The sequence below is a fragment of the Streptomyces sp. NPDC088923 genome, assembly GCF_044749745.1.
Lineage (GTDB): Bacteria > Actinomycetota > Actinomycetes > Streptomycetales > Streptomycetaceae > Streptomyces.
Map to the genome: position 1 here is coordinate 341,364 of NZ_JBIVIO010000004.1, position 57,312 is coordinate 398,675.

Below are 57,312 nucleotides of genomic sequence, written 5' to 3' on the forward strand. Positions count from 1 at the left end.
CCGCCTCGAACTCCTCGACACCTTCCCGATGACGGTCTCGGGGAAAGTACGCAAGATCGAACTGCGCGAGACGTACGGGGGCGGGGACGCCTGAGCACGCGGTACGGCGCCCCCGCCCGCGCGAGGACGCCGGGCACGGGGGCGCCGGGCACGGGGGCGCCGTCCGCCGCACAGGGCACCGCGCCCCCCGTGCCGCCTACTGGTGCCCCAGCCGCTCCGCCGCCTCGTTCAACGGCCGTACCAGGCCCGTCGCCTCCAGCGCGAAGAGCGGTACCCCGAGCCGTGCCGCGCTCTCGGCCGCCTCGGGCTCGGGGCCGCCCCGCGTGAAGCCCACCGGATCGGCACCGGCGGCGAGCGCCGCGAGCCACAGGCACTCCACGTCCCGCACCGTCAGGCGCCGCCGGCTCGGCTCGACGTGCGCGAGCAGCCCGCGCGCGGCGAGCGCGACGCCGGCCGGGGCGGGCTGCGCGGCACGGTGTATCTCACCGTGGCCGAGCCGCCCGAGGTGCAGTGCCGCCGCCGTCACGGCGTCCCGCGTCGAACGGATCGGCGCGAGCGTGTCGGGCCGCCGCGCGAGCGGTACGGCGCCGGGCGCCTCGCCCTCGTCGACCGCGAGCCGGAGCAACGCCCCGCACGGGCAGCCGTACTCGGGGCGGGGCCAGCGCGTCGTCCGCGCACACGCCACGCACCGCACCGCGAGCCACTCCTCGCCCCAGTCGCGCCGCTCCACCGGCTCGCCCACGCCGCCGTCCACGAGCGGCAGGATTACCGGCACCCCGCAGGCGCAGGGCAGCTCGGGCGGGAGGTGGCTGCCGACGCGGCGGCAGACCGGGCAGGTGACGGCGACGGAGGCCATGACGTGCTCCAGGACCTTGACGGACGGGCCGCGCGCACGGGAACGCGCGAGCATACGGGGGACGCCCCGCTGCGGACGGGGGCGTGCCCCATCATCCTCCCGTTCGCCGCCGCCCCGCCGGGAGTTGGGGCGAGAGGGCGAGGCCGCGCCCGGGTCCGCGCCCGGCGTTCCCGCCCGGGACGCCGCTTCCCGCTCCGTGCCGCGTTCGGCCCGCGGTCCGTCGGTTAGGGTCGCTCCGGCGGCCCCGAGCGGGGGCGCGCGGTCATGGCGGGAGGCGTCTCATGCGGCTGCGGGTCGAGTTCACCACCGAGCCCTTCGACCTCGAGGAGGCGCCGCGGCACGCGCTCGTCGCCCGTGAGGTGCTGCGCACCGCGCCGCTCGAAGGAGTCGACGTGGGGCCCTTCGGCAACACGGCCGAGGGCAGCGCGGAGGACGTCGTCGCGACCGTCGCCGAACTGCTCCGTACGACCATCCGCGCGGGCGCCGACCGCGTCTCGCTCCAGGTCAGCGTGCTCGCGGAGGGCGAGCGGTGAGCGAGTCCCGCTCGGCGGCGCGCCCGTACCGGCAAGGGCCCGTACCGCACCCGCTCCTCGAAGCCGTCCGCCCCCTCGTCGACGCGATGGGCGGTGAGCTGCTCGAACCGGCCGCCGCCGCGCCCGAGGACGTCGTGCTGCGCTGGGAGGGCGAGGAGGTCGCCGCGGTGCGGCTGCCCGGGCTCGGGGACGACAGTCTGGACCGGATCGTCGAGGGGCTCGAACGGGTCCACGGCCCCCTCGCCGCGCTCGACCGCCGTACCAAGCAGGACCTCGTCCGACGGCTGGAGGCGCGCGGCGCGTTCACGGTGCGGCACGGCGTCGAGACCGTCGCCACGGCGCTCGGCGTCTCGCGCTTCACCGTCTACAACTATCTCCGGCACGTCAACGAGCGGCGCGCCAAAGAGCGTTGAGCGCTCGCGGGGCCGGTGGCTGTCCTGGACGCCGGCCCCGCGAGCGAGTTCAGGACGACACGTGCTCCGGTACGCGCACGGCCGCGCCCGTCGCGGCGACCAGTTCCGCGACCGTCACCCCGGGAGCCGTCTCGACGAGCACGAACCCGTCCGCGGTCACGTCCAGGACCCCGAGATCGGTGATGATCCGGTGCACGCAGCCCCGTCCCGTGAGCGGCAGCGTGCACTCCTCGACGAGCTTCGGGGTGCCGTCCTTCGCGGTGTGGTCGGTGAGGACGATGACGCGGCGGGCGCCGTGCACGAGGTCCATCGCGCCGCCCATGCCCTTGACCATCGCGCCCGGGATCATCCAGTTCGCGAGGTCGCCGGTCCGCGAGACCTGCATCGCGCCGAGGATCGCGGTGTCGATGTGCCCGCCGCGGATCATCCCGAAGGAGAGCGCCGAGTCGAAGAACGCGGCCCCGGGCAGGACGGTCACCGTCTCCTTGCCCGCGTTGATCAGGTCCGGGTCCACGTCCTCGTCGGCCGGGTAGGGGCCCGTGCCGAGGATGCCGTTCTCGGACTGGAGCACGACGTGCGTGCCCGCCGGGATGCAGCCGGGCACGAGCGTGGGGAGGCCGATGCCGAGGTTGACGTAGTCGCCGTCGCGCAGTTCGGCCGCCGCCCGCGCGGCCATCTCGTTCCTGGTCCAGGACATCAGGCACCCGCCTTCTCGCGCGCGGCCACGACCGTGCGCCGCTCGATGTGCTTCTCGGCCGCCTGCTCGGGCGTCAGCGGCAGCACGTGCCGCACGAAGACGCCCGGCAGGTGGATCTCGTCGGGGTCCAGCTGGCCCGGTGCGACGAGTTCCTCGACCTCGGCGAGCGTGACGCGCCCCGCCATCGCGGCGAGCGGGTTGAAGTTGCGCGCGGACTTCTCGAAGACGAGGTTGCCGTGCAGGTCGCCCTTCGCGGCCCGTACGAGCGCGAAGTCGCAGGTGATGGCGTGCTCCAGGACGTACGTCGTGCTGTCGAAGTCCCGCGTCTCCTTGACCGGCGAGGCGACGAGGACGCCGCCCTCGCTGTCGTGGCGCCAGGGGATGCCGCCCTCGGCGAGCGGCGTGCCGACCCCGGCAGGGGTGTAGAAGGCGGGAATGCCGCAGCCGCCCGCGCGCAGCCGCTCGGCGAGCGTGCCCTGCGGCACCAGCTCGACCTCCAGTTCGCCGGTGAGGTACTGGCGCGCGAACTCCTTGTTCTCGCCGACGTAGCTGCCGGTCACGCGCGCGATGCGTCCGGCGCCGAGGAGGACGCCGAGGCCGTGGTCGTCGGTGCCGCAATTGTTCGAGACGACGCGCAGCCCGGAGGCACCCTGCGCGTGCAGGGCCTCGATGAGCGTGCTCGGGATGCCGCAGAGGCCGAAACCGCCGACGGCGAGCGAGGCGCCGTCGGGGATCGCGGCCACGGCCTCGGCGGCCGAGCCGACTGTCTTGTCCATGGGGTTCCTTGAGGTGCTTCGGAAGGTGGTGCGAGAAGGGGCCGGTGACGCGGGGCCGGTACGGGAAGGCTCCGGGGCGCGCGGTGTGCGGCCGGCGCGCCCCGGAGCGGGGGAGGCCCCGGCACCGTCAGGAAGCCGCCGTCAGGGGGCTGCCGTCCGGTGCCGTCGCGCCGGTGTGCGGTGCCGGTGCGGGGGCGTGGTCCGTGCCGTGCGCGGGGGAGCGCAACTGCGAGCGCAGCTGGCCCACCAGTTCGCGCACCCCGGCGGTGCCGGCCGCCGTGCCGAAGAGGTAGAAGTCGGGCCGGACGAGCGCGCCGGCGTGTCCGTGCTGCGCGCAGGTGCGGCAGGTAGCCGCCGGGTGAGTCGGTCCACTCGCCACCGCTCTCGGTGAGCGGTACGAGGCACGCGCCGATCCCGCGCAGGAAGTCGCGGTCGGCCGCGTCGAGGTCCGCGAGCGGCGCCTCGCCGTCCGTGAGGAGGACGAAGCCGCCGCCGGTCAGCTCGTCGAGCAGCGCCGTACGCCCTTCGCGCGTGACGGGGAACTGCGGCGTCAGGTGCCCGACGCCCGCCGCGCGGCCGCCGTCTGCGGCACGCTGGAGCACCCCGTCGCCGAGCACGGGCGGCGGCGCCTCGGGCAGGGCGCGCGCCGGGTCGGCGCCGGTGGCGATCATGCGGGTGTCGCGGACCTTGGCCTCCTCGGGGTCGAGGACGCAGATGACCCTGCCCAGCTCCATCGACATCGCGATGGCGTGCTGGACGTGCGCGCTGCGCTCGGAGGTGTACGTGTCGAGCAGGTCGGCGTCCGCGCGCCCGTCCAGGACGAGCCGCAGCTTCCACGCCAGGTTGACGGCGTCGCGCAGCCCCGAGCACATGCCCTGCCCCGCGAAGGGCGGCATCTGGTGCGCGGCGTCCCCGGCGAGGAGGAGCCTGCCCTCGCGCCAGCGGTCCACCCAGCGGGCCTGGAAGGTGTAGACGGTGTGCCGCTCGATCGTGGTGTTCTCCGGGGTGCGGCCCCACGGGGCGAGGAGGCGCCAGGCGGTCTCCTCGGTGTTCAGCTCCTCGATGCTCTCGTGCGCGAGCCGCAGGAACTCCCAGCGGCGCCGCCCGGGACCGCCCGAGACGATCGTGGTGGGCCGCTCGGGGTCGCACAGCTGCCAGTTCATCGGGGACCACTCCTCCTCCTCGTGGGGGAGGCAGTCCACGATCAGCCAGTCGTAGAAGAACCCGAGGTCGGTCACGGAGGTCGCCATCCGCGAGCGCACGAAGCTGTTCGCGCCGTCCGCGCCGATGACGTACCGCGCGCGGACCTCCTCGGGCCCCGGGCCGGAGGTACGGAGCAGTACCTCGTCCGGGCCCTGCTCGACGCCGGTGACCTCGCAGCCCCGGTGCACGGTGACGGTGGGGGTCTGCTCGGCGGCGCCCGAGAGGACGGCTTCGAGCTGGGGCTGCGAGAAGAAGTTCGCGGTCGGCCAGCCCGAGGGGCCGGTACCGGACCAGTCGATCTTCACGAGCGGCTCGCGGTCCGCGTTCTGCCACTCGTAGAAGTCGGGCACCGGGTCGGTCACGGCCCGCACCTGCTCGCCGACCCCCGCGGCCTGGAAGATCCGGCCGATCTCGTGATCGAAGTGGACGGCGCGCGGCAGGTCGTACGGGGCCGGCCAGCGCTCCAGGACGACGACGTCGTACCCGGCGCGGCCCAGCAGCAACGAGAGAACCTGCCCCACGGGACCGAAGCCGACGATCGCCACGTCGTGGCGCGGGGTGGTGTGCCGTTCGGTCACCGCTCTACCTCGCCGCGCTGTGGTTGCCGGTCATGATCTCCGCGAGGTCCTCGGGGGCGAGGAACGACGGCGGGGGCGGCGGGCCCCAGTTGAAGAGGCCCTTCGCGCCTTCGAGCACCTCCGGGGACCACAGCTGCTCGTCGACGACGCAGTCCATGTCGGAGTAGTACTCGCTGAAGTTGCCCGCCGGGTCCTTCAGGTACCAGAAGAAGTTGGAGCCCGCGTGGTGCCGGCCGAGCCCCCACACGTGCCGCTCGGGGTGCTCCTGGAGCATCGCGCTCGCGCCGCGCCCGACCTCGTCGACGTCGTCGACCTGCCAGGAGGTGTGGTGCAGGAAGGTGACGGGCGCCTTCATCACCAGGACGTTGTGGTGGTCGGTCGAGCAGCGCAGGAAGGCGCCGTGATCGGCCACGTAGTCCGAGGCACGGAAGCCGAGCCCTTCGAGGAAGAAGGCCACCGTGCCGTCGAAGTCGGTGGTGCCGACGACGGCGTGTCCCAGCTTGCGGGGCAGCACGCGCGAGGTGCGCAGCACTCCGGGGGCGCGCGAGCCGGTGCGCTCGTGGCGGCCCGGGCCGTTGTAGGCGGTGGCGGGCCGCGCCTCCTGGACGAAGCGCGGGGCGACGTCCACGACGGCGCGCACGCCGGTGGCGCGGTCGTACGCGACGAGGCTCGTGCCGCCCTCCTCGTACGCGCCGCCCGCGGGGCCCGTGCCGGGGACGCCGAGGCGGTCCAGGCGGGAGGCGGCGGCCGCGAGGTCGTCGGGGCTGTCGGCGCCGATCCGTATCTCGACCAGGCGCCTCGTGGGCGCGTGGACGATACGGAGCTGGCGGCCCGCGTCCTGCGTGGTGAACCAGCCGTCCCCGTCCGGCGTCAGGCCGAAGTCGGTGTAGTAGGCGGCGGTTTCGCTGACGTTCGGGACCCCCATGGTGATGGAGATCAGCCGGTGCAGTGCCATGAGACTCCTTTGTCCTTACGGGCTCTGTCCTGGGTCGGAGCGGACCGCGTCCCGGGCGAGGGGGCGGTGCGGGCCGCCGCGTCGCTCAGCCCGTGAAGGTCTGGCGCAGTTCGCCGATGCCCTCGATGGTGCTGACGAGCTCGTCGCCCGCGCTGAGCCAGCGCTGCGGGTCGCGGCCGAGGCCGACACCGGCCGGGGTGCCCGTGAAGATGACGTCGCCGGGCAGCAGGGGCAGGACGGCGGAGAGGCGGGCGATCAGGGTGGGCACGGAGAAGATGAGGTCGCGGGTGCGGCCGTTCTGGACCTCTTCGCCGTTGACGGAGCAGCCGAGCGCGAGGTCGTCGGGGTTCTCGAACTCGTCGGGCGTGACGAGCCAGGGGCCGACGGGGGCGAAGCCGGGGTAGGACTTGCCGAGGCTGAACTGCGGGGCGGGGCCCGCGAGCTGTACGACGCGCTCGGAGATGTCCTGGCCCGCGGCGAGTCCGGCGACGTGCTTCCAGGCGTCGGCCTCGGAGACGTTCTCGGCGCGCTCGCCGATGACCGCGACCAGCTCGACCTCCCAGTCCGTCTTGCCGTTCTCGGGCAGCTTCACCTCGGTGACCGGACCGCTCAGGCTCGTCACGAACTTGGTGAAGACCGGCGGCAGGCCCTCGGGCGCGTCGAAGCCGGACTCGGCGGCGTGATCGCGGTAGTTGAGGCCGATCGCGAGGACCTGCCGGGGCGCGGGGGCGGGGGCGCCGAGGTCGGTGTCCTTGAACGCCGTCCCGGCGGGCAACTCGGCACCGGCCGCCCAGGCGCGGAACTCGGCCCAGCGCGCGTAGACCGCCTGCGGGTCGGCTGGGAAGAGACCGGCACTGGCCTGTTCGACGTCCACAGCGGTTCCGTCGACAATGAGGCTCAGCCGGCCCGAGAGGTTGGCGATGCGCACGAGCTCTCCTTAGAGGAGGGGAAAGTAATTGAGCATGATGATTACCTTGATGTTGCGTGGGCATGGCCTACGAGTCAATAGGTTCCTGAAAAAATGAATATGATGAATATGGATGAGTGAGGAGCTGGTAGTGACCGTCACCCCTGAGCGCCGCGGCGGGACCCGGCGCACGGCGGCGGGCCGGGCCGAGGAGGCGGCGGCCCGGATCGCGCGCATGGCCGCCGAGGCGGAGCCGGGCGCGCGCCTGGGCACCAAGGAAGAGCTGCGCACTCTGTGCGAGGTCTCCGTCGGCACGTTCAACGAGGCCCTGCGGCTGCTCCAGGCCCGCGGCCAGGTCACGGTGCGGCCCGGTCCGGGCGGCGGGCTCTTCGGCGCGCGGCAGTCCCCGATGGTGCGGCTCGGCAACTCCGTGCTCGCGCTCGACGCGCAGGAGAACGACGTCGCCACCGCGGTCCGCATCCGCGACGCGCTCGAACCCCTGCTCATCGAGGACGCGCTCTGGCACGCCTCACCCGCCGACCTCGCGGCACTGCACCGCCACCTGGAGGCGATGGAGCACGCCGTCACCGCCGAGGACGCCGTCGCCTTCGTGCACGCCAACTGGCGCCTGCACGCCGCCATCGCCGCGATCAGCCCGAACGCCCTGCTCAGCTCGCTCTACACGCACCTGCTCGACCTCATCGAGTCGCACACCCTCTCGGTCCAGCCCGGCGGCTCCGGGCAGCCGCTCCGCGAGTTCGTCCACGACCGCTACGAGCTGCACGCCGCGCTCGTGGACGCGCTGGCACGCCGCGACCGCGAGGAGGCCCTGCGTCTCGTCCACGCCCACAACACCAGCTCGGACCCCGAGCACGAGATGCACTGAGGCCCCGGACGGGGGCCGTCCGGGGCCTGCTGTTCAGGGGCTCACGCGGGGACCCGGGGCGGCGGCGCGCAGGGTCCCCCCGCTCGCGCGGGGCGCGCCCGGACTCAGCCGAGTGCGAACTTCTGCGCCGCGCTGCCGTTGCAGTCCCAGATCTGAAGACGCGTGCCGTTCGCGGTCGCCCCGTTGGGAGAGTCGAGGCAGCGCCCGGACTGCGGGTTGCGCAGCGAGCCGTCGGCCTGCTGCTGCCAGACCTGGCCGCCCGCGCCGCCGCAGTCCCACAGCTGGACCTGCGTGCCGTTCGCCGTGCCGTTGCCCGTGATGTCGAGGCAGCGGCCGAGCGTGTGCAGCCGTCCGTCCGTGCTCAGCGCCCAGTGCTGGTCGGCCGCGTACGACTGGCAGTCCCACAGCTGTACGGCGCTGCCGTTCGCCCCGCTGTCGTCGGCGGCCACGTCGGCGCACTTGCCGCCGGGTCCCTTGACGGGGGCGCCGCCGTTGACGGCGAACTTCTGCGCCGCCGCGCCGTTGCAGTCCCAGATCCGCAGCCGCGTGCCGTTGGCCGTGGACCCGTTGGGCGAGTCGAGGCAGCGCCCGGACCGCGGGTTGCGCAGCGAGCCGTCCGCCTGCTGGACCCATTTCTGCCCGCCGGCGCCATTGCAGTCCCACAGCTCGACCTCGGTGCCGTTCGCCGTCCCGTTGCCATTGATGTCGAGGCAGCGGCCGAGCGTCGCGAGCGAGCCGTCCGCGCGGTGCTCCCAGTGCTGGTCCTCCGCGTAGGACTGGCAGTTCCACAGCTGTACGGCGGTGCCGTTCGTGCCGGTGTCGTTCGCCGCGACGTCCACGCACTGCCCGCCGGGACCCGTGATCGTGCCCTGCGGGCCGTTCGGGACGTTCGTCTGGCCGCGGTAGCCGACCGAGACGATGTTCGCCTGCACGGCGTTCTCGGTCGCGTCGCCGGGGTAGCCGGCGACCATCGCGCCCTCGAACCACGTGCCCATGTTCCGGTTGCTGTTGTCGCCCCCGGTCGCGAGGATGATGCCGCCCTCCTGCTTCATGGGCCGGTACCCCTCGCGTGTCGGCAGCGGCCCGTCCCACCACGTGGTGAGGCCGCCCGCGGTGGAATCACCGCCCTTGAGCGCGTACTTGGTCCGCCCGTCGTTCTTCAGGACCGCGGTGACGTACGGGGTCGGGTTCCCCTTGTTGGCGGTGTTCGAGCCGTTGTCGCCCTGGAACATGCCGTTCTCCAGGTCGGCCTCGACCCAGGGGCCGCTGCCCGAGCACGGCGCGAAATAGCACGTCGTGGCGATGGACACGGCGTCCATGTGCCCGTTGCCCGTATCGGCGGGGGTGGACTCCGCGTTCCCGTAGTCGAAGCAGCAGTCCGAGCCGACGTGCGTGCCGCTCGCGACCATGTACACGCCTTCGGGCTGCCCGTTCACCGCCGTCCCCGAGGCCGCGCCGTGCGAGCGGTAGCCCACACCGGGCGTGCCCCAGATCCCGTACACCTTGTGGCCGCCCGCCGTCACCGCGATCTCGCTCGCGTCCGCGCCCCGGTCGGCGCCGCCCGCGGTCCCCGCGGGGCCCACGAAGAGGTCGTTGTGGCGTGTGGTCTGGTCGTAGATCCTCGTGATCGAGCAGGAGGTGTTCGCGCAGAAGGCGTCGTGGTGGGCCGCGTCCGCGTACCCGCCCGCCGCGAGCGTCCCTACGTCGCTCGTGGCACGGTCCGAGGCCCGGGTGAGCTGGTAGAGCGGCCCGTTGTACGAGGAGAAGAGCGCACGGGTCGTGCTGTGCGCGGCGACGCACGGGGTGCCGCCCGCCGCGTACAGGTCGCAGGGCAGGGAACCGGCGGCCTGCGCGGGCGCCGGGAGGGCGAGCAGCGCCCCGAGCAGGAGCCCGAGGGCGCCGAGGACCGAGGCCACCGCGCGACGCGCGCGCCGCGGGACGGCCTCGGGTGAGGAGGGACGGGACGGAGAAGTACGGGGTCTGGCGCGCATGGGCGCTCCCGGAGAGGAAGAAGGACGAACACGCCGATGGGGGCGGCGAGTTCGCTGAGCCGTCTGGCTGACCGGGAACGTAGGACCGCTGAGTGGTTCCGTCAATATTTGTTGCTTTCTTTGATTCAAGCTTGGTGTTCTTGTCTGAATCTGTTGGATTACTCGGGGGTGCCGCCTCGTCGGGCCGCCTCCGGCTCACGCGGCCCGACATCTCCCGCCGCTTCGCCGCGTGCCCCACCCAGTCGCCGCGCGTGCCCCCCTTCGCCGGGTGTCCCGCCGTCCCGCCGTGCCGGTCTGTTGCTCCGTCCGGCCCTCCACGTTCGCGCCCGTCACACCCCCGCGAGACCCTGAGCCGCCCTCCCGCCTCCCCGGAAGCAAGGGAACGTCATGGCCCGCCCGCTCTCGCCCGCCTCCGTCCCCCGGGCCGACCCCAGCGCCTCCCGTCGCCTCCTCTCCGGCACCATCGCCGCGCTCGCCTGCCTCCTCTACGGCTATTGCAGCGGCGTCGTCGCGGGCGCCCAGCTCTACGTCAGCCGCGATTTCTCCCTCGGCACCACCGCACAGGGCGCCGTCGTCTCCGTCTTCCTCCTCGGCGCCGCCGCGGGCGCCCTCGGCGCGGGCCGCGTCAGCGACCGCTACGGCCGCCGGCCCGCCCTCCTCCTGAGCGCCCTCCTCTTCGGCGCCGGCCTGGCCCTCGCCGCCTTCGCGCCCGGACTGCCGCTCCTGCTCGTCGGCCGCGTCGTGCAGGGCCTCGCCGCGGGGCTCGCCTCCGCCGTCGTCCCCGTCTACCTCTCCGAGATCTCCACCGACCGCGCCCGAGGCCGCATGGGCACGCTCAACCAGTTCATGGTCACCGTCGGCCTGCTCGTCTCGTACCTCGTCGCGCTCGCCTACTCCTCCGGCGGCGAGTGGCGCTGGATGTTCGGCGCCGGGCTCGCCGGCGTGGCGGTGTTCCTGCTCGCCCTGCCGCTCCTGCCCGAATCCCCCGTCTGGCGACAGCGGGGCGAGGAGGCGGCGCGGAAGCTCCCCGGGCCGCGCGCCGCGCTGCGCGTCCTCACCTCACGCGGCGTACGGCCCGCGCTCCTCGTCGGTCTGGGACTCTGCCTGCTCCAGCAGTTCTGCGGGATCAACGCGGTCCTCTACTTCGCGCCCACGATCATCCGCTCCACCGGGCTCGGCGCCTCGAACGCGATCCTCTACTCGGTGTACATCGGCGCCCTCAACGTCGTCATGACGATCCTCGCCGTCGAACTCGTCGACCGCTGGGGCCGCCGCCCGCTCATGCTGCTCTCCGTCGGGCTCATGTTCGTCGCGCTCGTACCGCTCGGCGTGAGCTTCATGTGGGACGTACCCGCGCACAGTCTCGTCGCGCTCCTGTGCCTGCTCGGATACGTGGCCGCCTTCGCGATCGGCCTCGGCCCGGTCGTGTGGCTCCTGCTCGCCGAGATCTTCCCGCCGGAGCAGCGGGCGCTCGGGACCGCCGTGTGCACGACGGTCAACTGGCTCGCCAACTTCGTCGTCAACCAGTTCTTCCTGACCCTCGTCGGCGCGCTCGGCCAGGGCGAGACCTTCTGGCTCTTCGCCGGGGTCTGCCTCCTCGGCCTCGGCTTCGTGTGGCACCGGCTGCCCGAGACCAGGGGCCGCGACGATGCCGCCGTCGCGGCGGAACTCGGGACGGGAACCGTCCGCTGACCGCCGCCCGCGGACCTCCGCGGCTCAGGCGGCCGTCACGACCTCCGCGCGCAGGGCCGCCGACCACTCGGCGAGCAGCGCCTCGTACACCCCGCGCCGCTCCTCGGCGAGCCGCCCGCCCGCGCACCACAGGGCACGGATCTCCGCGTTGACCACGGCGGCGGGACGGGGTGGCAGCACGGCGGGGGAGACCGTGTCGAGTACGGCGGCGGGGCGGGGCGGAGTGACAGGACGGGACGTCTGAGCCATGGTCCCCACCGTAGGCGGCGCCACTGACAACGGCGCTACGCCGATGTGAACACCTCGGCCACCCCGCGCCCCCCGTTCAGCCCCCTGCCACGGGCGGGCAGGCCCTTCCCAAGCGCCTCTCCTCACGCCCGTGTTACTTCGGTGTATCCACTCACCACCTGATTTCAACAAAGTGTTGACGCGCTCGTGGGGAAGGTCTTAGCTGTCCGCAGCCGTACCGCAGCACGACCGCACCAGGACCCGGGAGGTCCCCGTGACGCTCAGCCGGTTCAACGCACTCCCCGCACCCGAGGCCCGCGCCGCTCTGCGCGAGGTCTGCTCCGGCGAGGCCTGGGCGACCGCGGTGCTCGCCGGACGGCCGTACGAGAACGCCGCCGCGCTCCACGCGGCGAGCGACGCGGCGACGGCCGCCCTGGAGGGCCCCGACCTCGACGAGGCCCTCGCCGGGCACCCGCCCATCGGCCGCCCGGGCGACGCCACCTCGGCGCGCGAGCAGAGCGCGGTGGCCGAGGCCCCCGAGGAACTGCGCGCCCGGGTACGGGCGCTCACGCTCGCGTACCAGGAGAAGTTCGGGCACGTCTTCCTCATCCGCGCCACCGGCCGCACCGCGGGCGACATCCTCGCGGCCCTGGAGGAACGGCTCGGCAACACGCCCGCCACCGAGCGCGCCCGGGCCCGTACCGAACTCGCCGCCATCCACCGCATCCGCCTCGACCGCCTCTTCCCCGCCCCCCCTTGGCCCGCCGCACCCACCACCGTCTCCACGCACGTCCTCGACACGAGCGCGGGCCGCCCCGCGGCCGCCGTGCCCGTCACCCTCGCGGCCCGCTCCGGCGAGAAGGCCCCGTGGACCGTCGTCGGCTCCTCACAGACCGATGCGGACGGGCGCTGCCGCGACCTGCCGGCACCTCCGCCCGGCACCACGGAGGTCCGTCTGGAGTTCACCACGGCGGGTCACGTCCCGGCCGCCTCCTTCTTCCCCGAGGTCGGCCTCGTGTTCCGCGTGACCCCCGGCGAGCACCACCACGTGCCCCTGCTGCTCAGCCCGTACGGATACTCCGCATACCGAGGGAGCTAGGTGCCATGCCGAAGACCGGTAACGAAGCCGCCGCCACCGTCCCCGAGGCGTCCTCCTCCGCGCCCGTCCCCGAAGCCCCCGCCCCCGCCGTCTCCGTGCTCGGGCAGAACCAGTACGGCAAGGCCGAGGTCCGCGTCGTGCGGGTCGTGCGCGAGGGCGAGGTCCACCACTTGCGGGACCTCAACGTCTCGATCGCCCTCTCCGGCGCCCTGGACGACGTGCACCTGACCGGCTCGAACGCCAACTGCCTGCCCACCGACACGATGAAGAACACCGTCTACGTCTTCGCGAAGGAACACGGGATCGCCTCGCCCGAAGACTTCGCCACCCGCCTCGCACGCCACTTCGTCACGACGCAGCCGAGCATCCACCGGGCCCGGGTCCGCGCCGAGGAGTACGCCTGGGACCGCCTCACGGACCCCGCCGAGGGCCCCGCGCACTCCTTCGCCCGGCGCGGCGGCGAGATCCGCCTCGCCGAGGTCGCGTACGAGGACGGGCGCTGGCAGGTCATATCCGGGCTCAAGGGCCTCACCGTCCTCAACACGACGGACTCCGAGTTCCACGGTTTCGCCAGGGACCCGTACACGACCCTCCCGGAGACCCGCGACCGCATCCTCGCCACCGAGGTCTCCGGCCGCTGGCGCCACACCTGGACCGAGGACACCGGGACGGCGCCCGACTGGGACACCTCCTACCGCGAGATCCGCGCCCACCTCCTCGCCGCCTTCGCCGGCACGTACTCGCTCTCCCTCCAGCAGACGATGCACCGCATGGGCAGCCGGATCATCGAGCACCGCCCCGAGATCGCCGAGGTGCGCTTCTCGCTGCCCAACAAACACCACTTCCTCGTCGACCTCACCCCTTTCGGCCTCGGCAACGACGACGAGGTCTACTACGCGGCCGACCGCCCCTACGGCCTCATCGAGGCGACGATCCTGCGCGCCGGCCACGAGGCCCGCATACCCCTCGACCACAGCAACCTCTGAGCCGTACCGCCCGCTCGCCAAGGAAGCGCACCGTGACCCCACCACCCGTCCCGCAGGGGCGCGTCGTCATCGAGAACGCCGCCCTCGCCACCGTCGACGCCGAGGGCACCGAGTACAGCTCGGGCCACCTCGTCGTGCACGGCGACCGCATCGAGTCCCTCGGCCCGGGACCCGCCCCCGACGACCTCGCCGACGTCCGCCGCCGCGTCGACGGCACGGGGCACCTCCTCACCCCCGGACTCGTCAACACCCACCACCACTTCTACCAGTGGCTCACCCGTGGCCTCGCCACGGACCACAAGCTCTTCGACTGGCTCGTCGCCCTCTACCCGACGTGGGCGCGCATCGACGAGCCCATGGTCCGCGCCGCCGCGCGCGCCTCGCTCGCGATGATGGCGCGCGGCGGCGTGACCTGTGCGATGGACCACCACTACATCTACCCGCGCGGCGCGGGCGACCTCTCCGGGGCCCTCGTCGGAGCGGCCCTCGACCTCGGCGTGCGCTTCACCCTCGCGCGCGGCTCGATGGACCGGGGCACCTCGGACGGCGGACTCCCGCCCGACTTCGCCGTCGAGGCCCTGGACGAAGCCCTCGCCGCGACCGAGGAGACCGTCGACCGCTTCCACGACACCGCGTTCGGCGCGATGACCCACGTCGCTGTCGCCCCCTGCTCCCCGTTCTCCGTCTCCACGGAACTCATGCGGCAGGGAGCGGAGTTGGCGCGCCGCAAGGGGGTGCGGCTGCACACGCACGGCTCGGAGACCCGTGAAGAGGCCGACTTCTGCCGCGAGTTGTTCGGAATGGGCCCCACCGACTACTTCGCCTCCACCGGCTGGCTCGGCGACGACGTGTGGATGGCGCACTGCGTCCACATGGAGGACGCGGACATCGCCGCCTTCGCCCGCTCCGGCACCGCGGTCGCGCACTGCCCCTCCTCCAACGCCCGCCTCGCCGCCGGGATCGCCCGCGTCCCCGACCTGCTCGCCGCCGGAGTGCCCGTCGGCCTCGGCGTGGACGGCACGGCGTCGAACGAGTCCGGCGAACTCCACACCGAACTGCGTAACGCCGTCCTCGTCGCCCGCCTCGGCCCGCACCGCGAATCCGCCCTCACCGCACGGCAGTCGCTGCGCCTCGCGACGGCCGGGGGCGCCCGCGTCCTCGGCCGTCAGGACGAGATCGGCTCCCTGGAGCCCGGCAAGCTCGCCGACCTCGTGCTGTGGCGCCTGGACACCCTCGCCCACTCCACGATCGCCGACCCCGTCGCCGCCCTCGTCCTCGGCGCCCCCGCTCCCGTGACGCTCTCGCTCGTCGGCGGCCGCCCCGTCGTCGAGCACGGCCGTCTCGTCCACGCCGACGAGGAGCTCGTGGCACGGGAGGCGCGCGAGGAGGCGGAGCGGCTGGCGGCGTTGATGGGGTGAACTCCCGGGGGAGGGGGTGATGCGGGGTGGGAGCGGGGCGGGGGAGCGGTGGCGGCCAGGCGGTGGCGAGGGCGAGCGGTGGCGGCCAGGCGATGGCGAGGGCGAGCGGTGGCGGCCAGGCTGTGGCGAGGCGAGGCGAGGCGAGCGGTGGCGGCGGGAGGCGAGGGCGAGCGGTGGAGGGGGCTTGACGCACCCGGCCCCTCGCGCTCCGCGCCGCCGCGCCCTCGCCCCGAGTCAGTCCGCACGCGCGAGCGCCCGCGCCACCTCCTCCGCCACCTCGTGCACCTGCCCGCGAGGCTGCGTCGCGAGGGTGCCCGGGTTCCGCGTCCACCGGTCCTCCAGCGCGAACCAGTCCACCGCCACCGGCTTCCGCCCCTCCTTGAGCGCCGCCGACAGTTCGTCGATGTACGTGCTCCAGCGCAGCCGGTACAGCCCGCCCACCAGACCCGACCACTCCCGGTTCGCGTAGTCGCGCAGCCCCGCGTCGGCCCCCTGTCGCGTCCCCCACGTCGTCAGCAACGACAGCGCGTCGTACTGGAGTTGGTTCTTCTCCCGGGCGCTTCCGCCCCAGGCCCGCGCCGCTTCGACCCACCGCCCGAGCAGGTGGTTCTCGTCCGTCGCGACGAGCTGTTCGAGGAGGTCGATCAGCGCGATCCAGCGTCGCCCGAGCCGCGCGAACTCGTCCCGGTTCCCCGCCTTGTAGGCGGCGGCCAGGCGTGGCAGCAGTGTCCGGCTCCGATTGGCGAGCGCCTGCCGCGCCACGTCGAGCAGGTCTCGGCGGTACGTCGCGGAATCGCGCAACTCGACGCGTACCGCCAGAAGTTCATCGAGCGCGGGCTCGAAGGACGCGGCCGGGTAGCGCAGCGCCTTGGGCGACCATTTGCCCGCCGAGACCGCGTCGACCGCGGGCCGCGCCTCGAAGAGCCCGTCGGCGGGCTCCGACCAGCGGTCGTCGCGGCGCGTCCCGTACACCGTCGTCCGCAGGATGTCCCACGCGGCCTCCGCGTGCGTGTCGCTGCCCCCGTACCGCACCCGCGCGTACTCACGGAACCAATCGGTCAGGTCAACAGGCTCTTCAGTCCACGGGAGTTCGGCGAACAGCTCGAAGGCGGCCGGGTTGTTGTCGGCGGCCTCCGGCATGAGCGCGATGCCGGAGAGCCGGCTGCCCGAGCGGTCCCGCCAGCGGGGGTAGAGGTCCACCCAGTCGCGCGTGTTGGCGCCGAGCGCGGTGTGGCCGCCGAAGTTCCAGATCGAGCCGAAGGCGTACGGCGTGCCCTGCCAGTCGCTCTCGCGGTCGTTCACCTCGGGGAAGCGGTCGCTGAGTCCGTCCACGACGAGCATCGCCTCACGGTCCGCGGCGGCGACGACCTCCTTCGGCGGGTTCTTCTGCCAGCCGAGGATGACCCACAGCGCGTCGGGCCGCGCCGCGCGCAGCGCCCGCTGCACCCCGCGCGTCGCGTCCCCCACCGGTACGCCCCCGGCGCTGCCGCCCTCGTGCAGGAGATCCATCTTGTAGAGCGTGGCGCGCCCGTACAGCTCCTCCTGGATCTCGTAGAACGCTGCCGCGACCTCGGCGAAGAGGTCGGTACGCGGGTCGAGCCAGTCGGGACGTGCGAAGCCCATCCACTTGCCCTGCGGAACGGTTTCCGCCCCCGGATTGCGGTCGGCGAAACCGGCCGGGACGGTGCCGAAGTAGCCGGGAAGCACGGGGGACATGCCGAGTTCGCGCAGCCGCCCCACGATCCGGGCGCCGAGCGCCGCGCGCTGCTCGATCAGCCGCGCCGTGACGGGCTCGGGGAACGAGGAGAGGTTCTGGAGCAGCCACCACGGCTGGTGGGCGGGCCCGGGAATCCACGCGCGCACCTCGGCGTCGCTGTATCCGTACCGCCGGAAGAGCCGCTGGTAGACGGCGTCGGCGCCCGCGTACACGAGCACCTCGTTGAAGCCGTGCAGGGCGAGGAGGTCGATCTCGCGTTCCCAGTAGGCCCAGTCGTGGTACGGGCCCGTGTAGCCGTCGTTCGTGTCGTTGAGCACGAAGCGATGCGGCGTGTCGGCGCGCCCCTCGAGCCGGCCGCCCACCGGCGCGGGCGCCCGCTCGGGCAGCCCGGCGCGGCTGCCCGCCCAGGTGAACTGCGCGAGACCCGCCTGCTTGAGGTACCGCCGCAGTCCCGCGAGCTGGGTCGCCGGGTTCGTTCCCGCGATCGTGATCTGCCCCGCCCGGCCGCTGACGACGAAGCGGTCCCGGCCCGCGGCGTCCTTGGCGAGGGAAGTGAAGAGGAACTGGTCCGCGTGGGCGCCGAGGAGGCGACGCGCCGCCGCCGCGGCGGGATCGGAGGGGGCGGGTGGGGCGAGGGGGACGGGTGCGGAGAGGGGCGCTTGGGCGCTCGCCGAGCCGCTCCCGGCGACGGCGGCGATTCCGGGCGCGCTCGCGAGCAGTCCCAGGAAGGTGCGGCGGTCCCACGGCATACGGCGACTCCTCGGCTCGACGGCGTTGTCCCCCGCGAGGAGTACCCGTCCGCATGCCCGTCGCCCACCCGTACCCGCCGTGTCGGCCGGATGGGACACACGAACGGCCCGGAATCACCGTCCGTCCGAGGGAGTGTCAGAATCCGAGCGCGGCAGGGTGGGTGGAAAGCACGCGCACCCGCTCGCGGGCATCGGGGACGAGCCGCCGCTCCCGCAGATCGAGGATGCCGGCCACTCCCGTGACCTCGGCGGCGACGACCCCGTCGATTCGTGTGATCGTCTGCTCGACGCGGAACGTCTTCCCGCCGCTCCACAGGAACGCGCACCCGACCGTCACCTCGTCCCCGGCCCGCAGCTCCCGCAGGTACCGGATCGTCGTCTCCAGCACGACGGGGCCGATCCCCGCCTCCGCGAGGTCCCCCTGCGTGATCCCCGCCGCGAGGAACAACTCCCACCGCGCGTGCTCCGCGTACTGGAGGTACACGCTCTGATTGAGGTGCCCCTGCACATCGGTCTCATAGCCCCGTACCCGCACGGAGACACTGAACTGCTGCTCGGACATCGCGCACTCCCGACCTCGGGTCCTCGGTTTGGCCGCCGCTCATTCTGGTACGGGATGACCGCACCCCGCACCAGGCTGTGCCACCGAACGCGCCGCGAGCGCCGGACGAGGGGATCACGGAGGTGAGTGAGCACACACTCACCCGCAGGACTTTCACGCATCGTCACCACTCTTTGGAGTGGCGGCTTTTACGAGTTCGGCGAAGTTATCCACAGATGCCGGTGGAGGGCGGCGGGGGCTTGCGAAGTGCGGGAGACTTGTATTGGGGTCGCCCCCCGGGCGGGAGGGGGCTGTTCACCGGTCGGAAGCTGCTACGGGGGCGGGAGCAGGGGCGGAAGCGGAAGCGGCAGCGGGGCAGCCAGGGGCCGCAAGAAGGGTGTCCTGCCGGGGTGGGAGTCGGGGCAGCCAGGGGTGGCAAGGGGTGGCAAGGGGGTGTCCTCCCGGGGCGGGGCCGGGGCAGCCAGACCCGCAAGGGGGGTGTCTTGCCAGGTCGGGGCCGGGGCGCCCAGGGCCCGCGAGGGGGTGTCCCGCCGGTTGGGGAGGGCGGCCCCGGCAGGGCCAGGCGAGGGCTCCCTGCGGGCGTGGGCTCCCTGCGGGCGGAGTCGCTCTGCGGGCGGTGCTGCTCAGCCCGGCAGGCGCTGTGGCTCGGTGAGGGGGCGGGTTTCCCACCGGGCAGTGCTTCTCGCCTCGGTCGGCGCAGCCCTTGCGGCGGGGCGGGGCGCGGCGGGGCGGCGCGGGTCGCTGGTCGGGCGGCGCCTCCCACCGGGCGGTGCTTCTCGGCGGCTCGGCCCTCTCGCCCTTACCCCGGGCGACGCTGCTCAACGGCAGGACCTTTTCACCAGCCCGGTTGCCCAGCTGCCGCGCCCGCCCCCGTGCGGAGAGAGCTGCCCCCACGCGCACGACCCGCCTATCGCCGTGGCGGCGAGGCGATCACCACCCGCCGCCCGCGCCGGTCCCCGTGCTCACTCACCTGCCACCCCGCCGCCTCCAGCGCCCCCGCGCAAAGCGCCAGCTCCCGGTCGGCCCCGGCCTCCGTCCCGGCGGGCTCGGCCACCCGCACCTCCACCGCCTCCGGCTGCGGGGACTCGCGGACCACGTATCCGCCCCGCCCGGCGAGGCCCGGCACGTGACCCGCCGCCTCCAGGGCGAGCGCCGCCGCCCGGACGAGGTGCGCGCGTTCCCAGGCGCAGGGGCGGGCCGTGTCGCCGTCCGCCCTCGTCATCCGGCGCAGTTCCAGCAGCCCCTGCCACGCCGCGCGCACTTCGCGGGCGCGCGCGGCGGGGTCGGCGGGCGGCTCGCTCTCCTCCCCGGTACGTGCCGCGAAGACGCCGTCCGCCGCCGGGCGGGGCGCGAGTCCGGTCTCCTCGGACGCGGGCGGTTCGGGGGGCGCTGTACGGGCGCGTTGGCCGGCCGGGGTCAGGAAGCAATCGTGTGGCGGGCGCGGATGGCGGAAGGCGAACCCCAGCTTCACGAGGCGGTCGAGCACTGCCGCGGACCCGCGCAACCGCCCCGTCACCGGTTCCGCCGCCCCGATCACCCGCCGCTGTGCCGCCGTCAGCTCCCGCGCCATCGCGCCGCCCCTTCTCCCGTACGCCGTCACCGGTCCCCGCCGTCGATAGTGCCGCACCCCACCGACACCGGCCGCGCACGGCCGTACGGAAGGACCCCGACCCGTACGCGGCAACTCTCGCCCGACCGCCCTCCGGCCCTTCGTGCCCCGGTACACGATCGACTTCGCCGGCCTCGATACCCGGCACCCCACCCCGGGGCGACGGAATCGGCGGGCCTTCCTCGCCCCCGGGCTCGCGACCACGTACGCGACCGCACGCGGCGGGACCGGCCGAGTGGTGACCCGCGCCCGCGCGCGGCGCGGTCCGCGTCCGGGCCGCCGCGTCAGGCCACCGTCCCCGCCCACTCCCGCAGCCGCTCCCAGTGCGGCTCGCGGAGCCCGGTGCGCGGGTCGACACGCAGCAGCAGCGCGTGCGGTCCGTGCGCCTCGGCGACGTACCGCGCGTCGAGATCGGTGACCATGTCGTCGATCCACGCGAAGGGCCGTCCGGCCGCCCAGGCGACGACGTACCGCGTCTTCCAGTACAGCCCCTCGGGGTCGGTCTCGAAGAGCCGCGGCCAGTCGATGACGGGAAGCGGTTCGTCGATTCCGATGGCCGGGGCGATCATCTCGTTCGCTTCGTGCGCCCACGTCGTCGCCCACACGGGGGTGTACGGGAGCGCGAGCAGCCGCGGTCCGTCCGCCGCCCGCAACCGCACCCGCAGGCCGCGCCGCAGGGCTCGTGAGCCCTCCGCGTACCGTGCCGACCACACCGAGGGCCACATCCGGTGGCTCGCGTACCCGTACCGCCGTGCCCACCGGGCCCGGTACGGGTTCAGCGGCCCGTCCACGTCGATCAGCAGCAGCGGCCGCCCGTCACCTTGGCTCTCGCTCATACGGAGGACATACCCGCCGGGTGCCCCGGACACGTCCGGCGGCCGGGCCGGCGTACGCGTGTGTCGCCGTCCACCGGCGCCTCGCGGCGGGCCAGGCCGGTCGGCCGGGACCGGCCGCTACCGGGAGACGCGTCACCGCCCTCCGCGTCCGTTTCGCGCGCGGAGGGCGGTGACGCGGATCGTGCCGCGACCGTGCCGCGTCAACAGGCCCCGTCCGCCAGCTCCCAGGAGCCCGTGCCCGTCTGCCGCAGCGTGTGGGTGACGAAGACGTTGTACAGGCCCATGTTCTGGTTGCCGCCGTTCGTGTAGGCGTAGCCGCCGCTCACGTGGGCGCGGCCCGCCGCCACGTGGGCGTAGTTGCTCGCCGTGACGCACGTGGCGGGGGTGCCGCCACCCGTCGTGCTCGCGGTCACGGGCGCCGAACGCGCGCCCTCCTTACCGGTGTTGTCGACCGCCGCGACCGTCCAGGTGTACGAAGTCCCCGCCGTCAGGGCCGAGTCGGTGAAGCTCGTCCCGCTCGGCGTGCCCACCCGGCTGCCGCCCCGGTAGACGAGGTACGAGGTCGCTCCCGCGACCGCGGACCAGCTCAGCGGCACCGAAGTCGCCGTCGCCGTACCGGCCTTGAGGTTGACCGGGGCGGGCAGTCCGTCCCCCTCGCCCGGCTCTTCCGGTCCCGTGCCCGCCCCGTCGAGGCCCCAGAAGTGGGCCGTGTAGTAACTGGAGCAGATCGTGTCGAGGAAGTACGCGGCGCTCTTGCCGCACTGCTCCTCGCCCGTGCCCGGGTCGACCGCGAGTCCGTGGCCCATGCCCGAGATCTGGTACAGCTGCACGGCCGGCTCGCCGCTCGCGTCGTTGTAGCTGGTCAGCGTGGTGCTGCCGGGAAGGGTGCTGGTCGACGAGGGGGTCTGCGAGAGGCCCCAGACGTTCGTCCACTGGTCCCGCAGCTCGGTGGCGTTGACCGGGTAGACCGTGTAGTCCGACGTGCCCTGCCAGATCGCGACGCGCGGCCACGGACCCGCGTACCCCGGGTTCTGCGCGCGCACCTTGTCGCCCCACTGCGCGGGCGTCAGGTTCAGGCTCCCGTACTGACAACTCGACGCGCCCACCTGGCTCGTGGCGCACTGCGCGGGCAGTCCCGAGTCGATCGCTCCGCCCGCGAACACGTCCGGGTAGGCGGCGAGCAGGTTCGCGGTCATGCCGCCGCCCGCCGACAGACCCGTCACGTACACACGCGAGCGGTCGGAGCCGTAGAGCTGCGCGGCCTTGTCCACCATGCTCACGACCGACGCCACCTCGCCCTTGCCGCGTCCGGTGTCGGCCGGGTCGAACCAGGTGAAGCAGGAGAGCGAGTTGTTCGCCGCACTCGTCTGCGGGAAGACGACCGCGAACTTGTAGCGGTCGGCCATCGTCGTCCAGCCGGAGTTGGCGTAGTAGTCGTTCGCCGACTGGGCGCAGCCGTGCATCGCGACGACGACCGGGGCGTCCTGGGGCAGGCCGTCGGGTACGTACGTGTACATCGCGAGATTGCCGGGGTTGGAACCGAAACCGGTGACCTGCGTCAGCCCGCTCGCGGCCGAGGCCGGGGGCGAGAGCACGAAGGTGCCGGCGGTCGCCGCGAGCAGCGCGGAGACGAGGAGACGGCCGAGCCGTCGGAGCAGGGGTGGGCGCACGGGGGATACCTCCGGGACGTGCGGGTGCGGGTGCCGGCCGGTGGGCCCGGCCTTCGCTGCGCGAGGCTAGGACCGCGCACCGAGCCCGCCCTATGGCGAGCCGGGCCACACCGGGCGCCCGAAGATGTGGTCCCGCCCCCTTGCCCGTCCGCCGCGCGCCCGCCGCCCGGCCGGCCGGGAACCGGGCTCCGCCGGGGGAACCGGTCCCCGGCCGGTACGGGCACCGCCGGTACGGGCCCCGCGATCCCGTACTGGCCCGCGATCCCATGCGGAGCCGCCGCGATCTCGTACGGGCCCGCCCCGATCCCGTACGGCCCCCGTCCCGCCCCTGGACCCGCATGGCCCACCCCACCACCCCGTCCCGGGGGATTGTGTGGAGCGGCCACATGTCCGCCCCCCGCGCGCGATTCCTACGGTGACGCCCATGGAGACCACTTCGCGCCCCGCCGCGGGCCCCCGTACGGATGCGGCCCCGCAGCCGCGGACCGCCCGCCTCGATGGCAGGACCGCGCTCGTCACGGGCGCGGCGAGCGGGATCGGGCGAGCCTGCGCGCTGGCCCTCGCACGGGCCGGGGCGGGTGTCCTCGTGGTGGACGTCGAGGCGGCGGGGGCCGAGAAGGTCGCGGCCGAGACCGGGGGCACCGCGATCGTCGCCGACCTCTCGGACCCCGCCCAGGTCGACGCGCTCCCCGACCACGCCGACATCGTCGTCAACAATGCCGGACTCCAACACGTCGCCCCCGTCCACGAGTTCCCCGCCGAGCGCTTCGCCCTGCTCCAGCGCGTCATGCTGGAGGCCCCCTTCCGCATCCTGCGCCGCACGCTGCCGGGGATGTACGAGCGCGGCTGGGGCCGGGTCGTCAACATCTCCTCCGTGCACGGATTGCGCGCGAGCCTCTACAAGTCCGCGTACGTCGCCGCGAAGCACGGCCTGGAGGGGCTGAGCAAGGTCGTCGCCCTGGAGGGCGCCCCGCACGGGGTGACGAGCAACTGCGTCTGCCCCGGCTACGTCCGCACTCCCCTCGTCGAAGGCCAACTCGCCGAGCAGGCGCGGCGGCACGGCGTTCCCGAGGACGAGGTCCTCGACAAGGTCCTCCTCGAACACAGCGCCATCAAGCGGCTCGTCGAGCCCGAGGAGGTCGCGGCGGCGGTCCTGTGGCTGTGCGGCCCGCACGCGGGCTCCCTCACGGGCACCTCACTGCCGATGGACGGGGGCTGGACCGCGACGTGAGCCGGCCCCGGCGGTAACGGAAGCGTAAAGATCCCTGGTCGGTGGTGTCCAGCGGGGTGACCGCCGCCCCCGGCGCTGGCAGGGTGAGCCCCCGGCGAGGCGCCCGGGGCGCAGGGAGAACGGACGCGAAACACTGACATGACCACGCCACCATCACCCGCACCCGCATCCGCCGCCCCCCACCTGCGTCACCTCCTCGAACTCCTCGCCACGGACGCCACCGAGGACGATTTCAAGGCCGTCGAGGAGCGGGCGCGGATTGCCGGGGTCCCCCCGGCCGACCTCGCGGAGACCGGCCGGGCCGTCGCCTCCGCGCTCCGTGTCCGCGCCCTGCTCCGTACCCACCGCCGCCGCGAACGCGAGCTGACCGCGCTCTTCGACACCGCGACCGACCTCGCCGCGACCCGCGACCTCGACGCGGTGCTCCAGGCGATCGTGCGCCGCGCCCGCCGCCTCCTCGGCACCGACACCGCCTACCTCACGCTCCCCGACGAGGAGGCCGGCGACACGTACATGCGGGTCACGGACGGCTCCGTCTCGGAGGTCTTCCAGCACCTCCGGCTCGACCTCGGTGAAGGGCTCGGCGGGCTCGTCGCCCAGACCGCCCGTCCCTACGCCTCGCCCGACTACCGCACCGACGAGCGCTTCCGGCACACGCACAACATCAACGCCGGTGTCTTCGACGAGGGCCTCGTCGCGATCCTCGGTGTCCCGCTCCTGCTCGGCTCCGTCCACGGCGGCGACCGCAAGGTCATCGGCGTGCTCTTCGCCGCCGACCGCACCCCGCGCGCCTTCGCCCCCGAGGAGGTCGCGCTCCTCTCCTCGCTCGCCGCACACGCCGCCATCGCCATCGACACGGCGCGCGCCCTCGACGACACCCGCGCGGCCCTCGCCGAACTCGGCCGCGCCAACGAGGTCGTACGAGCCCACGCCGCCGCCGTGCAGCGCGCCGAGGAGGCGCACGACCGGCTCACCGACCTCGTGCTGCGCGGCGGTAACGTCCGCGAGGTAGCGGCCGCGGTGGCCGGGCTCCTCGCGGGCACTCTGAGCGTCCACGACCCCGGCGGCCGGCCGCTCGCGGCCGTGCGCCACGACGGCGGGCCCGTCGCGGCCGACTCGATGGACGCGCGCTGGCTCGTCGCCGCCGCCGACGAGTCCCGTACCGCGAAGCGCGCGGTGCCGCGCGGCGGGCGCTGGATCTGCGCGGTGCTCGCCGGGCAGGAACTCCTCGCCATCATGGTCCTGCACCGCGGCGCGCCCCTGGAGGACGCCGACCGCCGCCTCTTCGAGCGCGCGGGCGTCGTCACCGGGCTGCTCATGCTGCTGCGCCGCACGGTCGCCGAGACCGAGAACCGGGTGCGCGGCGAGCTGGTCAACGACCTCCTCACCGACGCGGGCCGCAACCCCGGGCTGCTCACCGAGCGCGGGCACCGCCTCGGCATCGACCTCGATCGCCCGCACCTCGTCCTCGTCGCCGACACCGTCCCCGAGGCGCGCGACCGGCTCGGCTCCGCCGCCGTGCGCCACCTCTTCGGCTCCCCTCCCGGCAGCGCCAGCGCCGAGCACGCGGGCGCCGTCGTCCTCCTCGTCCCCGCGGGCACCGAGGGCCGGCCCGCGGCCGGGGACCGGCCGCCCGGCGAGGCGGCGCGCGCCGCCGCGATCCAGTTGGGGCACCTCACCGGCGCTCCCGTCACCGTCGCCGCGGCCGGCCCCGTCGCGGGCCCCGCGCGACTCGCCACCGCGCACGCCGAGGCCGTCCGCTGCCTGCGCGCCCTGCACGTGCTCGGCCGCGCGGGCGGTGGCGCCTCGGCCGCCGAACTCGGCTTCCTCGGCGTGCTGCTGGGTGACGACAAGGACCTCGACGGCTTCGTCGAGAAGACCCTCGGCCCCCTCCTCGCCTACGACGCCCAGCGCGCCACCGAACTCGTCCGCACCCTGCGCGCCTACTTCGGCGCGGGCGGCAGCCTGGTCCGCGCCAAGGAGACCCTGCACGTCCACGTCAACACGGTCGTCCAGCGCCTCGAACGGGTGGAAGCGCTCCTCGGCCCCGACTGGAACACCCCGGAACACGCGCTGGAGCTGCAACTCGCGCTGACTCTCGTGCAGTTGCGGGAGGGGTGACTGCGGCGAAGAGGGAGGGGCGACGCGGCGGGGACGGGGCGGCGCTACGGGGGGCGGGGCGGCGCCACGGGGCGGGGCGGCGCCCCCACGCGGAAGCGCCGCCCCGTCCCCGTACCCGCCGTGCCGCCCCCGGCTCAGCCCCTCCCCGCCGCGTCGAGCAGCAGTCCCGCGATCCTCGCCGCCCCCACCTCGCCCGTCAGCAGCGTGTAGTGGTTCGTGCCGGGGGCCGGTTCCGCGGTGACGCACGTGGCGGCGAGCGCGGCCTCGGCGAGACGCCGCTCGTCGTACAGACCCTGCGGCTCGTCCATGAGTCCGCGCTCGGCCCACAACAACGTCGCGGGTGACGGCAGGCGCCGCACGGCGGCGAGCACCTCCGGATCGAAGAGCCCCACGCCGTCGGCGCGGACCGCCTCCAGGCGGCACGAGGACCGCAACTCCGGTTCCCGGCCCGTGAGATCACGCTGGATGTACGCGTCGACCTCCGCCGACCACTGCTCCGCGAACGCCGGGTGGACCTGCCAGAACTCGCGGTAGGCCGCCCGGTCGGGGAAGGTCATCGAGAGCCGGTCCATCGCCGGGCCGATGACGGCTGTCATCAGCTCGTCGGGCGAGAGGTGCGTGGGCGCGGGGAAGCCCACGCCGCCGTCCACGAGCAGCAGTTCCCCGAAGGACTCCGGGTGCCGCACGGCGGCGAGCGCGGCGACGAACGCGCCCATCGAGTGCCCGGCGAGCACCGGCCGTTCGAGGCCGAGCGCCGCCACGAGCGCGGCGGCGTCGTCCGCGTGCGCCGCGATGCCCCACGGTCCCGGCAGGTCCGCGCTGCCCGCGCGCCCGCGCAGATCGGGCGCGAGGAGCGCGGCGCGCCCCGCGAGGTGCCGCGCGACCGTGCCCCATGAGAGGCCGTTCGCCGTGATGCCGTGCAGGGCGAGGACGGTCGGCGCGTCCGGCTCGCGCGCGGGCCAGTGCAGGACCGCCAGTTCGCCACCGCTGACCGGCACCCGCACCTCCTCGAAGGGCAGCGGGGAAGTGCCGAGGTCCGTCGTGCTCACGCGTCTTGCCTTTCGGTGGGGGCCGCGGCAGCGGCCGGGCTGTCGCCGCCGGGGGTACGGGAACGGGACCGCGCCGCGCGGACGCGTCCCGGGAGCGCCGCGAGCCCGCCGGGCAGCACGTTGACGACGATCACGAAGAGTACGCCGAGAAGGAAGAGCGGCTGGCTCAGCGGGACCCGCAGCACCGAGGGGAGGTCCGCGACGGCCGCCGAGTTCGCGAGGTCGCCGAGCCGGTGGTCCGCCCACGTGTAGAGGATGCCGCCGAGCATCGGCCCCCACCGCGTGCCCGAGCCGCCGAGCACGACCATCACGAGGAGCGAGAGGGTGAACTCCGACGTGGTCGTGGCCGGGGTCGAACCGCCCGTGAGCAGGAGGTGCACGATGCCGCCGAGCGCGGCGAGCGTGCCCGCGACGACGAAGGCGACGAGCTTGAACCCGTACGGGCGCAGGCCGAGCACCTCCACCCGCCGCTCGTTCTCCTTGATGCCCTCCCACACGCGGCCCGTGGGGGAGTGGGTCGTCCAGTGCACGACCGCGAGGCACAGCACGAGGAAGGCGAGCGCGATCCAGTACAGGTTCGCGGTGTTGCCGATCCCCACGAGCGAGGCGGGCAGCGCGTCCCCGGGCGCCGAGATGCCCTCCTCGCCGCCTGCGAAGCCGCCCGGGTCGCGCGCGACGAGCAGCGAGGCCGCCTGCGCGAACGCGAGCGTCACCATCGAGAAGCCGATGCCCGTCACGCGCAGGCTCACCGCGCCGAAGAGCAGCGCGGCGGCGATCCCGAAGACCAGGCCGAGGACCGCGGCGAGCCAGAACGGCAGGCCCGCCTCGCGCAGGAAGGTGTTGGTCGCGTAGCTGCCCGCCGCGAAGTACAGCGCGTGCCCGAAGGAGAGCAGCCCCGTACGCCCGAGCAGCAGGTCGTAACCCGTCGCGAGACCGCCGAACAGGAGGCACAGCGCCAGGAGTTGAAGGCTCCCCGCACTGCCCACCGGCCCGTCGAGCAGACCCGGGATCTCCACAGTGCCGTAGGGCAGCGCGAAGAGGACGACGAGTACGACGGCCGGCCACCAGCGCAGGAGCCGCCGCCGCGGGTCCGGTGCGCCCGCCTGCCCGGCGAGTTCGGTCCGTGTCCCTGTGATGGTGCTCACGCGAGCCTCCCCGTCAGTCCGCGCGGGCGCAGCAGCAGGAGCGCGGCGAGCAGGACGACGACGGCGAGGTCGCCGAGTCCCGCGGTGGTGTAGTAGTTGGCGAACTGCTGGACGAGGCCGATGACGACCGAGGCGACGGCGGCGCCGCTCACGGAGCCCATGCCGCCCGTCACGACAACGACGAACGCGAAGATGAGCAGCGAGGTGCCCTGGCGCGGGTCGACGGAGCCGAAGTAGAGGCCGCCGAGCGCCCCACCGAGCGCGGCGGCGGCGCCGCCGATCGCGAAGACCAGCGTGAACGCCTTGCGCACGTCGATGCCGAGCGCGGTGACCATCGCGCGGTCCTCGACCCCGGCGCGTACGACGAGCCCGTGCCGGGTGCGGTCCAGGAAGAGCTTCAGCGCGGCCCACACCACGACGGCCGCGGCGATGAGCACGAGCCGGTTCACCGGCACGCGCGCGCCGAGCAGTCCGAAGGTGTCGCCGAGCGCCTCGGGCCCGGGGAACTTGTGCGCGTCCGAGCCCCAGATGCCCGCGAGCAGCGCGGGCACGGCGAGCGAGATCCCCACGGTGGCGAGGACTTGCTCACGAGGACGCGTGTACAGGGGCCGTACGACGAGGAGTTCGACGAGCACCGCCGCCAACGTGCCCACACAGACGCCGAAGACGACCGCGAGCACGAAGCCGAGACCGCCCGGACCGGCCCCCGGCAGGTGCCCGGACGCGGCCCACCACGTGCTGTACGCGCCGATCGAGAGCAGCGCCCCGTGCGCGAAGTTGAGCACGTCCATGAGCCCGAAGATGAGCGAGAGCCCGGACGCGACGAGGAAGTAGAGCGCGCCGAGACCGAGTCCGGTCAGGACGAGCAGGACGACGGTGGACATCAGGCACCCGCTTCCTTCTGCGCGGCCGGGGCTTCGGCGGTGGCGGAGGTGGACCCGGCGGGGGTGCGGGCCCGTCCCACCCCGAGCAGTCGTCTGGTCGCCTCCGGGTCGCTCAACAACTCATCCGCCGGGCCCTGGCGGACGGTGCGGCCGTCCGCCAGGACCGTGCAGCGCGTTGCGAGCCTGCGTACCATCGCGAGGTTCTGCTCCACGAGCAGCACAGGCACCGTCTCGGCCGCCCGCTCCAGGACACGCGTCACCTCGGTGACGACCTTCGGGGCGAGCCCCTTCGTCGGCTCGTCGGCGATGACGAGCCTGTTCCCGTTGAGCAGCGTCCGCCCGATCGCGAGCATCTGCTGCTGACCTCCCGAGAGCGTGCCCGCCAACTGCTTCTCCCTGTTCTTGAGTTCGGGGAACAGCTCGTGCACCCGCGTGTAGTCCGGTGTGCCGCCCGCGCGTTCGGCGAGCCGTAGGTTCTCGGCGACCGTGAGCGAGGCGAACACGCCCCGGTCCTCCGGCGCGTAGCCGATCCCGCGCCGCACGAGCGCGTGCGTCGCGAGCCCCACCGTCTCCGCGCCGTCGAACACGACGCTTCCCGTGCGCGGTACGAGGCCGAGCACGCCCCGTACCGTCGTCGTCTTGCCCGCCCCGTTGCGCCCGAGCAGCGCGGTCACGCCCGAGGCGGCCACGTCGAGGTCGACGCCGTGCAGGATGTGCCGCCCGCCGATGAGGACCCGCAGCCCCCGCACGGCGAGCAGGGGTGTCGTGGTGTTCACAACGCCTCCCCGAGATAGGCCTGTTGCACGGTCTCGTCGGCGATCACCGCGTCCGGCGCGTCGAGTGCGAGGAGCCGGCCGTGGTGCATGACGGCGAGCCGGTCCGCGAGGCCGAGCAGGACGTCCATGTGGTGCTCGACCATGAGGACCGTGCGGCCCTCGTCGCGATGGAGCGAGCGGATCAGCTCGGTGAGCGCGGGCACCTCCTCGGCGCTCACCCCCGCCATCGGCTCGTCGAGCAGCATGAGCCGGGGCTCGGCGACGAGCAGCACCGCGAGTTCGAGCTTCCGCTTCTCGCCGTGCGAGAGCGCCGAGGCGAGCGCGTCGGCGCGGTGCGCGAGGCCCGTGCGCCCCAGCACGTCGGCGACCTTCTCGCGGTACGCGGCCGCCCTGCGCCACACGCGGTACGAGCCGCCCGCGGCGGCCTGCGCCGCCAGCCGCACGTGCTCGGCGACCGTCATCGCCGGCCACAGGCTCGACGTTTGGAAGGTCCGCCCGAGGCCGCGCCGCGCCCGTGCGTGCGGGGCCGCGCGTGTGAGGTCCTCGCCGTCGAGCAGGACCCGCCCGCAGGTGGCGGGCACGAGCCCGCTCACGAGGTTGAACAGGGACGTCTTCCCGGCTCCGTTGGGCCCGATGAAGGCGAGGAACTCGCCCTCGCGGACCTCCAGGGAGACGTCTTCGAGTATCCGGGCCCCGCCGACCGTCCAGCCCACGTCTTCGAGCGAGAGGACGGGCGGGGCCAACGGGCGCGCCTCGCGCACCGCTTGTGTCGTGCTCACCGGGGTCAGCCCTTCATCGGCTGGACCGGCGGGGTGACCTCGCCCTTGTCGAGCTTCTTGACGAGCTTCGGTCGCGCGCTCGCGCCCGTACCCTCCAAGGTGGCCTGGAACATGGGCTGGAGCAGCGCGTGGTCCTCGGCGCGCACCTCGGTGGCGCCCTTGACGCCCTCGAACGACCAGCCCTCCAGGGCCTTGATCATCCCCTCCGCGTCCTCGGGGCTCTCCTCAGCGGCCCGCACCACCATCTGCGCGGCGGTGAAGCCGTCGGGCGTGAACAGGTCCGGCACGCCGCCCTGTTCCTTCACCGACGTGGTCATCGCCTTCTCGGCCGCGGTGCCCGCCGCGCCGCCGAAGTAGTGCGCGAGGAAGGTGATCTTGTCGCCGCCCTTGCCGAAGACCGGGTACGAGGCGGTGCCCGCGAGTCCCGTCGTCACCTTCGACGAGCCGAGCACGCCCTGCTGGTCGAGCGCCGTCCACAGCGCGGGCGCGGTCGCCCCGGCCCAGGCCACGAAGACGAGGTCCGGCTTCGCCGACTTCACCTGTCGCGCGAACGGCGTGAGGTCGGTCGCCGACGGCGGCGCGAGCACCTTCGAGACCTTCGCGCCCTCCTTGCCGAGCACGGCCCGCACGGCGGCCACGTTCGCCTGCCCGAAGGTCGAGTCCTGTGCGAGCACCGTGACCTTCTTGCCCTTCGCGTCGCCGAGCATCGCGGCGGCGGTGAGGGTGTCCTGGTAGGACTGGCGGCCCGAGCGGAAGGTGTACTTGTTGATGCCGGTGACGGCGTCGGTCGCGGCGGGCCCGTCGAGGAAGAGCACCTTGTTCTGCGCCGCGAGCGGCGCCATCTGGAGCGCGATGCCCGAGTCCGTCGTCCCGGCGAGGATCTTGTAGCCCTTGCCGATGAGGTCCTTGCCCGCCGCCGTCGCCTTCGCCGCGTCCCCCGCGTCGTCCCGCTCGGTCACCACGATCTTGTGGCCGCCCACCTTGTTCGTGCCCTTGGTGGCGTAGTCGAGACCCGCCTTGAAGCCCTGGAGGTACTGCTTGCCGTAGTCGGCGAGCGGCCCCGTCCTGGAGTAGACGAGCCCGACCTTCACGGGCGCGGACTCGCTCTTCGCCCCCTCGGAGCCGCCCGTCCCGGGCGAGGCGCAGGCGGAGAGGAGCAGTGTGCCGAGCGAGAGGGCCGCGAGGGCGGCGAGTCTTCCGGAGCGGGCAGGAGCGAGGGACATGGCGGACCGGCTTTCGCTGGGGCCACCACGTCCCCACGGGGGACGGACCTGCGACGGACGACGGTGGCGGCGCGGGTGAACTGTCGGCCAGACCGTAGGGGCCGCACGGCGGCGCCGGACATGGTGGCGCGCGCCGTACTCGCGGGGGGCGGGGTGTGGGCGGGGCACATGGAGGGTGGGTCAGCGGGGCGGGGCGGGGGCGCTGGGCGGCAGGTGGCGGGTGACCCACGGGTCGGCGGGGCCGATGAGGGCGCCCACGGCGTAGGGCCGCATGAACAAGACCCTGTCGAGTTCACCGCCGTCGAGGAAGGCGCAGTGGCGGAAGTCCGTCAGGTCGCGGAACTCGACGGAGCGGAAGTGTGCGGCGCGGTGGAAAACGGTGCCGGCGAAAACTGCGGAGAGGCGGAAGGCCGTGCGCTCGAAAAGGGCGGGCTCCAAGAATTCCGTTTGCGTGAAATCGCACCGCTTCCAGAACTCGATGTCCCTGAATACGGTGTCGTTCTGTAGCTGTGCCGACCCGAAATCCGCGCCGTTGCGGAATTGTGCGGACTCGCAGCGGAGGGCTCCCCCCACGGCGAGGCCGTGGAACGTTGCGATTCCGTAGCAGAAGAGCTTGCGGAGTGTCAGCGAACCCTCCGATGCCGAGTTCGGCATCCCGAACTCTCCTCTCACCTGCACGTTGGTAAAGGTGACGGCGCCCTGGAAATGCGCCGATTCGAAGGAGGCGGCGGCATCGAAGGTGACGTTTGAAAAGGTCACGCCCTGGCGGAATCCTGTCTCCTTGAATGAGGTATCGCCGTAGAAGTTCGCATTGCTGAAAATTGTGGCGTGGGAGAACAGAGCCCCCTCGAAGGACGCTTCTTCGAAGCTGACGTCGACCCATTCCGTCTGGCCCCCACCCGCGAACACGCACCCGTCGAACACGGCCGTGCCGAAGCGCGGACGCCCGCTGACGGGATCGCGGACGGCGGCCAGGACCTCTCCCAGCAGCCCCGGGTTTGTGCCGAGGCCCGCGGGGGGAGCGTTGTCGTAGTCCACGGAGCGGCTGAAGGTGGTCCCCGAGAAATCGACATCCGCTCCCGGCTCCAGCGCCGCGAGGTACGCGCGTCGCTCCCGGTGGCTCACGTGGACGAGGCATTGCGCGTGACCGGGCAGCGGGCGCGCCCGGCAGGTGCGGGAGAGCCCGCCGGCACAGCGCGGGCGCAACGGCAGGCCGGACGCCGCACTGGCCTCCAGCCGCCTGGCCAGGAGGCCGAAGCCTCCCGGGTAGAACCAGCCGTGGCGGTGGTCCCCGCGAGTGAACGAGGGCATGTCCGCCCACCGCCCGAGCGCGGGAAACAGGTACTCGCGCAGCGAACCGCTCAGCACGAGCGGGGTTCGCGTACTGGCCCGGGACGGCTCGGACCGCGTGAACTCCTCGGTCGCCGGGTCCAGAAGGAGCTCCCGCGCCTCCCGCGACGCCGCCGAGTCGCCGATCCCGATCGCGCGGCCGGCCACACCGTACGCGCCCGCGCACAGGAGCCTCGCCCGGTCCGACTCGGCGGCTTTCGCCAACCTCCCTAGTACGTACCTGAGTTCGGGCAGTCCGTTGCGCAGCACCAGCAGCACGCCGCGCGAGGTCCCGCGCTCACCCGGGCCGGGCGAGGCCGTCGGATACTCGAACCGCGCCCACTGCTCCGGGCTCCCGGGCAGGGACAGCCATTGCCCGAGGTCCACGGAATCGCTTGCGGACAGCAGGCGCACGGCCAGGTACATCGCTGTCTCCGGCTCGGCGGCGGCCTCTTCGGCGGCACCCGGACCCGGCACCCCCGCCGCCAGAAACAGATCCCGCACGTCCTTGTCCCCGAGCAGTCGCGCCATCGGAACCGCCGCGAGCAGCGTGCCCGGACGCCGCGGCGTCGCGATCATCCCGACGACCGCGTCGCCCTGGAGCACGGGCGCGCCCGCGAGGCTCGCCGGGCCGATCCGGCTGTCCGGCTCCAGGAGGTCCACGACCAGCCCCGAGCGCAGCCGTCTCGTAACCCCCCGCAGCACGAGTTCGCGCCCGCGCGGGTGCCGCCCCCGCACGCTCACCAGCGCCTCGTTCCCCCCGCTGGGCAGCCGCCCCCACCGTGGCGGCCGGTGACCCCCGTACGGCGTGGACGCGGGGTGCCGGCCCGGTTCCTCCGCCGTCAGGAGGGCCGCGTCCACCTCGTCGCGCCCGAGCCACAGCACCCGGCACGACAGCCTTCGCCCCTCGACCCGCACCCACAACGGCCCCGTCGTCTCGCGCACCACCTCCCGGCACGTCAGTACGACGCGCTGCGACAGGAGCGTCCCGAGCCCCACCGTGTGCCCGCGCTCGTCCAGGAGCGGCACGACCCGCACCGCGGGACCGTTCCCCGGCCCGCCTTCGAACGGCCCCTGCGCGAAGGCTTCGCCTTCCGCCGGGACGGTCCGCCCCGGCTCGCCGCCCCGCACCCGTACCGCCCCGAACTCCCCGGTCTGCGGGCGGATATGGGCCAGGTGATCCCACAACTCCCGCCGCACCAGGGTCCGTACGCGCGTGACATCGCCCCGCAGCTGCGAGCCGAGTAGCGCTTCGCGCACGCCGGGGCGGAAGTCGAGGAGGAGGTCGTCGGGGCTGGTGCCGGGGGGCGGCGCGGTCCACGGGTCGAGGAGGCCGCCGAGGGCGACCTCGGCCAAGTGCCCCTGGTCGGAGCCCTGGAGGAGGGCATGGCGCACGAGCGTCATGACGGGAAGTGTCAGCGGGACCGCGGAGAGGTGGGCGGCCAGGCGCTGCGCGAGGGGCGAGGCCGTCTCCTGGAAGCGGAGCACCGCGTCGAGCCCCTGCCGCCGCGGGCCGGGCGCCGCCGGGCCGGGCTCCGGGGCCAGCGGCAGGCATGCCGTCGTGTGCCAGCGGCCGTCCCCCGCGAGGAGGCGGGCCAGGACCGCGAGGCGGTCGGGGGCCGCCGAGACGACCGGCACGACCGGGCCCGGGGCGCCCGCCGCGCGCCGCGTCCGCCGGCCCGCGGGCGCCGCGCTCCAGGCCCGTACCGCCGTACCGGGCCGGTCCGCGCGCACCACCCCTTGCGCCGGCCGGACCGCGCCGCGCGCCCACAGGCGTTCGGGGAGCACGTCGAGCACAGCGACCGCGTGGTGGCGCCGCCACTGGGCGAGGACGTCGAGCAGCGGCCGCCCGCGCCAGCCGTCCGCGACGAGATCCGTGCACACCAGCACGAGCCGGTGCCCGGAGGGCTGGGCGAGTTCCCTCGGGTGCCGGGGTGCGGCGCCCGGCGCGTGCGCGACCATCGGGGTGCCGCCCGCCGCGGTGCCGCTCAGATGCCATGTGCGGACGTCGCGGAAGACGCCGCTGCGCGTGAGGGCCCGGCGCAGCTCGGCGACGAGATCCGTCCACAACAGCATCGAGTGGTGCGTGTCCACGACGAGCGCGAGATCGAGCCAGCGCGAGGCCGCGGGGCGCAGCACCGGCGTCAACACCCGCTGCCGCACGCTGTGTTCGACGGTCGCCTCCTCGTCGATCTCCTCACCCGCGCCGCGCACGGCCCGCCGCCCCACCGGCCGCAGCGCGCGCATCACGGCGAGTGGGTCGTCGAGCGCGGGCGCGCGCGGCACGCGCAGCGGCACTCCGCGCGGCCCGGCGGGCGCCTCGCGCGCGCCGCCGCCGAGGCGCGGGAACAATCGCGTGGGGGCACGGGTCACGGGCGGAACGGGTTCGGGACCCACGGGCTCCGGGCGGGTGGGCGCGGGTCCCGTGGCGGCCGGTGGCGAGGCGGGCACCGGACCCGGGGGCGCGGGCGGGGGGCGCCGTACCGCCGCGTCAATGCGCGCGGCGATCCACAGGACATCGGCGAGCTCTTCGGGGCCCGCGTCGATCCCGTGCGCGGCGAAGGCGCCGAGGAGAGCCGCGAAGCCGTCACCGGTACGGGGGCCTCCGCCACCGGCTTCCGTCTCCGTGGCGGTACGGGCGGCGGTACGGGCCTCTCCGGCCGTGCGGGCCTCTCCGGCCGTGCGGGCCTCTCCGGCCGTGCGGGCCTCCTCGCCACCGGCCCCCGCCGCCCCGGCGGTACGGTCCTCGCCGCCCGCTCCCCCCGCGCCGTTCACGCCGTCGGCCCCGTGAGTCTCCGCATGACCGTGTCGAGGAACTTCTCGCGGTCGGCCTCGTCCGGCCACGCCTCGCTGAGCCGCAGCTGGATCGCGTTGAGGAGCTGATCGGTCGCGAGGTCGCCCTCGGCCCGGCGCTCGACGAAGTCCTTGACGAACCGCGCGTACTCGGGGTGCTCGGTGACATCGACGGCGAGCCGCTTGCGGACGATCCGGGCGAGCTTCTCCTCGTTGGGCGGCTCCATGCGCAGGCGCACGCAGCGGCGCAGGAACGCGGGCGGGAAATCGCGCTCTCCGTTGCTCGTCATGACCACCACGGGGAAGTACCGGCACTGCACCTGACCGCCCGTGATCGTCGCCGGTCCCGCCTCGTGATCCGCGGTCGCGACGGCCACGGTGGGCTCGTCGAGCGCCGTACGGGACAGCTCGGGAATCGCGAAGCCGCCGTCCTCGAAGACCGTCAGGAGGTCGCCGGGCAGGTCGATGTCGCTCTTGTCGATCTCGTCGATGAGCAGCACCCGCGGCTGCTCGGCGGGCAGCAGCGCGGTGCCGAGCGCGCCGAGCCGCAGGAAGCGCGAGAGGGACGTCCGCGCGGCGGCCGGGGCCGCACCGCCGCGCGGCCTCGCCCGGCCCGCCGCCCCGCCGCGCCTGCCCGCGCCGCCCCGCCGGCCGGCCGCCCCCGTCGTGACCCGCAGCTGTTCGAGGCTCGCCTCCTGGAGCCGCCCGATCGCGTCGTACTGGTACAGGCCCTCGCGCAGCACGCTGCGGCTGGTGATCGGCCAATGCAGGACCGGGCCGAGGCCGAGGTCCGTCGCGATGCTGTGCGCGAGGCTGGATTTGCCGGTCCCCGGCTTGCCCGTGACGAGGAGGGGGCGGCGCAGGTAGAGCGCCGTGTTGACGGCGTCCGTCTCCGCGTCGTCGGGCACGTAGTCGGCGCCGCGCGCCCGGGTCCGCTCCCACGCGGGCCCCTCGGCCCCGGCCGGCGGGTGCGCGCCCTCGCCGTTGAACGCGCGCCAGGGCGGCGCCGGGGTGGAGAGGAGCCTGGCCCGCCGCTCCGCGCTCGTCCCCGACCCCTGGTAGAGCCACCAGTCCTTCACTGTCCGCATCCTCCGTCGCTGTCTCACCGGGCTTGATTCACCGGGCTTTTTCTCGTCAGGCCAGGGACCGGTTGTCCGTCACGCACGAGGGGTCGTCCCACAGCACCCCGAAGGGCGCCCCCGTCGTGTGCCGCAGGGTGCGCACCGCGCCGGGCAGCGCGAGGACGTCGATATCGGCGGGCCGCTCGGCGACGCGCGCGAGGAGCGGCGCCGCGGGCTGCCCGTCGCGCCGCCACACGGCGACCGGCACCCCCGATTCGAGTACCGCGTCGAGCACGAGCGCCGTCGTCGCGTGCTCGGTGTGCGTCACCACACACGCGGGCCCCTCGCCCGCCTCCAGCTCGGCCGCGAGCGCGTCCGTGACCTCGGCGGCCGTCAGGACCCGTACCGCGTCCGGGTGCCGGCCGCCGTGCGCGCACAGCCACGCCCACGTACGGTCCCACGCCGAGCCGTGCGCGGGCCGGTCCTCCGGGCATGACACGACGACCTCGTACAGCGTCCCGAGCGCGCGCGGCCCGCGGCGCGGGTGCGGCACGGGCCACTCGTCGAAGGGCTCGGCGAGCAGCCCGAAGGGCACGTCGACGACGACGCGCGCGGGCGCGGGCCCGCCGTCCGCGCGCGCCTCGGCGAGCTGGTCGAGCAGCGCCGTACGGACCTCGGCGAGCGAGAGCGCGCCCGCGGACTCCCACACGAGCCGTGAGCGCTCGCGGCGCAGCCACACCCGTACGAGGTAGCGCTCGGGCCGCGCGGCGGGTTCGAGCCGGACGACGAGCGTCGCGGTGTGCCCGGCAGGGTGCGGCGGCGGGAGAGCGGGGGCGCCGAGCCGCTTGCCTGTCGTCTTCTCCCACTTCTCAAGCCGCCGCGCCCACGCCCGCTCGCCGCCGCCTGCCGCGCGCCCACTGGGGGCGGCCGCGTCAACTCCCGCGTCGTTCCCCGCGTCTCCGGTCTCCGTGGCGCGGTGGCGCAGGAAGCGGACGAAGGGCAGGACGAGCGGGAGCCCCGCGCGCTCGCCGTGCCGCGCGTCGAGGTCGTGTGCGATCTCGATGAGCGAGGAGGCGGGGAGCCCCGGGGTCGGCGGGGGCGCGCACCCCGCTTGCGCGAAGGCCCAGGCGTAGGCGTCGTACGTGTACGGGGGCAGCGGGTGGGCGGCGAAGGCATGGCCGAGTTCGTCCCAGGCCCGCTGGTCGAGCCGGGGCGCGGGCGCGGGAAGCGCCTCGGCGGAGCCCGGGACGAGGTCGAGGAACGAACAGCCGTCCCAGTCCTGGTCCTTGAGGAACTGCGGGGTCTGCCACGCCCTGCCCTTGGCGCGCAGCTCGGCGAAGCGCGCGTTGATCTCCCGGCACACGGCGGTGAGTTCGCGCGCCGCCGCGTCGAGGGTGCGGGTCCCGAGCGCGGCGAGCAGTTCCTCGGTGAACGCCCCGGCCGCGTGGGCCCCGTTGTTCCCCGCGGCCTCGCCCGGCGCGCTCGCGTACACCCGGAACTGCTTGCGCCAGGGCAGCGGGGTGCCGCCGCCGTAGTCGTGCGTGGGGACGTTCACGCGCTCGTCCAGGGGGGTCGGCAGGCGGCACGCGTCGACGAGGGTCGCCTGCCGGGTGTAGCCGCGCGCCGCGACGGAGTCGCTGTGCCACCAGTGGAGGGCCGCGTCGAGGTTGAGGTGGCGCAGGAGGTGGGGCGTCGCGTCCTGGTACAGCAGCAGCATCTCGGCGCGGCCGCGGGACTGGAAGCCGTGCCCTGCCCAGTAGATCCACAGGAATTCGCCGTCGCATGCCGCGAGGTCGTCGAAGAGCGCGTGCTCGACATGCGCCCCGGTCGCCTCGGTGTACCGCTCGCGCAGTTCCTCCAGGCCGCGCCAGTCGAGCGCCGCCGGGTCGTCGAGCGGCGAGAGCAGCAGCCGTACGTTGGCCTGCGGCACCCCGGCGGTCCCGGTGAGCCAGCGCGCGAAGCGCAGCGCGTCGCGCGCGGGGCCGCTCAGGTCCCAGTCCGCACCCATGCCCTCGTAGCGCTCGACGCCGACGACGAGCGCGAACGTCCTCTTGGGTGAGGCGACGTGGCTGTGCACGGGCTGGTGCGGAAACCTCACGCGCTCACGACCGGGGAGGTGCGGGCTCACTCGCCGTCCGTGACAGCGGCGGCGAGTCGCTCGTAGAGCGCGGGCAGTTTCCAGTACGCGCTGTGGCAGGGCAGGAAGGGCTGCCCGCTGCTCAGCTCGTGGTCCCGCACGCGCGCGTCGCCGGGGAAGACCGGCTCGGCGAGGTACGCGAGGAGGTCCTGCCGGTCGAAGAAGTTGAGCCACTCCGGGAAGCCGGCCGGGAGCGGTTGCCCGGGTGCGAGCGAGGCGAGCGCGCCGATCTCGTGGAGGTACGGGGCCTGCGAGCCGACCGTGACGAGGAGGCGGACGCCGGGCAGCGGCGCGCCCTCGGCCGCCGCCTCCGCGAGCAGGTCGAAGAGCGCGATCCCGCCGAGGCTGTGCCCGATGAGGACGGTCGGGCCGGGGTGCGCGGCGATCTCCTCGCGCAGGTGGGCGCGGAGTTCGTGGCCGCGCGCCTGGTAGCGCAGGATGTCGCCGAGGAAGGGGGAGCTGGACCCGGTGAGCCGGCCCCGGCTCATGCCGAGCGCGCGCTGACCGCCCAGCCGCATCGCGAGCCCCCCGAAGACCCCGGCGACCTTGCGGCCCGCGCCCGCGCGCGCTTCCCCGCCGAGCAACGCGGTCAGGAGCAGCAGGAGTTGGTCCCGTTCCGCGCCCGAGCACTCCGCCTCCTCGCCGGCCTCCGCGAGCGTCGCGGCGACGAGGGCCCGGGCGAGGGCCCCGGCGAACTCGCGCGCCGCGCCGCTCCCTTCGGCCCGTCGTGCGGCGCGCGCCGTCTCCGGGGCCTCGCCGATCCAGGCGAGCGCGAGAGGGTACGCGACGGACAGCCCCGTATCGTCCAGCAGAGCCGCCAAGTCGTCGCCTGGGGGCGGCAGTTCACGCAGCAGTTCGAGCACGCCGAGCCCCGCGGCCCGTACCCCCGGCGGCCCGTAGCCGGTGTCCTCCCAGCCTGTCTCGGCGGCGAGCCGCAGCGCGCACAGCGGGTCGACGAGGAGCAGCCCCCACTCGTCGGCGACCGGGTCGCCGGGCGCGTCGTCGCCCGGGGCGGCCGCGGGGGTACGCGGGTCCTCCGCCGGGGTACGGGGGCGGCGCCGCGCGGGCACCGAACGGGCCCGCCCGTCCGGGAGCGCGAGCGCCCCGAAGCGGTCCCCCCAGTAAGGGGAGTCGACCACGGCCCCGGGCAGCACCTTGCCGAGGCCCTCCCGTATCCGCCCGGTGAGCACCTCGTGGCGCTCGTGCCGTACCCCCGTGCCGTGGACGAACAGAAAACGCATACCGGCCCCCGTCGGTCGATGGTCCGCGGAAAGACGATAGCGGCGCAGAGGCGGGAGGGCGGGGGAGTCGCGCGAAATCCACCCGGGGACGTGATGGGCCGGCGGGGCGTTCGGGCGGGGCGTGCGCACGCCGGGAATGTCACCCTCGGTTACGATGCTCACGCCGCGCGGGCAGGCGTGGCGGGGCTCGGAAAGGCGAGGTGGCAGGGGTCGTGCTGAGGGAAGTCACCGCCACCCGGTACGTCGAGCCCTTGCACGGGGGTGGCTCCGTGCCCGGCGTCGTCGAGGCCGACGACCTGGGCACGTATGTCGTCAAGTTCACCGGGGCCGCGCAGGGGCGCAAGGCGCTCGTCGCGGAGGTGATCGTGGGGGAGCTGGGGCGGCGGCTCGGACTCCGCGTGCCCGAGCTGGTGCTCGTGGACTTCGATCCGGCGCTGGGCGCGGGGGAGCCGCATCAGGAGGTGCGGGAGCTGCTCGACGCGAGCGGCGGGGTCAACCTCGGGATGGACTACCTGTCGGGGGCGGAGGACTTCGTCGCGGGGGAGTTCGCCGTCGATCCGGTCGAGGCGGGGCGGATCGTGTGGCTCGACGGACTCACCGCGAACGTCGACCGCACCGTGCACAGCACCAACCTGCTCGTGTGGCCCACGCGCGGCGTCGCGCCGCCGCGCCTGTGGCTCATCGACCACGGCGCCGCGCTCGTCTTCCACCACCGCTGGGCGGGGGCCGAGGACGCCCGGGGCAAGGCGTACGACTTCCGGGCGCACGCCCTCGGCGGCTACGCGCCCGACACGCGCGCCGCCGACGCCGAGCTGGCCCCGCGGGTCGGCGAGGAGCTGCTGCGCGAGGTCGTCGCCCTCGTACCGGACGCGTGGCTCGCCGAGGAGGAGGGCTTCGCCACGCCGGGCGAGGTCAGGGACGCGTACGTACGCCAACTCGCCGAGCGCGCCGCACTCTCCCCCCGCTGGCTCCCCACGGACTTCCCGACCGCGACCGAACTCTCCGAGGCCGAGCAGCGCCGCAGGAACCGCACCCTTGCGGGCCGCCCGGCCTGGCTCCAGCACGTCCCGGACCTGCACGGACGCTGAGTATTCAGCCCCTCCGGCGTTTGAGGAGCGGGGTTTGGGGCGGAGCCCCAAAAAATGGGGCCTGGGGCTCCGCCACAGGGGGCTTCGGGGCGAAGCCCCGGCCCCTTCAGCCCCTCAGCCGCGCATACGCCGGAACCGTGAGGAAGTCCGCATACGTATCGGCGAGCGCGACCTCCAGGAGCAGCGCGTACGCCTCGTCCCAGCGGCCCGCCGCATACGCCTCCTCGCCCAGCTCGGCGCGGAGCGCGGCCAGGTCCTCGTCGGCGACCCGGCGCACCAGCTCGCGCGTGACGAGGACGGGCGCGCCCTCGTGCTCGACCTCGACGCCCGCGTTGATCCACTGCCACAGCTGCGAGCGGGAGATCTCGGCCGTCGCCGCGTCCTCCATCAGGTTGAAGATCGCGACCGCACCCGAGCCGCGCAGCCACGCCTCGATGTAGCGGATGCCGACCCGCACCGCGTTGACGACACCGTCGTAGGTCGGCCGCGCCTCCAGCGAGTCGATCGCGATGAGGTCGCTCGCGGCCACGTCGACGTCCTCGCGCAGCCGCTCCTTCTGGTTCGGGCGCTCGCCGAGCACCGCGTCGAAGGACTCCAGGGCGACGGGGACGAGGTCGGGGTGCGCGACCCAGGAGCCGTCGAAACCGTCCGCCGCCTCGCGGTCCTTGTCGGCACGGACCTTCGCGAAGGCGGTCTTGTTGACCTCCGGGTCCTTGCGCGAGGGGATGAACGCGGCCATACCGCCGATCGCGTGCGCGCCGCGCTTGTGGCAGGTGCGCACGAGGAGTTCGGTGTACGCGCGCATGAACGGGGCCGTCATCGTCACGGCGTTGCGGTCCGGGAGGACGAACTTGGCACCGCCGTCACGGAAGTTCTTCACGATGGAGAAGAGGTAGTCCCAGCGGCCCGCGTTGAGCCCGGCGGCGTGCTCGCGCAACTCGTAGAGGATCTCCTCCATTTCGTAGGCGGCGGTGATCGTCTCGATGAGGACGGTCGCGCGGACGGTGCCGTGCGGGATGCCCAGCTTCTCCTGGGCGAGCGTGAACACGTCGTTCCACAGCCGCGCTTCGAGGTGCGACTCCGTCTTCGGCAGGTAGAAGAACGGGCCGAGGCCGCGCGCGGCGAGCCGCTCGGCGTTGTGGAAGAAGTAGAGCCCGAAGTCGACGAGCCCGCCGGGGACGGCCTCGCCGTCGACCTCCAGGTGGCGTTCGTCCAGGTGCCAGCCGCGCGGGCGGACCACGACGGTGGCCAACTCCCCTTCGGGGCGCAGTGCGTAGCTCTTGCCGGTGCGTGCGTCGGTGAAGTCGATCTTCCGCTCGAAGGCGTCGATCAGGTTGGCCTGGCCGCCGATGACGTTCTCCCAGGTGGGCGCGGAGGCGTCCTCGAAGTCGGCGAGCCACACCTTGGCGCCCGAGTTGAGCGCGTTGATCGTCATCTTGCGGTCGGTCGGGCCCGTGATCTCGACGCGGCGGTCCTGGAGCGCCTCGGGGGCGGGCGCGACGCGCCAGGAGTCGTCCTCGCGGATCGCGCGCGTCCCGGGCAGGAAGTCGAGCGAGGCGGTACGGGCGATCTCCGCGCGGCGCTCGGCGCGGTGCGCGAGGAGCTCGGCGCGGCGCGGCGCGAAGGCGCGGTGCAGCTCGGCGAGGAAGGCGAGGGCGGCCGGGGTGAGGATCTCCTCCTGCCGGCTCGCGTGCGGGGCGTCGGCGACGACGACGGCGGGAGCGGGTGCGGACATGAGGGGCACTCCTTCGGCTTCGGCGGGGGCGGCACGTCGTGCATGGCACTGCGTGCCATGCGGGTTCGGGGGCGGGTGGTGAGGGATGTGGGGTGTGTGAACGGAAAGACCCACGTTTTCCGCTTGCTAGTGGATACTAGTTTTCTTATGGCGGAAGTCAATGGCTGGGGTCCTTCGGGTCGATGTCCCTCGGTGCCATCCCGGTCGGCCGCGTGGCTCAGGGCGTCCCGCGCAGCCGCCGCAGGTCCTCGGGTGTGTCGATGTCGTACGGCTCGCAGAGGTCCCCGCACTCCACGAGCCGGATCTCCCTCGCGTGCTCCCGCAGGTAGGCCCGCGCCCCCTGGTCGCCCGCGGCCCCCGCCGCGACCCCCGCCCAGTGCGCGGCACCGAGCAGTACCGGGTGTCCGCGCTCGCCGCCGTAGGCCGCCGCGGCGAGCGTCGCGGGACCCTCGTGCGCGGCGAGGACGCGCGCCACCGCCTCCGGCGTGATCCCCGGCTGGTCCACGAGCAGTACGAGCGCCGCGCGTGCCCCCGTCCCGGCGAGCGAGGCGAGACCGGCCCGCAGCGAGGACCCCATGCCCGTCTCCCACGCCGGGTTGCGCACCCACGCCTCCGGCGCCGCCCCGGCGCGCTCCCCGGCCGCGCGCGCCCCCTGTGCCCCGGCCCCCGTCACGACGTGCACGCGCCCGCAGCCACCCGCCCGCGCGAGGGCGACGGCACGCGCGACGAGCGGTGAACCCCCGTACTCCAGAAGCGCCTTGGGTCTTCCCCCGAGTCGCCGCCCGCCCCCGGCCGCGAGCACGATCCCGGCCGTCCCGCCCTCCGCTCCCGTCGTCACCGCTGCCTCCCTCCGGCCGGTCCGTACCGGCGCGCGTGTGCGGCGACCCTACGGGCGGGGCGCGTACGGCGCGGGTGGGGCGTGTACCGGCTGGCGTGTCGGCGCGCGGTGGCGAATACTGGGCACCGTTCGCGCTGCCGTGCGCCTGACCAGCCGCGGCCGGCGAACGAATTCGGGTAGACGCACGAGGACGTGCGGAGGGGGAGGAGTGCCGCTTGTGACCGGTACGGACCGGACGGGTGTGCCCGTCGTCGGCGCGGGAGGAACGGCGGGCGGACGGCGGCCCGTCGAGGAGCAGGAGGACCCGCGCATCGCGGAGTTGCGCGAGGCCGTGACGGTCCTGCGCCGCGCTCTTGCCGCGCTGCCCGCCCATCTCCCCGACAGGGACCTCGCCGAGGAGGAACTCGCCGCGCTGACCGGCCTCCTGTCCGGCCCGGCTCCCAGCCCGGCCGCCCTCAGCGGTCCCCTCCTGCGCCTCGCGGCGACCACGGGCTCGGTGAGCGCCCTCGCCCCCGCCCTCGCCCGACTGCGCGCGGCGGTCGAGCTGTTCGGGGGTGCGGGCGGGCGCTGAGCGGGGGCTCGGACGTACGGGTGCGGGCGGACGGGGTGCGGGCGGACGGGGCGCGGCGTGGGCGTGCGGGGCGCGGCGTGGGCGTGCGGGGCGCGGTGGCGGCTCCGGCGCGTAGGGCGTGCCCGCGGCGCCACCCCGTCCGCCCGCGCGGGACGCCGCCCCAAGGGGCTTCGCTACGCCTGCTCCGCGCGGCGCGCGAGTGCCTCGGACAACTCGGCCGCGACCTGCCGCAGTACCGGTACGTGACGCGCCATCGCCTCGTCGGTGAGGCGGCCCGCCGGGCCCGAGACCGAGAGCGCCGCCGTCGTGGGGGAGTGCGGGACGGACACCGCGAGGCAGCGCACCCCGATCTCCTGCTCGTTGTCGTCGACCGCGAAGCCGCGCGCCCGCACGTCGTCGAGCGCCGCGAGGAAGGACTCGGGGGTCGTCAGGGTGCGGTCGGTCGCCGCGGGCATGCCCGTACGGGCGAGCAGCGCGCGCACCTCGCCAGGGGCGCTGTCGGCGAGGAGGGCCTTGCCCACCCCCGTCGAGTGCGGCAGGACCCGGCGGCCGACCTCGGTGAACATGCGCATCGAGTGCTTCGAGGGCGCCTGTGCCACGTACACGACCTCGTCGCCGTCGAGCAGTGCCATGTTCGCCGTCTCGCCCGTCTCCTCGACGAGCCGTGCGAGATAGGGGCGCGCCCACGTGCCGAGCAGCCGCGAGGCGGACTCGCCGAGCCGGATCAGGCGCGGGCCCAGCGCGTATCTCCGGTTCTCCTGCTGGCGTACGTAACCGGTCGCGACGAGCGTGCGCATGAGGCGGTGGATCGTGGGGAGCGGGAGGCCGCTGCTCGTGGCGAGTTCGCTCAGGCCGACCTCGCCGCCCGCGTCCGCCATGCGCTCAAGGAGGTCGAAGGCGCGCTCCAGGGACTGCACGCCCCCGGCGACCGCGGACTTCGGGGGAGCGGCGGTGTCGCTGGTGCTCGGCGTCGGCACGGCGCGGTCCTTTCAGGGGACGGACGGGCGAAGCAGCAGCCTACCGGGCGGGACGTTTCGGGCCGCACCGAGGACCTTGTTACGTGAAAGTTTATTTCCGGTTACCGAAAAGGAGCAGGGTGGGTCGCCTTGTGCGGCGCTCTTGACGGGGTGCTTGGGGCGGCAGAGACTCACGGCAGGGATTCAACAGAACGTTGAACGCTTTCGCAGGCGTCGACCAGGGGGCCCGCCATGACCGCCGCCGCACCGCCCGACCTCCTCCTCCGCTCCACCCGCACCGTGCTCCCGGAGGGCCCGCCGCGCCCCGCCGCCGTCGCGGTCACGGGCCCCGTGATCAGCGCGGTCCTTCCGTACGAGAGCGCGGCGCCCGAGGGCTGTCGCGTGCGCGACCTCGGCGACGACGCCCTGCTGCCCGGCCTCGTCGACACGCACGTCCACGTCAACGACCCCGGGCGCGCCCACTGGGAGGGCTTCACGACCGCGACCCGCGCGGCCGCCGCCGGGGGCGTCACGACACTCGTCGACATGCCGCTCAACTCCCTCCCGCCCACCACCACCGTCGACCACCTGCGCCGCAAGCGGGAGGTCGCGGCCCCGCGCGCGCACATCGACGTCGGTTTCTGGGGCGGCGCGATCCCCGGCAACGCGGCCCACCTGCGGCCACTCCACGACGCCGGGGTCCTCGGCTTCAAGTGCTTCCTCTCCCCGTCCGGCGTCGAGGAGTTCCCCCCGCTGGACGCGGCGGGCCTCGACACGGCCCTCGCCGCCCTCGCCGCGTTCGACGGCCTCCTCCTCGTGCACGCCGAGGACCCCCACCACCTCGCCACCGCACCCCAGCGCCCCGGCCCCCACTACCGCGACTTCCTCGCCTCGCGTCCCCACGCCGCCGAACGCGAGGCCGTCCGCCTCCTGTTGGAGGCCGCGGCCCGCCATCCCGGCGCCCGCGTCCACGTCCTGCACGTCTCCAGCGCCGACGTGCTGCCGCTCATCGCCGAGGCGAAAGCGGCCGGAGCGCGCGTCACCGCCGAGACCTGCCCGCACTTCCTCACCCTCACCGCCGAGGAAGTCCCGGACGGCGCGACGGAGTTCAAGTGCTGTCCGCCCATCAGGGAGGCCGCCAACCAGGAGGCCCTGTGGCAGGCGCTCGCGGACGGCACGCTCGACTGCGTCGTCTCCGACCACTCCCCGTCGACCGCCGACCTCAAGTCGCCTGACTTCGCCAGCGCTTGGGGCGGGATCTCCTCGCTCCAGCTCGGCCTGCCCGCCGTCTGGACGGCGGCGCGGGCGCGCGGGACGGGGCTCGCCGACGTCGTGCGCCGTATGTCCACCGCACCCGCGGCCCTCGCGGGGCTCACCACGAAAGGCGCTCTCGCGCCGGGCAGGGACGCCGACTTCACGGTCTTCGCCCCCGAGGCCGAATTCACCGTCGAGCCCACTCGCCTCCACCACCGCAACGCCGTCACCGCCTACGCCGGCCGCACCCTGCGCGGCGTCGTCCGCTCCACCTGGGTGCGGGGCCGACGTGCGTACACAGAAGGCGAGTTCACCGCACCCCAGGGGAAACTGCTGCGCCGGGAGCCGTGACCGCGCGCACCTCCGAAGCGACGAAAGGAACCACGCCCGCCGTGACCGCGACGCCCCCTGCCTTCACCGGCCCCGCCCAGCCCTACACCGGCGGCGACCCCTACGCCGACTACCGCGCCACCGCACACCCCTTCACGCACCTCCCCGACCTCGCGGACCGCGGGCTCGGCGGCTGCGTCGTCGCCGCCAACGACGAGTTCTTCGCCGAGCGCGAGAACCTGCTCGCCCCCGACCGCCCCCGCTTCGAACCGGACGCGTACGGCCACAAGGGCAAGATCATGGACGGCTGGGAGACCCGCCGCCGTCGCGGCACGGGCCCCGCGCACCCCTGGCCGGACGCCGAGGACCACGACTGGGCGCTCATCCGCCTCGCGACCCCCGGCGTCGTGCGCGGACTCCTCGTCGACACCGCCCACTTCCGCGGCAACCACCCGCGCGCGGTGAGCGTCGAGGCCGCCGCGCTGCCGGGCCACCCGAGCCCCGAGGACCTGCTCGCCCCCGGCGTGCGGTGGACAACTCTGATACCGCGTACGGAAGTCGGCGGGCACGCGGCGAACGGTTTCCCCGTCGCGGTCGCACGCCGGTTCACGCACGTACGGCTGCGGCAGTACCCGGACGGGGGGATCGCCCGGCTGCGCGTGTACGGGGACGTCGTGCCCGATCCGCGCTGGCTCGCCGCGCTCGGCACCTTCGACCTCGCCGCGCAGGAGCACGGCGGCCGCGCCGAGGACGCCTCCGACCGCTTCTACTCGCCGCCCGCCAACACACTGCGCCCGGGGCGTTCGCGATCCATGCACGAAGGCTGGGAGACGCGGCGGCGGCGCGACGACGGGCACGACTGGGTGCGGTACGCGCTCGCCGGGCACGGCGAGATCCGTGCCGTCGAGATCGACACCGCCTGCTACCTCGGCAACGCCGCGGGCTGGGCGGCGCTCTCGGTGCGCGAGGACGAGGGGCCGTGGGCCGAACTCCTCCCGCCCACCCGCCTCCAGCCCGACACCCCGCACCGCTTCCTCCTCGACCACCCCGTCCACGCGACCCACGCGCGCCTCGACATCCACCCCGACGGCGGCGTCTCGCGACTGCGGCTGCACGGGAGTCTGAGCGAGCGAGGCATGAGTGAACTGGCTCGGAAAGTAGGGGAATTGGGTGGCTGAGGCGCCTGCGGTGCGGGGGCGTGCCGGGGGCGCGTGGCCCTTGGGTCGCGTACGCCCGGGGGCGCGTGGTCCGCGCCGGCACACGCCGCGTGCACCAGCCGTTCACCAACACACGTAACTTTCACCCGGGTTGACATGGACACCGGCATCTACGCGCGTCATCGTGGATGCCATGCGACGACACCCCCACACCTTGTCCCGCACCCCCCGACTCGCCGCCCTCACCGCGCTCGGTGCCGCCCTCCTGATCGGCGGCCCGGCGGCCACCGCGCAGGCGCAGGCGCAGGACCCGTCCCCCGTCTCCGCCACCGTCCTCACCCGGGCCGACGCGGCCGCGGTCGGCGACATCTGTTCCTCGGCCCTGCCGAGCCAGGCCCACGACACGCTCGAACTCATCGACGAGGGCGGCCCGTTCCCGTACCCGCAGGACGGCATCGTCTTCCAGAACCGCGAGGGAGTCCTCCCCGACCAGTCCACCGGCTACTACCACGAGTACACCGTGAAGACACCCGGCTCCTCGGACCGCGGCGCGCGCCGCGTCGTGACCGGCGAGAAGACCGACGAGGACTACTACACCTCCGACCACTACGCGAGCTTCGACCTGATCGACTTCACCTGCTGAACCGGCGGAGCCCGCGCACCGACCATTTCCCCCGGCGCCCCGCCGGTAGCCGGCACCCACCGGCGCAGGCGCCTCCCGCCCCACCGCGCGTCCCCCCACGGCTCGACGGCGCACGGTGGGGCGGCGTGCCGGTGCCAGGACGTCCTCACCGCGATGACGCGCCGACGCCCACGGACCCGCGCGAACGCGGCGAACCCCTCGCCCTGCTGCTCGCCTCCGAGGCCCCGATCCACGGCGGGTACGGCTATGGTCCGGCGACCCGCACGACCCGGCTGGCCGTGCCGCGCGACAAGGCCGCCTTCGAGCCACCGCGCGCGGGCGCGGCGCCCGGGACCGGTTCGATCGAGGTGCTGCGGCGCGCCGAGTGCGGGGAGATCCTGGAGCGGGTCTACGACACGTACCGCCGCGCCCAGCCGGGCGCCCTCTCCCGGCCGCACCGCCGGTGGTCCCTGCGCGCGGGCCAGCCGCTGGTCTCCGCCGCGCCGCGCCTCACCGCCGTCCACCGGGACGCACACGGCCTCCCCGACGGGTACGCGAGCCACTCCCTCGCGTCCGAGACCCTCACCGCCGACGAGCTCGTCACCACCGACGACGCCTGTTCACCGCCCTGGCCGGCTTCCTCCTCGGCCACGACCTGGCCACCAGGACCGTCATCAAACACGTCCCGCCCGGGCACCCGCTGCGCTGGAGGTTCGCGGACCCGCGCGCGGGCGAGGCGACCGAGGACACCGACTGGCTCTGGGTACGGCTCCTCGACAATACCGGCGCGCTGACCGCGCGCGCCGGGGGCGCGGACGGCGAACTCGTCCTCGACGTCGACCGCCACCTGGCACCGTCCACCTCGGCGGCACCGCGCCGAGCATCCTCGTACGGGCCGGGCACATCCGCGCCCACGGCCCCGACGCCGCCGCCCGGGCCGACGCCCTCTTCCGCGCCGCGCACGTCCCGCCCCGGTCCCGCACCCGGGGCGGCCTGCGGCGGCGAGCGGGCCACCGCGACTTTCGTACCGCCCCGTGGACTTTCGGATGATCCTTCGTCCGGGCCGCCCGCCCGGCGGTCCCAGACCCGTAGATTTGTCGATGATGACGACAGAGGCGGCACCCGGACCGCGGACCGGGCAGGAGGACGGGACGGCCCCCGGTGCCCGTGGACGGACGCGGGCCGGGGCCGTCGTCGCCCGCCTGCGCGCCGTACCGCCGAGGGGTGCCGCGCGCCGCGAGCCCCGCGGCCCCGTGCGGCCCGAGTACCCGTGGCTGCTCCCCTCCGCCGTCGCCGGCCTCACGCCGGCGCGCCGGGCGCGGCGCACCGTGCGGGACTGGCTCGTCGACGGCCTCTGCTTCCTCTCGGCGCTCCTCGTCGGCGTCATCGGTCTCGACACCCTCAGCCGCAACGCCTCCCACGCCGAGGTCCTCGTCGACGTCGTGCTCGGCTTCCTCGCCTGCTGCGCCCTGTGGGCGCGCCGCCGCGCGCCGCTGGGGCTCGCGCTCGTCCTCATGGTCGTGGGGCTCTTCTCAGAGACGTCGGGCGGCGCGATCCTCGTGAGCCTCTTCACCCTCACCGTGCACCGCCCCTTCCGGTACGTCGCCTGGGTCGGCTCCCTCACCCTGCTGCTCGTCCCGCCGTACTACCTCCTGCGCCCCGACCCCGACCTGTCCGTCACCGGGGCCACCGCCTTCGTCTGCGTCATGGTCGGCACCGTGATCGGCTGGGGCATGTTCGTCCGCGCCCGCCGTCAGCTCGTGCTCTCGCTGCGCGACCGCGCCGCGCGCGCCGAGGCCGAGGCGGCGCTGCGCGCCGAGCACGCCCAGCGGCTCGCCCGCGAGGAGATCGCCCGCGAGATGCACGACGTGCTCGCCCACCGCCTCTCCCTGCTCAGCGTCCACGCGGGGGCCCTCGAATTCCGGCCCGACGCCCCGCGCGCCGAGGTCAGGCGCGCGGCGGGCGTCATCCGCGACAGCGCCCACGAGGCGCTCCAGGACCTGCGGCAGATCATCGGCGTGCTGCGCGCGGGCGAGGAGGGCGGCGACCCCGAACGCCCGCAGCCCACGCTCGCCGCGCTCGCCCGCCTCACCGAGGAGAGCCGGGCGGCCGGCGCCGACGTGGACCTCGCTGTGGACCTCGCGGGGCGGCCGCCCGACACCGTGCCCGCCGCGACCGGACGCACCGCCTACCGCATCGTCCAGGAGGCCCTGACCAACGCGCGCAAGCACGCCCCGGGCGCCCCCGTCACCTGCCGCGTCCACGGCCGCCCCGGCGAAGGGCTCACCGTCGAGATCGCCAACACCGCGCCGCCCGGCGCCCCCGCGCCCGTACCCGGCTCGGGGCAGGGGCTCATCGGCCTGCGCGAGCGCGCGGTGCTCGCCGGCGGCCGCCTGGAACACGGACCGGCGGGCAACGGCGGCTTCCGTCTCACCGCCTGGCTACCGTGGCCCGCGTGACCGTGGCCGTGTTCCCCACCGCCTGGCTACCGTGGCCCGCATGACCGTGACCGTGCTCCTCGCCGACGACGACGCCCTCGTACGTGCCGGACTCCGCCTCATGCTCGGGGGCGCCGCCGGCCTGGAGATCGTCGGCGAGGCCGCCGACGGCGAGGAGGCCGTACGGCTCGCCGACGAGCTGGGCCCCGCCGTCGTCCTCATGGACCTCCGGATGCCCGGGACGGACGGGCTCGCGGCCACCGCGCGGATCAGGGAGCGGCCAGGGGCTCCCGAGGTCCTCGTCCTCACGACCTTCCACGCCGACGAGCAGGTGCTGCGGGCGCTGCGCGCGGGCGCGGCGGGCTTCCTGCTCAAGGACACCCCGCCCGCCGAGATCGCCGCCGCCGTGCGGGAGGTCGCCCAGGGCCGCCCCGTGCTCTCGCCGCTCGTCACGCGCCGCCTCATCGCCCAGGTCGCGGGCGGCGAATCCCCCTACGCGCGCCGCGACCGGGCCCGCGCCCGCCTCGCGGACCTCGCGGAGCGCGAACGCGAGGTCGCCCTCGCGGTCGGCAGGGGCGCCTCCAACGCGGAGATCGCCGCCGAGCTGTACTTGAGCGTCCCCACGGTCAAGGCCCACGTCTCGCGGGTCCTCGCGAAGCTCCACCTCAACAATCGCGTCCAGATCGCCCTCCTGACCTACGACGCGGACCCGGCCGCGACCACGTGGGACGACCCGGCCTGAAGCCCGCCGCGCGGGACCGGGCCTGCCCCGCCGCGTGCGGCGTTGGTCACGGACGCCCACCCGCCACCCGCCCCACGAGGTCCCCCGCCGTCACCAACCGACCCCGCACCGTGCCCAGGCGAAGTCGCGGGCCACAGCCGCGCCCCACGAGGCTCCGGCCCCGTACCCCCTTGATCCATACCGGAGTTGTCGCTCCGCGCCCGCTCCACCCGCCGCGAAGCCGGTCCGGGCCATTGACGCGGGCCGCCACTCTCCGTTACAACTCTGCGAGCCGTCAGCCCTCACCACCCGCCGCCGCGCGGCGCGAAGCCGGTGCACGATACTTGGTCGGTCGGGGCGGCTGACAGCGCCCGCCACGGGCGACCACCCCCCAGCCTCCGGCCGGGGACCCCAGGTCCCCGTGGACCGTGCGCCCACCGGGCGCGGCGGATTCGACGCACGTACGGCAAGACGAGAAGGGCTGGTCCTGGTGGCACGCTTTCGTACCTGGGTGAGTGTCGCGGTGGCCGCGGCGCTCGGCCTCTCCCTCGCGGGGTGCAGCAGCACCGGCGGCAAGCGCGCCGAGGACGCCCGCAAGGCCGCCGCGGCCGGTGGCAAGGCCGCCGTGAACACCCCGCGCTGGACGGTCGCCATGATCACCCACTCCGGCGACGGCGACTCCTTCTGGGACATCGTGCAGAACGGCGCCAAGCAGGCCGCTGTCAAGGACAACATCAAGTTCCTCTACTCGCACAGCGACCAGGGACAGACCCAGGCGCAGTACGTCGACGCCGCGATCGACAAGAAGGTCGACGGCATCATCGTCACGCTCGCCAAGCCCGGCGCGATGAAGTCCGCCCTCGCCCGCGCCAAGAAGGCCGGCATCCCCGTCGTCACCGTGAACTCGGGCGCCGCCGACTCCAAGCGGTTCGGCGCGCTCGCCCACATCGGGCAGGACGAGAGCGTCGCGGGCGAGGCCGTCGGCGAGGAACTCAACAAGCGCGGCAAGAAGAAGGCGCTGTGCGTCCTGCACGAGCAGGGCAACGTCGGCCACGAGGACCGCTGCGCCGGGGCGAAGAAGACCTTCGACGGGAAGATGGAGAACATCTACGTCACCGGCACCAACATGCCCGACGTGCAGTCCGCCCTCCAGGCCAAGCTCCAGACGGACAAGAAGATCGACACCGTCGTCACCCTCGGCGCGCCCTTCGCCGACGCCGCCGTCAAGGCGAAGGACGAGGCGGGCAGCAAGGCCGAGGTCGACACCTTTGACCTCAACTCCGAGGTCGTCGACGGGCTCAAGGACAAGACCCTCGGCTTCGCCGTCGACCAGCAGCCCTACCTCCAGGGCTACGAGGCCGTCGACCTGCTGTGGCTCTACCGCTACAACGCCGACATGCTCGGCGGCGGACAGCCCGTCCTCACGGGCCCGCAGATCGTCACGCGCGACGACGCCGACGCCCTCGCCGAGTACACGAAGCGGGAGACCCGATGAGCGCCCTGGCGGGCGGTGACGAACGGCTCCTGCGCACCCCGGGCTGGCGCAAGCTCCTGCGCCGCCCGGAACTCGGCTCGATCGTCGGCGCGATCGCCGTCTTCGTCTTCTTCGCCCTCGTCGCCGACAGCTTCCTGAAGCCCGCGAGCCTCGCCACGATGCTCTACGCGGCCTCCACGATCGGCATCATGGCGGTCCCCGTCGCGCTCCTGATGATCGGCGGCGACTTCGACCTCTCCGCAGGCGTCATGGTGACGACCTCCGCGCTCGTCTCCACGATGTTCAGCTTCCAGCTGACCGCGAACACGTGGGTCGGCGTCGGCGTCTCGCTCGTCGTCACCCTCGCGATCGGCTTCTTCAACGGCTACCTGCGCCAGCGCACGAAATTGCCGAGCTTCATCATCACGCTCGGCACCTTCCTCATGCTCACGGGCCTCAACCTGGGCCTCACGAAGGCCATCAGCGGCGGCGTCTCCACCAAGAGCATCTCCGACATGGAGGGCTTCGACTCCGCGCACGCCCTCTTCGCCTCGACGCTCACGATCGGCGGCGTCGACTTCAAGGTCACGATCCTGTGGTGGTTCGCCCTCGTCGCCCTCGGTACCTGGATTCTGCTGCGCACCCGCGCGGGCAACTGGATCTTCGCCGTCGGCGGTGACGACGCCGCCGCCCGCGCGGTCGGCGTGCCCGTCACCAGGACCCGGATCGGGCTCTACCTCGGCGTCGCCCTCGGCGCCTGGATCTCCGGCCAGCACCTGCTCTTCTCCTTCGACCAGGTGCAGTCCGGCGAAGGCGTCGGGAACGAGTTCATCTACATCGTCGCGGCCGTCATCGGCGGCTGCCTCATCACCGGCGGCTACGGATCGGCGATCGGCTCCGCCGTCGGCGCGCTCATCTTCGGCATGACGAGCAAGGGCATCGTCTACGCCGAGTGGAACGCGGACTGGTTCAAGTTCTTCCTCGGAGCGATGCTCCTCCTCGCCACGCTCCTCAACGCGTGGGTGCGCAAGCGTGCGGAGGCCACCTCATGACCACCCCCACCGCGGCCGGGCCCGGCGACGAGCGCGTCCCGCTCGTCGAGCTCGACGACGTCAGCAAGTACTACGGGAACGTCCGCGCCCTCGAAGGCGTCTCGCTCAGCGTCCACCCCGGCGAGATCACCTGCGTGCTCGGCGACAACGGAGCGGGCAAGTCCACCCTCATCAAGATCATCGCGGGGCTCCACCAGCACGACTCCGGCGCCTTCCGCCTCGCCGGCGAGGACACGAGGCTGTCCTCGCCCCGCGAGGCGCTCGACCGCGGGATCGCGACCGTCTACCAGGACCTCTCCGTCGTCCCGCTCATGCCCGTGTGGCGGAACTTCTTCCTCGGCTCCGAGCCCGTCAAGGGCACATGGCCCCTCAAGCGCATGGACGTGAACTTCATGCGCGAGACGACCCGCTCCGAACTGGCCCGCATGGGCATCGACCTGCGCGACGTCGACCAGCCCATCGGCACGCTCTCCGGCGGCGAGCGGCAGTGCGTCGCGATCGCGCGCGCCGTCTACCTCGGCGCGAAGGTCCTCGTCCTCGACGAGCCGACGGCCGCGCTCGGCGTCAAGCAGTCCGGCGTCGTCCTCAAGTACGTGGCCGCCGCGCGCGACGCCGGGCTCGGCGTGGTCCTCATCACGCACAACCCGCACCACGCCTACCTCGTCGGCGACCACTTCGTGCTCCTCAAGCGCGGCACGATGGCCGGCAGCCACCCCAAGACCGGCATCAGCCTCGACGAACTGACCCGGCAGATGGCGGGCGGCTCGGAGCTGGAGGAGCTGAGCCACGAACTCCGGCGCGCCCCGGTTCCGGACCACCTGGGCGGGCACCCGGTCAAGGACGCGGACTGAGCGTCCCTCCCCCTCCGCCGTGCCCACCGATTCCGCGAGCGGGCACAGCGGAGGCCCGGCACCCGCTCTCCCCACGCCGGGACGCCACCCCGACCCCCGGCAATGGCACAATCGGCCCCGGTGGGCACCCGCCCGCCCCGGCCGAGTGCCGCGCCCCCGACCGAGCAGGGACCCGATGAGCACGTACCGCGGCGCCGCCCGCGCCACCGTCCTGCGTACGCGCACCGTGGGCACCCGGGAACGGCGCTCCCACCTCAGCGCCCCGCGGGTCCCCACGGTCGGCATCGACATCGGCGGCACCAAGGTCATGGCCGGGGTCGTGGACGCGGACGGCCACATCCTGGAGACGCTCCGCGCCGAGACGCCCGACAAGTCCAAGAGCCCGAAGGTCGTCGAGGACACGATCGTCGAGCTGGTCCTCGACCTCTCCGACCGGCACGACGTGCACGCGGTCGGCATCGGCGCGGCGGGCTGGGTCGACGCGGAGCGCAACCGGGTCCTGTTCGCCCCGCACCTCGCCTGGCGCGACGAGCCGCTGCGCGACCGCCTCTCGGGCCGTCTCGCGGTGCCCGTCATGGTCGACAACGACGCGAACGCCGCCGCGTGGGCGGAGTGGCGCTTCGGCGCGGGGCGCGGCGAGGACCACCTCGTGATGATCACGCTCGGCACCGGCATCGGCGGCGCGATCCTGGAGGACGGCAGGGTCAAGCGCGGCCAGTTCGGCGTCGCGGGCGAGTTCGGGCACATGCAGGTCGTGCCCGGCGGTCACCGCTGCCCCTGCGGGAACAGGGGCTGCTGGGAGCAGTACAGCTCGGGCAACGCGCTGGTGCGCGAGGCCCGCGAGCTGGCCGCCGCCGACTCGCCGGTCGCGCACGGCATCATCGACCGCGTCGGCGGCAACGTCAACGACATCACCGGGCCGCTCATCACCGAGCTGGCCCGCTCGGGCGACGCGATGTGCGTCGAACTGCTCCAGGACATCGGGCAGTGGCTCGGCGTCGGCATCGCGAACCTCGCCGCCGCGCTCGACCCCTCCTGCTTCGTCATCGGCGGCGGCGTCAGCGCCGCGGACGACCTCCTCATCGACCCGGCCACGGACGCCTTCCGCCGCCACCTCACCGGGCGCGGCTACCGCCCCCAGGCCCGGATCGCCAAGGCACAGCTCGGTCCCGAGGCGGGCATGGTCGGGGCCGCCGACCTCGCCAGGCTCGTCGCCCGCCGCTTCCGCCGCGCCAACCGCCGCCGCGTCGAGCGGTACGAGCGGTACGCGCAGGCACCGGGCGTTTCCGGGGGAGAGGACCGCGCGTGAGCCTCGGCCGGCAGAGCCTTCCCCAGCGGCCGGGGCCGCCGCGAGCCACGCGTGCGGAGCCCCGCGGCCACATGATCCGCCGCCGCTCGCTGACGCTCCTGATCATCGTGCTGCTCATCGGCGTGCCCGCCGGATACCTCCTCGTCTCGGCCTCGCAGAGCCGCGACTCCGGGCGCGACAAGGAGAACAAGTACTCGGCGACGGGCCTGAGCGCGGGCTGGCCCTCGAAGGTGCAGCGGCGCATCTACGAGGTGGACATCCCGCCGAAGTCGTCGTTCGTCGCGTACTACGAGACGAACAACTGGAAGGCCAGCCGCCTGTACACCCAGTTCCGCACGACCCACAAGGGACTGACGAAGTTCCTCCACTCCCTCGGCAAGACCCGCGCCGATCTCAACGACGGCGTCACGATCAAGAAGCGCGACCACGACATCACCCGCTGGAGCTTCGACCCCGCGGTGCACTGGACGGGCCTGCGCCACCAGCAGGACGACCCGCGCCCGAGCCAGGACATCACGGTCGACCGCACCGACCCGGACCACCCGATCGTCTACGTCGTCTCCGCGACAACGCCCTGACCAGCGCCGATCCGCCGCACGGCCCGGATTGTCAGTCCCGCCCCGTAGAGTCGGACACGGCCTCGCCGACGGGGCCGGACCCGGACCCGCCGAAGGAGCGAGGGCCGCGGGAGAAGCGCGGGAAGGAGTGGCCGACATGCCCGGCAGTGGTACGCACCGCAGCCACGCCCCGCGCGACGCCGCCCTCCGAGCGGCCAGGCCCGAGGGA

47 protein-coding genes and 2 pseudogenes (1 of these 49 cut by a window edge) are annotated in these 57,312 nt (G+C 74.1%); 23 read left to right on the forward strand and 26 right to left on the reverse strand.

Translation table 11 applies throughout. The annotated features are described in order from the left end of the window. Positions 1–94, forward strand: the 3' portion of a protein-coding gene (locus ACIP4O_RS19470) for an AMP-binding protein (protein WP_401575927.1). It extends 1,541 nt beyond the left edge of the window; 94 of the gene's 1,635 nt are visible here — the last part of the coding sequence; its start codon lies off the left edge, out of view; its stop codon occupies positions 92–94. A 102-nt stretch (positions 95–196) separates the two neighbouring features. On the opposite strand, the gene ACIP4O_RS19475 is transcribed toward ACIP4O_RS19470, so the two are convergent. Further along, the gene (locus ACIP4O_RS19475) at positions 197–910 is read right to left on the reverse strand and encodes a hypothetical protein (protein ID WP_401575929.1); all 714 of its coding nucleotides are present in this window, start codon (positions 908–910) and stop codon (positions 197–199) included. A 227-nt stretch (positions 911–1,137) separates the two neighbouring features. Here ACIP4O_RS19475 and ACIP4O_RS19480 point away from each other — a divergent pair, with 227 nt between their 5' ends. After that, positions 1,138–1,389: a hypothetical protein gene (locus tag ACIP4O_RS19480; RefSeq protein WP_401575931.1), complete on the forward strand. Its 252-nt coding sequence runs from the start codon at positions 1,138–1,140 to the stop codon at positions 1,387–1,389. An 86-nt stretch (positions 1,390–1,475) separates the two neighbouring features. Further along, positions 1,476–1,802: a helix-turn-helix domain-containing protein gene (locus ACIP4O_RS19485; RefSeq protein ID WP_401576245.1), complete on the forward strand. Its 327-nt coding sequence runs from the start codon at positions 1,476–1,478 to the stop codon at positions 1,800–1,802. A gap of 49 nt (positions 1,803–1,851) precedes the next feature. On the opposite strand, the gene ACIP4O_RS19490 is transcribed toward ACIP4O_RS19485, so the two are convergent. The 5 genes and pseudogenes from ACIP4O_RS19490 to ACIP4O_RS19510 form a co-directional block, all read right to left on the reverse strand. Next, positions 1,852–2,499 (reverse strand): CoA transferase subunit B, encoded by a 648-nt coding sequence (locus ACIP4O_RS19490; protein ID WP_401575933.1) that lies wholly within the window; start codon positions 2,497–2,499, stop codon positions 1,852–1,854. Next, positions 2,499–3,275: a CoA transferase subunit A gene (locus ACIP4O_RS19495; protein WP_401575935.1), complete on the reverse strand. Its 777-nt coding sequence runs from the start codon at positions 3,273–3,275 to the stop codon at positions 2,499–2,501. Before ACIP4O_RS19495 ends, ACIP4O_RS19490 begins: the two co-directional genes overlap by 1 nt. Positions 3,276–3,664: 389 nt before the next feature. Continuing rightward, a pseudogene (locus ACIP4O_RS19500) lies at positions 3,665–5,056 on the reverse strand (bifunctional 3-(3-hydroxy-phenyl)propionate/3-hydroxycinnamic acid hydroxylase); the annotation flags it as partial. Between the two features lie 4 nt (positions 5,057–5,060). Then, positions 5,061–6,011: a VOC family protein gene (locus ACIP4O_RS19505; protein WP_401575937.1), complete on the reverse strand. Its 951-nt coding sequence runs from the start codon at positions 6,009–6,011 to the stop codon at positions 5,061–5,063. A gap of 85 nt (positions 6,012–6,096) precedes the next feature. Continuing rightward, on the reverse strand, positions 6,097–6,939 hold the full coding sequence (locus tag ACIP4O_RS19510) for a fumarylacetoacetate hydrolase family protein (RefSeq protein ID WP_401575939.1): 843 nt from the start codon (positions 6,937–6,939) through the stop codon (positions 6,097–6,099). Positions 6,940–7,051: 112 nt separating this feature from the next. Here ACIP4O_RS19510 and ACIP4O_RS19515 point away from each other — a divergent pair, with 112 nt between their 5' ends. Further along, positions 7,052–7,804 (forward strand): FCD domain-containing protein, encoded by a 753-nt coding sequence (locus ACIP4O_RS19515; protein WP_361321548.1) that lies wholly within the window; start codon positions 7,052–7,054, stop codon positions 7,802–7,804. A gap of 104 nt (positions 7,805–7,908) precedes the next feature. On the opposite strand, the gene ACIP4O_RS19520 is transcribed toward ACIP4O_RS19515, so the two are convergent. Then, on the reverse strand, positions 7,909–9,795 hold the full coding sequence (locus ACIP4O_RS19520; protein WP_401575941.1) for an arabinofuranosidase catalytic domain-containing protein: 1,887 nt from the start codon (positions 9,793–9,795) through the stop codon (positions 7,909–7,911). 387 nt (positions 9,796–10,182) lie between these two features. Between ACIP4O_RS19520 and ACIP4O_RS19525 the strand changes: the two genes are divergently transcribed. Beyond that, complete coding sequence (locus ACIP4O_RS19525) at positions 10,183–11,487, forward strand: MFS transporter (RefSeq protein WP_401575943.1); 1,305 nt, start codon at positions 10,183–10,185, stop codon at positions 11,485–11,487. Positions 11,488–11,511: 24 nt separating this feature from the next. On the opposite strand, the gene ACIP4O_RS19530 is transcribed toward ACIP4O_RS19525, so the two are convergent. Further along, positions 11,512–11,736 carry a hypothetical protein gene (locus tag ACIP4O_RS19530; protein WP_401575945.1) on the reverse strand — a complete coding sequence of 75 codons (225 nt, stop codon included), beginning with the start codon at positions 11,734–11,736 and terminating at the stop codon, positions 11,512–11,514. A gap of 253 nt (positions 11,737–11,989) precedes the next feature. Between ACIP4O_RS19530 and uraD the strand changes: the two genes are divergently transcribed. The 3 genes from uraD to ACIP4O_RS19545 are packed head-to-tail and all read left to right on the forward strand — an operon-like array spanning position 11,990 to position 15,218. Continuing rightward, positions 11,990–12,814 carry a 2-oxo-4-hydroxy-4-carboxy-5-ureidoimidazoline decarboxylase gene (gene uraD / locus ACIP4O_RS19535; protein ID WP_401575947.1) on the forward strand — a complete coding sequence of 275 codons (825 nt, stop codon included), beginning with the start codon at positions 11,990–11,992 and terminating at the stop codon, positions 12,812–12,814. 5 nt (positions 12,815–12,819) lie between these two features. Further along, complete coding sequence (gene pucL / locus ACIP4O_RS19540) at positions 12,820–13,800, forward strand: factor-independent urate hydroxylase (protein ID WP_401575949.1); 981 nt, start codon at positions 12,820–12,822, stop codon at positions 13,798–13,800. A gap of 32 nt (positions 13,801–13,832) precedes the next feature. Then, on the forward strand, positions 13,833–15,218 hold the full coding sequence (locus ACIP4O_RS19545; RefSeq protein ID WP_401575951.1) for an 8-oxoguanine deaminase: 1,386 nt from the start codon (positions 13,833–13,835) through the stop codon (positions 15,216–15,218). A 234-nt stretch (positions 15,219–15,452) separates the two neighbouring features. Here the strand turns inward: ACIP4O_RS19545 and ACIP4O_RS19550 are convergent, their stop codons facing one another. The 5 genes from ACIP4O_RS19550 to ACIP4O_RS19570 form a co-directional block, all read right to left on the reverse strand. Continuing rightward, complete coding sequence (locus tag ACIP4O_RS19550) at positions 15,453–17,684, reverse strand: alpha-N-acetylglucosaminidase (RefSeq protein WP_401575953.1); 2,232 nt, start codon at positions 17,682–17,684, stop codon at positions 15,453–15,455. A gap of 136 nt (positions 17,685–17,820) precedes the next feature. Then, positions 17,821–18,246: an acyl-CoA thioesterase gene (locus ACIP4O_RS19555; protein WP_401575955.1), complete on the reverse strand. Its 426-nt coding sequence runs from the start codon at positions 18,244–18,246 to the stop codon at positions 17,821–17,823. Positions 18,247–19,153: 907 nt separating this feature from the next. Further along, positions 19,154–19,816: a hypothetical protein gene (locus ACIP4O_RS19560; RefSeq protein WP_401575957.1), complete on the reverse strand. Its 663-nt coding sequence runs from the start codon at positions 19,814–19,816 to the stop codon at positions 19,154–19,156. 323 nt (positions 19,817–20,139) lie between these two features. Then, complete coding sequence (locus tag ACIP4O_RS19565) at positions 20,140–20,691, reverse strand: hypothetical protein (RefSeq protein ID WP_401575959.1); 552 nt, start codon at positions 20,689–20,691, stop codon at positions 20,140–20,142. A 200-nt stretch (positions 20,692–20,891) separates the two neighbouring features. After that, positions 20,892–22,361, reverse strand: a complete 1,470-nt coding sequence (locus ACIP4O_RS19570) for a PHB depolymerase family esterase (RefSeq protein WP_401575961.1) — start codon at positions 22,359–22,361, stop codon at positions 20,892–20,894. Positions 22,362–22,785: 424 nt separating this feature from the next. Here ACIP4O_RS19570 and ACIP4O_RS19575 point away from each other — a divergent pair, with 424 nt between their 5' ends. Beyond that, positions 22,786–23,592 carry a 3-hydroxybutyrate dehydrogenase gene (locus ACIP4O_RS19575; protein ID WP_401575963.1) on the forward strand — a complete coding sequence of 269 codons (807 nt, stop codon included), beginning with the start codon at positions 22,786–22,788 and terminating at the stop codon, positions 23,590–23,592. A gap of 138 nt (positions 23,593–23,730) precedes the next feature. Continuing rightward, the gene (locus ACIP4O_RS19580) at positions 23,731–25,713 is read left to right on the forward strand and encodes a helix-turn-helix domain-containing protein (RefSeq protein ID WP_401575965.1); all 1,983 of its coding nucleotides are present in this window, start codon (positions 23,731–23,733) and stop codon (positions 25,711–25,713) included. A gap of 134 nt (positions 25,714–25,847) precedes the next feature. Here ACIP4O_RS19580 and ACIP4O_RS19585 read toward each other — a convergent pair whose 3' ends face one another. The 10 genes from ACIP4O_RS19585 to ACIP4O_RS19630 form a co-directional block, all read right to left on the reverse strand. After that, on the reverse strand, positions 25,848–26,762 hold the full coding sequence (locus tag ACIP4O_RS19585; protein ID WP_401575967.1) for an alpha/beta hydrolase: 915 nt from the start codon (positions 26,760–26,762) through the stop codon (positions 25,848–25,850). Then, positions 26,759–27,907 carry a branched-chain amino acid ABC transporter permease gene (locus ACIP4O_RS19590; RefSeq protein WP_401575969.1) on the reverse strand — a complete coding sequence of 383 codons (1,149 nt, stop codon included), beginning with the start codon at positions 27,905–27,907 and terminating at the stop codon, positions 26,759–26,761. The genes ACIP4O_RS19585 and ACIP4O_RS19590 overlap by 4 nt, the downstream gene beginning before the upstream one ends. After that, the gene (locus ACIP4O_RS19595; protein WP_401575971.1) at positions 27,904–28,791 is read right to left on the reverse strand and encodes a branched-chain amino acid ABC transporter permease; all 888 of its coding nucleotides are present in this window, start codon (positions 28,789–28,791) and stop codon (positions 27,904–27,906) included. The genes ACIP4O_RS19590 and ACIP4O_RS19595 overlap by 4 nt, the downstream gene beginning before the upstream one ends. After that, on the reverse strand, positions 28,791–29,567 hold the full coding sequence (locus tag ACIP4O_RS19600) for an ABC transporter ATP-binding protein (RefSeq protein ID WP_401575973.1): 777 nt from the start codon (positions 29,565–29,567) through the stop codon (positions 28,791–28,793). Before ACIP4O_RS19600 ends, ACIP4O_RS19595 begins: the two co-directional genes overlap by 1 nt. Beyond that, entirely contained in the window at positions 29,564–30,346 is a 783-nt protein-coding gene (locus ACIP4O_RS19605) for an ABC transporter ATP-binding protein (RefSeq protein ID WP_401575975.1), read from the reverse strand. Before ACIP4O_RS19605 ends, ACIP4O_RS19600 begins: the two co-directional genes overlap by 4 nt. Before the next feature lie 5 nt (positions 30,347–30,351). After that, positions 30,352–31,569 (reverse strand): substrate-binding domain-containing protein, encoded by a 1,218-nt coding sequence (locus ACIP4O_RS19610; protein ID WP_401575977.1) that lies wholly within the window; start codon positions 31,567–31,569, stop codon positions 30,352–30,354. A 180-nt stretch (positions 31,570–31,749) separates the two neighbouring features. Beyond that, entirely contained in the window at positions 31,750–35,673 is a 3,924-nt protein-coding gene (locus ACIP4O_RS19615) for an SAV_2336 N-terminal domain-related protein (protein WP_401575978.1), read from the reverse strand. Beyond that, the gene (locus ACIP4O_RS19620) at positions 35,670–36,779 is read right to left on the reverse strand and encodes an AAA family ATPase (RefSeq protein ID WP_401575979.1); all 1,110 of its coding nucleotides are present in this window, start codon (positions 36,777–36,779) and stop codon (positions 35,670–35,672) included. The genes ACIP4O_RS19615 and ACIP4O_RS19620 overlap by 4 nt, the downstream gene beginning before the upstream one ends. Before the next feature lie 46 nt (positions 36,780–36,825). Further along, the gene (locus tag ACIP4O_RS19625; RefSeq protein WP_401575981.1) at positions 36,826–38,850 is read right to left on the reverse strand and encodes a caspase family protein; all 2,025 of its coding nucleotides are present in this window, start codon (positions 38,848–38,850) and stop codon (positions 36,826–36,828) included. A 26-nt stretch (positions 38,851–38,876) separates the two neighbouring features. Then, the gene (locus tag ACIP4O_RS19630; protein ID WP_401575983.1) at positions 38,877–40,130 is read right to left on the reverse strand and encodes a hypothetical protein; all 1,254 of its coding nucleotides are present in this window, start codon (positions 40,128–40,130) and stop codon (positions 38,877–38,879) included. A 212-nt stretch (positions 40,131–40,342) separates the two neighbouring features. Between ACIP4O_RS19630 and ACIP4O_RS19635 the strand changes: the two genes are divergently transcribed. Beyond that, a complete protein-coding gene (locus tag ACIP4O_RS19635; protein WP_401575985.1) occupies positions 40,343–41,218 on the forward strand; it encodes a HipA family kinase in 876 nt (291 codons plus the stop codon). 106 nt (positions 41,219–41,324) lie between these two features. Here ACIP4O_RS19635 and aceB read toward each other — a convergent pair whose 3' ends face one another. Next, on the reverse strand, positions 41,325–42,953 hold the full coding sequence (gene aceB / locus ACIP4O_RS19640) for a malate synthase A (RefSeq protein ID WP_401575987.1): 1,629 nt from the start codon (positions 42,951–42,953) through the stop codon (positions 41,325–41,327). 217 nt (positions 42,954–43,170) lie between these two features. Beyond that, positions 43,171–43,791, reverse strand: a complete 621-nt coding sequence (locus tag ACIP4O_RS19645; protein WP_401575989.1) for an NTP transferase domain-containing protein — start codon at positions 43,789–43,791, stop codon at positions 43,171–43,173. Positions 43,792–44,008: 217 nt separating this feature from the next. Here ACIP4O_RS19645 and ACIP4O_RS19650 point away from each other — a divergent pair, with 217 nt between their 5' ends. Beyond that, the gene (locus tag ACIP4O_RS19650) at positions 44,009–44,362 is read left to right on the forward strand and encodes a DUF5955 family protein (protein ID WP_401575991.1); all 354 of its coding nucleotides are present in this window, start codon (positions 44,009–44,011) and stop codon (positions 44,360–44,362) included. A gap of 173 nt (positions 44,363–44,535) precedes the next feature. Here the strand turns inward: ACIP4O_RS19650 and ACIP4O_RS19655 are convergent, their stop codons facing one another. Beyond that, positions 44,536–45,339: an IclR family transcriptional regulator gene (locus tag ACIP4O_RS19655; RefSeq protein WP_401575993.1), complete on the reverse strand. Its 804-nt coding sequence runs from the start codon at positions 45,337–45,339 to the stop codon at positions 44,536–44,538. Between the two features lie 231 nt (positions 45,340–45,570). On the opposite strand from ACIP4O_RS19655, the gene allB reads away from it, so the two are divergent. From allB to ACIP4O_RS19710, 11 genes and pseudogenes are all read left to right on the forward strand, one after another. After that, on the forward strand, positions 45,571–46,923 hold the full coding sequence (allB, locus tag ACIP4O_RS19660; protein ID WP_401575995.1) for an allantoinase AllB: 1,353 nt from the start codon (positions 45,571–45,573) through the stop codon (positions 46,921–46,923). A gap of 41 nt (positions 46,924–46,964) precedes the next feature. Beyond that, a complete protein-coding gene (gene alc, locus ACIP4O_RS19665; RefSeq protein ID WP_401575997.1) occupies positions 46,965–48,080 on the forward strand; it encodes an allantoicase in 1,116 nt (371 codons plus the stop codon). Positions 48,081–48,252: 172 nt separating this feature from the next. Continuing rightward, positions 48,253–48,702, forward strand: coding sequence for a ribonuclease (locus ACIP4O_RS19670; protein WP_401575998.1), 450 nt, complete (start codon positions 48,253–48,255; stop codon positions 48,700–48,702). Positions 48,703–48,831: 129 nt separating this feature from the next. Next, a pseudogene (locus tag ACIP4O_RS19675) lies at positions 48,832–49,650 on the forward strand (GNAT family N-acetyltransferase); the annotation flags it as partial. 131 nt (positions 49,651–49,781) lie between these two features. Continuing rightward, on the forward strand, positions 49,782–51,140 hold the full coding sequence (locus tag ACIP4O_RS19680) for a sensor histidine kinase (protein ID WP_401576000.1): 1,359 nt from the start codon (positions 49,782–49,784) through the stop codon (positions 51,138–51,140). Between the two features lie 40 nt (positions 51,141–51,180). After that, entirely contained in the window at positions 51,181–51,861 is a 681-nt protein-coding gene (locus tag ACIP4O_RS19685) for a response regulator transcription factor (protein WP_361321484.1), read from the forward strand. Positions 51,862–52,330: 469 nt separating this feature from the next. Beyond that, entirely contained in the window at positions 52,331–53,335 is a 1,005-nt protein-coding gene (locus ACIP4O_RS19690) for a sugar ABC transporter substrate-binding protein (RefSeq protein ID WP_164283660.1), read from the forward strand. Next, positions 53,332–54,366, forward strand: a complete 1,035-nt coding sequence (locus tag ACIP4O_RS19695; protein ID WP_401576002.1) for an ABC transporter permease — start codon at positions 53,332–53,334, stop codon at positions 54,364–54,366. The genes ACIP4O_RS19690 and ACIP4O_RS19695 overlap by 4 nt, the downstream gene beginning before the upstream one ends. Beyond that, positions 54,363–55,217: an ATP-binding cassette domain-containing protein gene (locus ACIP4O_RS19700; RefSeq protein WP_401576004.1), complete on the forward strand. Its 855-nt coding sequence runs from the start codon at positions 54,363–54,365 to the stop codon at positions 55,215–55,217. The genes ACIP4O_RS19695 and ACIP4O_RS19700 overlap by 4 nt, the downstream gene beginning before the upstream one ends. A 175-nt stretch (positions 55,218–55,392) precedes the next feature. Then, positions 55,393–56,526: an ROK family glucokinase gene (locus ACIP4O_RS19705; protein WP_401576006.1), complete on the forward strand. Its 1,134-nt coding sequence runs from the start codon at positions 55,393–55,395 to the stop codon at positions 56,524–56,526. 71 nt (positions 56,527–56,597) lie between these two features. Beyond that, entirely contained in the window at positions 56,598–57,104 is a 507-nt protein-coding gene (locus ACIP4O_RS19710; RefSeq protein ID WP_401576008.1) for a sugar kinase, read from the forward strand. The last annotated feature ends 208 nt before the right edge of the window (positions 57,105–57,312 follow it).

Bases quoted from the DNA above. Each gene is read 5' to 3' on its own strand.
- ACIP4O_RS19475 (WP_401575929.1), bottom strand. From the start codon at position 910: ATGCTCGCGCGTTCCCGTGCGCGCGGCCCGTCCGTCAAGGTCCTGGAG.
- ACIP4O_RS19480 (WP_401575931.1), top strand. From the start codon at position 1,138: ATGCGGCTGCGGGTCGAGTTCACCACCGAGCCCTTCGACCTCGAGGAG.
- ACIP4O_RS19485 (WP_401576245.1), top strand. From the start codon at position 1,476: ATGGGCGGTGAGCTGCTCGAACCGGCCGCCGCCGCGCCCGAGGACGTC.
- ACIP4O_RS19490 (WP_401575933.1), bottom strand. From the start codon at position 2,499: ATGTCCTGGACCAGGAACGAGATGGCCGCGCGGGCGGCGGCCGAACTG.
- ACIP4O_RS19495 (WP_401575935.1), bottom strand. From the start codon at position 3,275: ATGGACAAGACAGTCGGCTCGGCCGCCGAGGCCGTGGCCGCGATCCCC.
- ACIP4O_RS19505 (WP_401575937.1), bottom strand. From the start codon at position 6,011: ATGGCACTGCACCGGCTGATCTCCATCACCATGGGGGTCCCGAACGTC.
- ACIP4O_RS19515 (WP_361321548.1), top strand. From the start codon at position 7,052: ATGAGTGAGGAGCTGGTAGTGACCGTCACCCCTGAGCGCCGCGGCGGG.
- ACIP4O_RS19520 (WP_401575941.1), bottom strand. From the start codon at position 9,795: ATGCGCGCCAGACCCCGTACTTCTCCGTCCCGTCCCTCCTCACCCGAG.
- ACIP4O_RS19525 (WP_401575943.1), top strand. From the start codon at position 10,183: ATGGCCCGCCCGCTCTCGCCCGCCTCCGTCCCCCGGGCCGACCCCAGC.
- ACIP4O_RS19530 (WP_401575945.1), bottom strand. From the start codon at position 11,736: ATGGCTCAGACGTCCCGTCCTGTCACTCCGCCCCGCCCCGCCGCCGTA.
- pucL (WP_401575949.1), top strand. From the start codon at position 12,820: ATGCCGAAGACCGGTAACGAAGCCGCCGCCACCGTCCCCGAGGCGTCC.
- ACIP4O_RS19550 (WP_401575953.1), bottom strand. From the start codon at position 17,684: ATGCCGTGGGACCGCCGCACCTTCCTGGGACTGCTCGCGAGCGCGCCC.
- ACIP4O_RS19555 (WP_401575955.1), bottom strand. From the start codon at position 18,246: ATGTCCGAGCAGCAGTTCAGTGTCTCCGTGCGGGTACGGGGCTATGAG.
- ACIP4O_RS19560 (WP_401575957.1), bottom strand. From the start codon at position 19,816: ATGGCGCGGGAGCTGACGGCGGCACAGCGGCGGGTGATCGGGGCGGCG.
- ACIP4O_RS19565 (WP_401575959.1), bottom strand. From the start codon at position 20,691: ATGAGCGAGAGCCAAGGTGACGGGCGGCCGCTGCTGCTGATCGACGTG.
- ACIP4O_RS19575 (WP_401575963.1), top strand. From the start codon at position 22,786: ATGGAGACCACTTCGCGCCCCGCCGCGGGCCCCCGTACGGATGCGGCC.
- ACIP4O_RS19580 (WP_401575965.1), top strand. From the start codon at position 23,731: ATGACCACGCCACCATCACCCGCACCCGCATCCGCCGCCCCCCACCTG.
- ACIP4O_RS19595 (WP_401575971.1), bottom strand. From the start codon at position 28,791: ATGTCCACCGTCGTCCTGCTCGTCCTGACCGGACTCGGTCTCGGCGCG.
- ACIP4O_RS19610 (WP_401575977.1), bottom strand. From the start codon at position 31,569: ATGTCCCTCGCTCCTGCCCGCTCCGGAAGACTCGCCGCCCTCGCGGCC.
- ACIP4O_RS19620 (WP_401575979.1), bottom strand. From the start codon at position 36,779: ATGCGGACAGTGAAGGACTGGTGGCTCTACCAGGGGTCGGGGACGAGC.
- ACIP4O_RS19630 (WP_401575983.1), bottom strand. From the start codon at position 40,130: ATGCGTTTTCTGTTCGTCCACGGCACGGGGGTACGGCACGAGCGCCAC.
- aceB (WP_401575987.1), bottom strand. From the start codon at position 42,953: ATGTCCGCACCCGCTCCCGCCGTCGTCGTCGCCGACGCCCCGCACGCG.
- allB (WP_401575995.1), top strand. From the start codon at position 45,571: ATGACCGCCGCCGCACCGCCCGACCTCCTCCTCCGCTCCACCCGCACC.
- ACIP4O_RS19670 (WP_401575998.1), top strand. From the start codon at position 48,253: ATGCGACGACACCCCCACACCTTGTCCCGCACCCCCCGACTCGCCGCC.
- ACIP4O_RS19680 (WP_401576000.1), top strand. From the start codon at position 49,782: ATGATGACGACAGAGGCGGCACCCGGACCGCGGACCGGGCAGGAGGAC.
- ACIP4O_RS19685 (WP_361321484.1), top strand. From the start codon at position 51,181: ATGACCGTGACCGTGCTCCTCGCCGACGACGACGCCCTCGTACGTGCC.
- ACIP4O_RS19695 (WP_401576002.1), top strand. From the start codon at position 53,332: ATGAGCGCCCTGGCGGGCGGTGACGAACGGCTCCTGCGCACCCCGGGC.
- ACIP4O_RS19700 (WP_401576004.1), top strand. From the start codon at position 54,363: ATGACCACCCCCACCGCGGCCGGGCCCGGCGACGAGCGCGTCCCGCTC.
- ACIP4O_RS19705 (WP_401576006.1), top strand. From the start codon at position 55,393: ATGAGCACGTACCGCGGCGCCGCCCGCGCCACCGTCCTGCGTACGCGC.
- ACIP4O_RS19710 (WP_401576008.1), top strand. From the start codon at position 56,598: ATGATCCGCCGCCGCTCGCTGACGCTCCTGATCATCGTGCTGCTCATC.